Source organism: Clostridium homopropionicum DSM 5847 (assembly GCF_001263795.1).
GTDB classification, from domain to species: Bacteria; Bacillota; Clostridia; order Clostridiales; family Clostridiaceae; genus Clostridium_H; species Clostridium_H homopropionicum.
The window spans coordinates 1-57,671 of record NZ_LHUR01000028.1 but is presented as its reverse complement, the minus strand read 5'-3'; the positions used below and the strand labels follow the sequence as shown (position 1 = coordinate 57,671).

57 protein-coding genes, 2 rRNA genes and 1 CRISPR repeat array (1 of these 60 running past the window's edge) are annotated in these 57,671 nt (G+C 30.2%); of the genes, 13 read left to right on the top strand and 46 right to left on the bottom strand.

Going from position 1 to position 57,671, the window contains the following annotated elements; genetic code table 11:
• Positions 1-3,652: a CRISPR direct-repeat array (repeat unit 30 nt; unit sequence ATTTAAATACATCTTATGTTGAGGTTCAGC) (it extends 1,094 nt beyond the left edge of the window).
• A gap of 224 nt (positions 3,653-3,876) precedes the next feature.
• The 21 genes from cas2 to CLHOM_RS12330 form a co-directional block, all read right to left on the bottom strand.
• Positions 3,877-4,167: a CRISPR-associated endonuclease Cas2 gene (gene cas2 / locus CLHOM_RS12425; RefSeq protein WP_052222020.1), complete on the bottom strand. Its 291-nt coding sequence runs from the start codon at positions 4,165-4,167 to the stop codon at positions 3,877-3,879.
• Positions 4,168-5,166 carry a type I-B CRISPR-associated endonuclease Cas1b gene (gene cas1b, locus CLHOM_RS12420; protein WP_052222019.1) on the bottom strand — a complete coding sequence of 333 codons (999 nt, stop codon included), beginning with the start codon at positions 5,164-5,166 and terminating at the stop codon, positions 4,168-4,170.
• Positions 5,167-5,175: 9 nt separating this feature from the next.
• Positions 5,176-5,667 (bottom strand): CRISPR-associated protein Cas4, encoded by a 492-nt coding sequence (cas4, locus tag CLHOM_RS12415; protein ID WP_052222018.1) that lies wholly within the window; start codon positions 5,665-5,667, stop codon positions 5,176-5,178.
• A gap of 31 nt (positions 5,668-5,698) precedes the next feature.
• Positions 5,699-8,314, bottom strand: coding sequence for a CRISPR-associated helicase/endonuclease Cas3 (locus CLHOM_RS12410; RefSeq protein ID WP_052222017.1), 2,616 nt, complete (start codon positions 8,312-8,314; stop codon positions 5,699-5,701).
• Between the two features lie 49 nt (positions 8,315-8,363).
• The gene (cas5b, locus tag CLHOM_RS12405; RefSeq protein WP_052222016.1) at positions 8,364-9,104 is read right to left on the bottom strand and encodes a type I-B CRISPR-associated protein Cas5b; all 741 of its coding nucleotides are present in this window, start codon (positions 9,102-9,104) and stop codon (positions 8,364-8,366) included.
• Between the two features lie 2 nt (positions 9,105-9,106).
• Positions 9,107-10,057: a type I CRISPR-associated protein Cas7 gene (locus CLHOM_RS12400; RefSeq protein ID WP_052222015.1), complete on the bottom strand. Its 951-nt coding sequence runs from the start codon at positions 10,055-10,057 to the stop codon at positions 9,107-9,109.
• Positions 10,050-11,786 carry a type I-B CRISPR-associated protein Cas8b/Csh1 gene (cas8b, locus tag CLHOM_RS12395; protein WP_052222014.1) on the bottom strand — a complete coding sequence of 579 codons (1,737 nt, stop codon included), beginning with the start codon at positions 11,784-11,786 and terminating at the stop codon, positions 10,050-10,052. Before cas8b ends, CLHOM_RS12400 begins: the two co-directional genes overlap by 8 nt.
• A 12-nt stretch (positions 11,787-11,798) precedes the next feature.
• Positions 11,799-12,491 carry a CRISPR-associated endoribonuclease Cas6 gene (gene cas6 / locus CLHOM_RS12390; protein ID WP_052222013.1) on the bottom strand — a complete coding sequence of 231 codons (693 nt, stop codon included), beginning with the start codon at positions 12,489-12,491 and terminating at the stop codon, positions 11,799-11,801.
• Between the two features lie 561 nt (positions 12,492-13,052).
• Positions 13,053-14,513: a sigma-54 interaction domain-containing protein gene (locus CLHOM_RS12385; protein ID WP_052222012.1), complete on the bottom strand. Its 1,461-nt coding sequence runs from the start codon at positions 14,511-14,513 to the stop codon at positions 13,053-13,055.
• Positions 14,514-14,804: 291 nt separating this feature from the next.
• Positions 14,805-15,938 (bottom strand): acyl-CoA dehydrogenase family protein, encoded by a 1,134-nt coding sequence (locus CLHOM_RS12380; protein WP_052222011.1) that lies wholly within the window; start codon positions 15,936-15,938, stop codon positions 14,805-14,807.
• Positions 15,939-15,980: 42 nt separating this feature from the next.
• A complete protein-coding gene (locus tag CLHOM_RS12375; protein ID WP_052222010.1) occupies positions 15,981-16,640 on the bottom strand; it encodes a 3-oxoacid CoA-transferase subunit B in 660 nt (219 codons plus the stop codon).
• Between the two features lie 25 nt (positions 16,641-16,665).
• Complete coding sequence (locus CLHOM_RS12370) at positions 16,666-17,418, bottom strand: CoA transferase subunit A (protein WP_052222009.1); 753 nt, start codon at positions 17,416-17,418, stop codon at positions 16,666-16,668.
• 104 nt (positions 17,419-17,522) lie between these two features.
• Positions 17,523-17,675 carry a hypothetical protein gene (locus CLHOM_RS18380; protein ID WP_161803225.1) on the bottom strand — a complete coding sequence of 51 codons (153 nt, stop codon included), beginning with the start codon at positions 17,673-17,675 and terminating at the stop codon, positions 17,523-17,525.
• 91 nt (positions 17,676-17,766) lie between these two features.
• Positions 17,767-18,096 (bottom strand): type II toxin-antitoxin system Phd/YefM family antitoxin, encoded by a 330-nt coding sequence (locus tag CLHOM_RS12365; RefSeq protein WP_052222008.1) that lies wholly within the window; start codon positions 18,094-18,096, stop codon positions 17,767-17,769.
• A gap of 204 nt (positions 18,097-18,300) precedes the next feature.
• Positions 18,301-18,534, bottom strand: a complete 234-nt coding sequence (locus CLHOM_RS12360) for a DUF2164 domain-containing protein (RefSeq protein ID WP_052222007.1) — start codon at positions 18,532-18,534, stop codon at positions 18,301-18,303.
• Positions 18,524-19,057 (bottom strand): YcxB family protein, encoded by a 534-nt coding sequence (locus CLHOM_RS12355; protein ID WP_052222006.1) that lies wholly within the window; start codon positions 19,055-19,057, stop codon positions 18,524-18,526. Before CLHOM_RS12355 ends, CLHOM_RS12360 begins: the two co-directional genes overlap by 11 nt.
• 193 nt (positions 19,058-19,250) lie before the next feature.
• Positions 19,251-20,069 (bottom strand): CPBP family intramembrane glutamic endopeptidase, encoded by an 819-nt coding sequence (locus tag CLHOM_RS12350; RefSeq protein WP_052222005.1) that lies wholly within the window; start codon positions 20,067-20,069, stop codon positions 19,251-19,253.
• 106 nt (positions 20,070-20,175) lie between these two features.
• A complete protein-coding gene (locus tag CLHOM_RS12345) occupies positions 20,176-21,219 on the bottom strand; it encodes an ABC transporter permease (RefSeq protein ID WP_052222004.1) in 1,044 nt (347 codons plus the stop codon).
• Entirely contained in the window at positions 21,219-21,941 is a 723-nt protein-coding gene (locus CLHOM_RS12340) for an ABC transporter ATP-binding protein (RefSeq protein ID WP_052222003.1), read from the bottom strand. The genes CLHOM_RS12345 and CLHOM_RS12340 overlap by 1 nt, the downstream gene beginning before the upstream one ends.
• A gap of 65 nt (positions 21,942-22,006) precedes the next feature.
• Positions 22,007-23,320 carry a histidine--tRNA ligase gene (gene hisS / locus CLHOM_RS12335; protein ID WP_052222002.1) on the bottom strand — a complete coding sequence of 438 codons (1,314 nt, stop codon included), beginning with the start codon at positions 23,318-23,320 and terminating at the stop codon, positions 22,007-22,009.
• 43 nt (positions 23,321-23,363) lie between these two features.
• A complete protein-coding gene (locus CLHOM_RS12330) occupies positions 23,364-23,855 on the bottom strand; it encodes a prolyl-tRNA synthetase associated domain-containing protein (RefSeq protein ID WP_052222023.1) in 492 nt (163 codons plus the stop codon).
• 250 nt (positions 23,856-24,105) lie between these two features.
• Between CLHOM_RS12330 and CLHOM_RS17970 the strand changes: the two genes are divergently transcribed.
• From CLHOM_RS17970 to CLHOM_RS12305, 5 genes are all read left to right on the top strand, one after another.
• Positions 24,106-26,121 carry a PAS domain-containing sensor histidine kinase gene (locus tag CLHOM_RS17970; protein ID WP_161803224.1) on the top strand — a complete coding sequence of 672 codons (2,016 nt, stop codon included), beginning with the start codon at positions 24,106-24,108 and terminating at the stop codon, positions 26,119-26,121.
• A gap of 6 nt (positions 26,122-26,127) precedes the next feature.
• A complete protein-coding gene (locus CLHOM_RS12320; protein WP_052222001.1) occupies positions 26,128-27,309 on the top strand; it encodes an HDOD domain-containing protein in 1,182 nt (393 codons plus the stop codon).
• The gene (locus CLHOM_RS12315) at positions 27,306-28,328 is read left to right on the top strand and encodes a response regulator (RefSeq protein ID WP_052222000.1); all 1,023 of its coding nucleotides are present in this window, start codon (positions 27,306-27,308) and stop codon (positions 28,326-28,328) included. Before CLHOM_RS12320 ends, CLHOM_RS12315 begins: the two co-directional genes overlap by 4 nt.
• 33 nt (positions 28,329-28,361) lie before the next feature.
• Entirely contained in the window at positions 28,362-29,435 is a 1,074-nt protein-coding gene (locus CLHOM_RS12310; protein WP_052221999.1) for an HD domain-containing phosphohydrolase, read from the top strand.
• A 208-nt stretch (positions 29,436-29,643) separates the two neighbouring features.
• Entirely contained in the window at positions 29,644-30,897 is a 1,254-nt protein-coding gene (locus tag CLHOM_RS12305) for an esterase/lipase family protein (protein ID WP_052221998.1), read from the top strand.
• 45 nt (positions 30,898-30,942) lie between these two features.
• On the opposite strand, the gene CLHOM_RS18375 is transcribed toward CLHOM_RS12305, so the two are convergent.
• From CLHOM_RS18375 to CLHOM_RS12275, 8 genes are all read right to left on the bottom strand, one after another.
• Positions 30,943-31,098: a hypothetical protein gene (locus CLHOM_RS18375; protein ID WP_161803223.1), complete on the bottom strand. Its 156-nt coding sequence runs from the start codon at positions 31,096-31,098 to the stop codon at positions 30,943-30,945.
• 25 nt (positions 31,099-31,123) lie between these two features.
• Positions 31,124-31,432: an AzlD domain-containing protein gene (locus tag CLHOM_RS12300; protein ID WP_074782978.1), complete on the bottom strand. Its 309-nt coding sequence runs from the start codon at positions 31,430-31,432 to the stop codon at positions 31,124-31,126.
• On the bottom strand, positions 31,419-32,138 hold the full coding sequence (locus CLHOM_RS12295; protein WP_052221997.1) for an AzlC family ABC transporter permease: 720 nt from the start codon (positions 32,136-32,138) through the stop codon (positions 31,419-31,421). Before CLHOM_RS12295 ends, CLHOM_RS12300 begins: the two co-directional genes overlap by 14 nt.
• A 462-nt stretch (positions 32,139-32,600) precedes the next feature.
• Positions 32,601-33,593 carry an ornithine carbamoyltransferase gene (gene argF, locus CLHOM_RS12290; protein ID WP_052221996.1) on the bottom strand — a complete coding sequence of 331 codons (993 nt, stop codon included), beginning with the start codon at positions 33,591-33,593 and terminating at the stop codon, positions 32,601-32,603.
• A gap of 161 nt (positions 33,594-33,754) precedes the next feature.
• Positions 33,755-33,904 carry a YvrJ family protein gene (locus CLHOM_RS17965; RefSeq protein WP_074782976.1) on the bottom strand — a complete coding sequence of 50 codons (150 nt, stop codon included), beginning with the start codon at positions 33,902-33,904 and terminating at the stop codon, positions 33,755-33,757.
• Between the two features lie 52 nt (positions 33,905-33,956).
• A complete protein-coding gene (locus CLHOM_RS12285; protein WP_052221995.1) occupies positions 33,957-34,553 on the bottom strand; it encodes a DUF1836 domain-containing protein in 597 nt (198 codons plus the stop codon).
• A 603-nt stretch (positions 34,554-35,156) separates the two neighbouring features.
• The gene (gene fsa, locus CLHOM_RS12280) at positions 35,157-35,798 is read right to left on the bottom strand and encodes a fructose-6-phosphate aldolase (RefSeq protein WP_052221994.1); all 642 of its coding nucleotides are present in this window, start codon (positions 35,796-35,798) and stop codon (positions 35,157-35,159) included.
• 37 nt (positions 35,799-35,835) lie between these two features.
• Positions 35,836-37,212 carry a tRNA nucleotidyltransferase/poly(A) polymerase-related protein gene (locus tag CLHOM_RS12275; RefSeq protein WP_052221993.1) on the bottom strand — a complete coding sequence of 459 codons (1,377 nt, stop codon included), beginning with the start codon at positions 37,210-37,212 and terminating at the stop codon, positions 35,836-35,838.
• A 486-nt stretch (positions 37,213-37,698) separates the two neighbouring features.
• Here CLHOM_RS12275 and CLHOM_RS12270 point away from each other — a divergent pair, with 486 nt between their 5' ends.
• Positions 37,699-37,947 (top strand): AbrB/MazE/SpoVT family DNA-binding domain-containing protein, encoded by a 249-nt coding sequence (locus CLHOM_RS12270; protein WP_052221992.1) that lies wholly within the window; start codon positions 37,699-37,701, stop codon positions 37,945-37,947.
• A gap of 110 nt (positions 37,948-38,057) precedes the next feature.
• Here the strand turns inward: CLHOM_RS12270 and CLHOM_RS12265 are convergent, their stop codons facing one another.
• From CLHOM_RS12265 to CLHOM_RS12255, 3 genes are all read right to left on the bottom strand, one after another.
• On the bottom strand, positions 38,058-39,185 hold the full coding sequence (locus CLHOM_RS12265) for a C40 family peptidase (protein ID WP_074782974.1): 1,128 nt from the start codon (positions 39,183-39,185) through the stop codon (positions 38,058-38,060).
• Positions 39,186-39,311: 126 nt separating this feature from the next.
• Complete coding sequence (gene rsmI / locus CLHOM_RS12260) at positions 39,312-40,154, bottom strand: 16S rRNA (cytidine(1402)-2'-O)-methyltransferase (protein ID WP_052221990.1); 843 nt, start codon at positions 40,152-40,154, stop codon at positions 39,312-39,314.
• A gap of 24 nt (positions 40,155-40,178) precedes the next feature.
• The gene (locus CLHOM_RS12255) at positions 40,179-40,925 is read right to left on the bottom strand and encodes a tRNA1(Val) (adenine(37)-N6)-methyltransferase (RefSeq protein WP_052221989.1); all 747 of its coding nucleotides are present in this window, start codon (positions 40,923-40,925) and stop codon (positions 40,179-40,181) included.
• A gap of 171 nt (positions 40,926-41,096) precedes the next feature.
• Between CLHOM_RS12255 and CLHOM_RS12250 the strand changes: the two genes are divergently transcribed.
• Positions 41,097-41,447, top strand: coding sequence for a CidA/LrgA family protein (locus tag CLHOM_RS12250; protein ID WP_052221988.1), 351 nt, complete (start codon positions 41,097-41,099; stop codon positions 41,445-41,447).
• Complete coding sequence (locus CLHOM_RS12245) at positions 41,444-42,148, top strand: LrgB family protein (RefSeq protein ID WP_052221987.1); 705 nt, start codon at positions 41,444-41,446, stop codon at positions 42,146-42,148. The genes CLHOM_RS12250 and CLHOM_RS12245 overlap by 4 nt, the downstream gene beginning before the upstream one ends.
• Positions 42,149-42,183: 35 nt before the next feature.
• On the opposite strand, the gene CLHOM_RS12240 is transcribed toward CLHOM_RS12245, so the two are convergent.
• The 8 genes from CLHOM_RS12240 to CLHOM_RS12205 all read right to left on the bottom strand — a co-directional run bounded on the left by CLHOM_RS12240 (position 42,184) and on the right by CLHOM_RS12205 (position 47,267).
• Positions 42,184-42,357 (bottom strand): DUF362 domain-containing protein, encoded by a 174-nt coding sequence (locus CLHOM_RS12240; RefSeq protein WP_052221986.1) that lies wholly within the window; start codon positions 42,355-42,357, stop codon positions 42,184-42,186.
• 123 nt (positions 42,358-42,480) lie between these two features.
• Complete coding sequence (locus CLHOM_RS12235; RefSeq protein ID WP_052221985.1) at positions 42,481-42,684, bottom strand: heavy-metal-associated domain-containing protein; 204 nt, start codon at positions 42,682-42,684, stop codon at positions 42,481-42,483.
• A 10-nt stretch (positions 42,685-42,694) separates the two neighbouring features.
• Positions 42,695-43,609 carry a PSP1 domain-containing protein gene (locus CLHOM_RS12230; protein WP_052221984.1) on the bottom strand — a complete coding sequence of 305 codons (915 nt, stop codon included), beginning with the start codon at positions 43,607-43,609 and terminating at the stop codon, positions 42,695-42,697.
• 1 nt (position 43,610) lies between these two features.
• Entirely contained in the window at positions 43,611-44,555 is a 945-nt protein-coding gene (locus CLHOM_RS12225; protein ID WP_052221983.1) for a DNA polymerase III subunit delta', read from the bottom strand.
• Between the two features lie 13 nt (positions 44,556-44,568).
• The gene (locus CLHOM_RS12220) at positions 44,569-44,898 is read right to left on the bottom strand and encodes a cyclic-di-AMP receptor (protein ID WP_052221982.1); all 330 of its coding nucleotides are present in this window, start codon (positions 44,896-44,898) and stop codon (positions 44,569-44,571) included.
• 96 nt (positions 44,899-44,994) lie between these two features.
• A complete protein-coding gene (tmk, locus tag CLHOM_RS12215; RefSeq protein WP_052221981.1) occupies positions 44,995-45,624 on the bottom strand; it encodes a dTMP kinase in 630 nt (209 codons plus the stop codon).
• An 18-nt stretch (positions 45,625-45,642) separates the two neighbouring features.
• On the bottom strand, positions 45,643-47,076 hold the full coding sequence (locus tag CLHOM_RS12210) for an aminotransferase class I/II-fold pyridoxal phosphate-dependent enzyme (RefSeq protein WP_052221980.1): 1,434 nt from the start codon (positions 47,074-47,076) through the stop codon (positions 45,643-45,645).
• Positions 47,055-47,267 carry a sigma factor G inhibitor Gin gene (locus tag CLHOM_RS12205; protein ID WP_052221979.1) on the bottom strand — a complete coding sequence of 71 codons (213 nt, stop codon included), beginning with the start codon at positions 47,265-47,267 and terminating at the stop codon, positions 47,055-47,057. The genes CLHOM_RS12210 and CLHOM_RS12205 overlap by 22 nt, the downstream gene beginning before the upstream one ends.
• A 219-nt stretch (positions 47,268-47,486) precedes the next feature.
• On the opposite strand from CLHOM_RS12205, the gene CLHOM_RS12200 reads away from it, so the two are divergent.
• Positions 47,487-48,062 carry a YhcN/YlaJ family sporulation lipoprotein gene (locus tag CLHOM_RS12200; RefSeq protein WP_052221978.1) on the top strand — a complete coding sequence of 192 codons (576 nt, stop codon included), beginning with the start codon at positions 47,487-47,489 and terminating at the stop codon, positions 48,060-48,062.
• Between the two features lie 73 nt (positions 48,063-48,135).
• On the opposite strand, the gene CLHOM_RS12195 is transcribed toward CLHOM_RS12200, so the two are convergent.
• Positions 48,136-49,563, bottom strand: coding sequence for a L,D-transpeptidase (locus CLHOM_RS12195; RefSeq protein ID WP_052221977.1), 1,428 nt, complete (start codon positions 49,561-49,563; stop codon positions 48,136-48,138).
• Between the two features lie 149 nt (positions 49,564-49,712).
• Here CLHOM_RS12195 and CLHOM_RS12190 point away from each other — a divergent pair, with 149 nt between their 5' ends.
• Positions 49,713-50,885: a zinc-binding metallopeptidase family protein gene (locus CLHOM_RS12190; RefSeq protein ID WP_052221976.1), complete on the top strand. Its 1,173-nt coding sequence runs from the start codon at positions 49,713-49,715 to the stop codon at positions 50,883-50,885.
• Positions 50,886-50,893: 8 nt separating this feature from the next.
• On the opposite strand, the gene CLHOM_RS12185 is transcribed toward CLHOM_RS12190, so the two are convergent.
• On the bottom strand, positions 50,894-51,385 hold the full coding sequence (locus CLHOM_RS12185; protein ID WP_052221975.1) for a hypothetical protein: 492 nt from the start codon (positions 51,383-51,385) through the stop codon (positions 50,894-50,896).
• 352 nt (positions 51,386-51,737) lie between these two features.
• Between CLHOM_RS12185 and CLHOM_RS12180 the strand changes: the two genes are divergently transcribed.
• Positions 51,738-52,688 carry a magnesium transporter CorA family protein gene (locus CLHOM_RS12180; protein WP_052221974.1) on the top strand — a complete coding sequence of 317 codons (951 nt, stop codon included), beginning with the start codon at positions 51,738-51,740 and terminating at the stop codon, positions 52,686-52,688.
• A 46-nt stretch (positions 52,689-52,734) separates the two neighbouring features.
• A complete protein-coding gene (locus CLHOM_RS12175) occupies positions 52,735-53,652 on the top strand; it encodes a S66 peptidase family protein (protein ID WP_052221973.1) in 918 nt (305 codons plus the stop codon).
• 87 nt (positions 53,653-53,739) lie between these two features.
• On the opposite strand, the gene CLHOM_RS12170 is transcribed toward CLHOM_RS12175, so the two are convergent.
• The gene (locus CLHOM_RS12170; protein WP_052221972.1) at positions 53,740-55,128 is read right to left on the bottom strand and encodes a sodium-dependent transporter; all 1,389 of its coding nucleotides are present in this window, start codon (positions 55,126-55,128) and stop codon (positions 53,740-53,742) included.
• A gap of 170 nt (positions 55,129-55,298) precedes the next feature.
• Here CLHOM_RS12170 and CLHOM_RS12165 point away from each other — a divergent pair, with 170 nt between their 5' ends.
• A complete protein-coding gene (locus CLHOM_RS12165; protein ID WP_052221971.1) occupies positions 55,299-56,324 on the top strand; it encodes a DUF4349 domain-containing protein in 1,026 nt (341 codons plus the stop codon).
• A 51-nt stretch (positions 56,325-56,375) separates the two neighbouring features.
• Here the strand turns inward: CLHOM_RS12165 and CLHOM_RS12160 are convergent, their stop codons facing one another.
• The 3 genes from CLHOM_RS12160 to CLHOM_RS12150 form a co-directional block, all read right to left on the bottom strand.
• On the bottom strand, positions 56,376-57,119 hold the full coding sequence (locus tag CLHOM_RS12160; protein ID WP_052221970.1) for an NAD-dependent protein deacylase: 744 nt from the start codon (positions 57,117-57,119) through the stop codon (positions 56,376-56,378).
• Between the two features lie 190 nt (positions 57,120-57,309).
• Positions 57,310-57,426, bottom strand: a 5S ribosomal RNA gene (rrf, locus tag CLHOM_RS12155).
• 150 nt (positions 57,427-57,576) lie between these two features.
• Positions 57,577-57,671, bottom strand: a 23S ribosomal RNA gene (locus CLHOM_RS12150); the annotation flags it as partial.

Here is a 57,671-nt window from a genome sequence, read left to right as displayed (position 1 = left end):
AAATACGTGCCCTCTTATTTAAATACATCTTATGTTGAGGTTCAGCTCTTTAATAATTCAGCAGGAGTACTAACAGATTTATTTAAATACATCTTATGTTGAGGTTCAGCCTTTTTAGGAGGTAAAATATGGGTAAAATAAAATAATTTAAATACATCTTATGTTGAGGTTCAGCATATTTGAATTATTTTTTTCTAGGTCATATATTACTTATTTAAATACATCTTATGTTGAGGTTCAGCGCTAAATATGATGATTATCCAAATGAATTTTATTAATTTAAATACATCTTATGTTGAGGTTCAGCTGTTCTTGGTAAAGAGGGACAAACTTTATTAATTCTATTTAAATACATCTTATGTTGAGGTTCAGCAAACCTCCACCCCCTTTTTTCTACTTCGCTATACCTTATTTAAATACATCTTATGTTGAGGTTCAGCTAACTTCATTCATCCACTTCCTTTAATCAACTTTCAATTTAAATACATCTTATGTTGAGGTTCAGCTAAGCACCTTCTGTATATTGTAATTACTAATTCGTATTTAAATACATCTTATGTTGAGGTTCAGCTAAAGTAGGTTGTTGCAATTATCCTGATACAGAAGAATTTAAATACATCTTATGTTGAGGTTCAGCTTTACTTAGAAGTCGATTAGATTGGCTTTATGGAAATTTAAATACATCTTATGTTGAGGTTCAGCAGTTTCCTCTAAGAATAATATCTTAGAGGTACTTTAATTTAAATACATCTTATGTTGAGGTTCAGCATGCAAGAGATATTATTCATCACATAGCAGTCACTAATTTAAATACATCTTATGTTGAGGTTCAGCCTAGGTTAATAGAAACTTTAAAGGAATGTAAAGCATCATTTAAATACATCTTATGTTGAGGTTTAGCACATAGACTAAATGAAATACAAATAAAGATAATAATATTTAAATACATCTTATGTTGAGGTTCAGCGACAAAGGATGGTGGAAGACCAGGCAAGGTTGACTTATTTAAATACATCTTATGTTGAGGTTCAGCATTTTTCTATCGATGGGAGTTGCAAATCAGCTGAATATTTAAATACATCTTATGTTGAGGTTCAGCTGGTTTTTTCGGTACTATTTTTTCATGGTTACCTACATTTAAATACATCTTATGTTGAGGTTCAGCATAATGGAAATGAAGCTAAATTTTATAACCTTATATTTAAATACATCTTATGTTGAGGTTCAGCAAAATTTAAGACAGCACGAAGCAGTAAGGCAAACGATTTAAATACATCTTATGTTGAGGTTCAGCGTTTTTAAATCCATAGTTAAAGGACTAAAATCTAAATTTAAATACATCTTATGTTGAGGTTCAGCCAATCCTATCTGGCTCTCCTGACGATCCTGGACTTAATTTAAATACATCTTATGTTGAGGTTCAGCGAGAAAAAAAGGAAGAAGCTAGATTTTTAAATATATTTAAATACATCTTATGTTGAGGTTCAGCTGGAGCTACTGCTGGCTCTTTATCTTGGGGTTTAGTATTTAAATACATCTTATGTTGAGGTTCAGCTTTTCTGTAGTAAACAAATGGTTTATCCAATACAAATTTAAATACATCTTATGTTGAGGTTCAGCTATTCCCAAATCTTAAGGAATATATAATGAACTCAAATTTAAATACATCTTATGTTGAGGTTCAGCTTGCACATAATACTTTCTATATTGTCTTTTAGCCATATTTAAATACATCTTATGTTGAGGTTCAGCATTCAATACTCATATAAGGAGAACGGAGAAGATAGAATTTAAATACATCTTATGTTGAGGTTCAGCATGTAGAAGTTTATATGAGAGAGGAGGGTAATTAATTTAAATACATCTTATGTTGAGGTTCAGCGCCACTCTTCGCCTTGCTTATTTACCTCATTGTTTATTTAAATACATCTTATGTTGAGGTTCAGCGCAGTAGTGAACTCTAAGTCTATAACTCCATTAGTCATTTAAATACATCTTATGTTGAGGTTCAGCTCCTGCATTAAGCGTTCTTCTTCTAAATTTATAAGCATTTAAATACATCTTATGTTGAGGTTCAGCCTGCTACTGTAGAGCAGCTTCTGGGGCAGGTCGCATTTAAATACATCTTATGTTGAGGTTCAGCTGAAAATGTATATAAAATAGGAATGACTAGACGACTATTTAAATACATCTTATGTTGAGGTTCAGCGAATTTTGAACCGATAAGGCAATTAAGACTAGATGATTTAAATACATCTTATGTTGAGGTTCAGCATTCCTCTTCAGCTTCTGCATATTCTTTTGCAAGAGATTTAAATACATCTTATGTTGAGGTTCAGCGAAATTAAAGAAATTCTTAAAAAAGAAACTTTAACATTTAAATACATCTTATGTTGAGGTTCAGCAATTAGCACTACATCCGAGTCATCAAAGAAAAACTTATTTAAATACATCTTATGTTGAGGTTCAGCTACTTATGCTAATCCTAATTTACTAAGATATAACAATTTAAATACATCTTATGTTGAGGTTCAGCATTGATCCAGTCAAGGATGATATAATGCCAACTTAATTTAAATACATCTTATGTTGAGGTTCAGCTTTTTTCTTTACCTGTTTTATCTTTTACAGTAGTAAAATTTAAATACATCTTATGTTGAGGTTCAGCTGTGAAGGGTTATTCTGGAGGCTTAGGAATCCATATTTAAATACATCTTATGTTGAGGTTCAGCGAGCTTCAGATCCATGAGAAAGATATACTTATAAATTTAAATACATCTTATGTTGAGGTTCAGCGGGTATTTACCGAAGAATCATCATTATTCATTTGTATTTAAATACATCTTATGTTGAGGTTCAGCATGCTTAGAGCTAGGTTAGTTGATTACAATAGCTAATTTAAATACATCTTATGTTGAGGTTCAGCACTACTACTACAAAATTCAGTAATATTATCATTGCATTTAAATACATCTTATGTTGAGGTTCAGCGCTTTTTTCCTTGACGTTTTTTAACATTTTTAATTATATTTAAATACATCTTATGTTGAGGTTCAGCTTTAGCAACATAACCACCACCAACAAGAGCAACACCCATTTAAATACATCTTATGTTGAGGTTCAGCCTGTCGTCGAATCTTCACATCAAGGTCCTCAAATGATATTTAAATACATCTTATGTTGAGGTTCAGCTCGCTCCCCTAAAGGTGGGAGCGATATTTTTATCTAATTTAAATACATCTTATGTTGAGGTTCAGCAATGTTATCACATTTATAAAAATATTTTCAAATTAAATTTAAATACATCTTATGTTGAGGTTCAGCCGCTCCCCTAAAGGTGGGAGCGATATTTTTATCTAATTTAAATACATCTTATGTTGAGGTTCAGCAAGATCATTAACAAATAAATACTCACCATTAATATTATTTAAATACATCTTATGTTGAGGTTCAGCTGCAGCTGGTGGTAGCGGTGGAGGAGTTAACGATACATTTAAATACATCTTATGTTGAGGTTCAGCTAATGGTTTCTGTTTTGGAGTTGTTACTATATGGGAATTTAAATACATCTTATGTTGAGGTTCAGCGTTGGTGCAGTTAAAAATATTCAAGCTGTTAGTCAATTTAAATACATCTTATGTTGAGGTTCAGCCATTGAAAAAAAGCCATTTCTAGTTCATATTTTACTTTAAAAACCTAGCTTTAATCAATGCTTACATAAATTTTTACCAAGTGAATTTATATAAACTATTTTGTTTGAATGAATAATATCTAAACCCTTATGTTTCTTTATTTACATGATAATTTATAAATTATTTAACATGGTAAAATTATATTAGGTTTTGTTAATATCCATCATCATACTTTTATTGGATTTTATATTATTAAATCTTCTCCTGTATTATTTTGCTTATTTCCTAGTACTTCTTCTCCGTAGACATTATCATTCATAAGCTTTATAATACAAACAAAATCCTCATTTTCATTTATTACTTTTTTTAAGTCTTTTTTTAACAATATAATATTCGCTGGTGTTATCTCTCCCCTAAAAACAGACTTTTGAAAATGAGACAAATATTTTTTACACACCTTAAATACTTTATTAACTCTCTTTTCACCAACATCATAGAAAAGAAATGCGTAATTGTAGTTAAAATTTTTACCCATTTACACTTTCTCCTTTAAGCTAAAAGGCTTAAATTCTTTATCTTCTAATATAAACTTAATAAGCTTGTAGCAATCTAGCTTTATAGCAGTTCTATAGGTGACTTTTCTTTTCAACTTTTCATGTAAAAATACACTTTCTAATCTCTCTTCAAAGGCAGTTATGAATATCTTTCTTCCCTCTTCATTAAGAAGGCAATAATTAACTTTCTTCTCAAAATGCTTGGGCAGTTGAAGCTTTTTATTATTAACTAAATCAAAAATAGTTCTATAAACTACAACTGGTTTAAATGCTTCGCTTAAGTCTAAGCTAAGTGAAAATCTTCCCTCTGAAGGTTCATGTAAAAAACTCACTCTTTGATCTAAATGTGTATTATAAATGATAGTTATAGTTTTCCCATATAATAATGTATTTCCAAAGGATATAAGGGCATTAATTGGATTATCAGGAGGTCTCTTTACCCTTTTATTCATTACGAAATCCTCTGGGAGAATGTGTTTAAATTCTCCATAAAATCTTTGCCAAGCTTCACCCTCAACCTGCATTGCCTGTTTAATATCATTAGCTTTATGAAGATTTACTTTCATGTCTTTCCTTATCCAGTCAATAGTTTCTTTAACCTCTTTTTTATCATGCTTATAATAATGATATAGAACTTCATATATGTTTTCTCCAATGGCCTCTACTATAGCTTTAGCTATTATTAATCTCTTATTACTGTAAGCCTCCACTTGCTTAACTAACATCTTTCCGCTATTGTAATGCTCCTTTGGATAAAAAGTGCCACTGTAACCTTCATAATAATTAAAGAAATGCATAACTATGTTATTTTGAGATAAAAAATCAAGCAGCTTACTATTTACACTAACCTCAGACATACAGTAAATCTCTTTAGTATTTTCTATGGGTATATATACATTTTTATTATCCTTTCTAAAACATAAAGAATTGTCCTTTCTTGTTAATTCACCCATTGATGTTATATATCTAGTACTTCCCATTGTTTCCTCCTAAATATAACAATATTCAAAGTATGCACACTTTTTACATTTGGGTTCATTGATAACTTCTGGTGCATTCTCTTCTAATAATAAGAGCTCAATATTGGTTATTATTTTTTCTAGTTCTATTAAGTTTTCATCGTTTAGCTCAACAATAATTGTATTTTTGCTTTTGTTCTTTTCTACAAAATCAAGCTTACCTTTTCTATCTATTCCTTTATCTCTAAGAACTTTCAAATATAAAAGCACTTGCCATTTAGCAGCTTCTATATCTGCATCCGACTTTTTTATTTCAGTCAAATATTCCGAGGTAAGCTTGTCTATTTTTATATTATCAATGCTTATCTCTGATTGCTTACTTTTCTCACTATTAACCTCATGAATAGCCTTTCCTATTTTTACATCACCACTATTATCTTCTAAGTTAATTTTATTTCCATGAAGCCAGCATTGTCTTTTGCAATGAAAATAGTAGTTGATTAATGTGCCGTTTACTTTCATAAGACCTCCTGTAAAACTTCCTATATTCTAATTAAAGCTCAATGAAATCCCCTATGCCTTTCTTAAAATTTTCCCTATCGAATTTTCCATTCTTAAAATACTTTTCTCCATTAGAAATATAATACATATCTCCCAATCTCTCTTCATAAGAAAAGTCATTATTATTTACTTTGTATATGAAGTAATTTAGCTTTGATATAATTTTAGATAATTTTACTTTCTTTTCAGCATAATCTAACTTAGTATCTTTCAGTAGATTTACATATTGATCCCAAACCACTTTCCCCTCCAAGATCTCTCTATCTTCTAGAGTTAATTCTCTATTTAAAAATACACTATACTCAAAGCGTTCATCTATAAGCTTCATCCTTTCCTCAACTTTATTAAAGTTAAGCTTGTTAACTTCGCTATAGATAAAATCACTAAAATTCTTATCATTATGTTTATTTGATTCCTTTATTAAATGATCTAGAACATACCCATAGAAATCTTTGAAATTCTTACTTATGAGTATTTCCCTAATATTTTCAGAGGTTAAATTTATATTTTTCTCTTTTCTAACATCATGTCGATACACAGTTGCTGCTGAGTCTAAATCAAAGAAATACACCCTGCAGCCTTCTTTTTTACAAGAACGATTTATTCTTCCAAGAAACTGTTCTTCAGAATCCAGCATAGATATATCTTTATAACCTATATCCATATCTATGTCTACTCCAGCCTCAATAACTTGAGTAGCTACTAAGATTATATTCTTGGTTCTATTTTCATCTTTAATTCTACTTATAATAGAATTTCTCTCTATGCTGTTATCGTCTCCAGTCATAAGCTCTATTTTTTTCTTTTCTCTCTCATCTACCTCATCATTAAGCTGATTCAGCCTTTTATAAAATTCCATTGCTGTTGTCTTTTTTATAAATTCAACTAATATATCTTTTTTATTTTTCATAGAAGTTGTACTAACATGCTCCAATAATATTTCTAATACATCTTGTTCTGCTTCTAGTAATGAAAAATCTAGCTCTACCCTATCTTTAAATATTGGATTACTAAAATATTTTTCTCTATTTTCTATCAAACTTACTGTTTCAATTTCACCCTCTATAAGCTTATTTAAATCTGGTAACGTGGCTGACATTATTACAAATTTTATGTTTAAAAGCTCCGAATAGTGTTTTAAAAATGTTATTATCTCTTTCCATATATTATTTTTATAGCTTTGTATTTCATCTAAAATTACAATACTATTTGCCATTTGAGCTAGTGGAAACAGGTTTTCCTTTGAAGTTCCAAACAAATAATTAAATATACTTACATGAGTAGTTAAAATCATGGAATAATGCAAGAACTGCCTATCTAATAAGGAAAGTTCATAATCTTTATCTATAACATCACTATTTTCATTCTTATCTGTTTTTTCTTTAACCTTATCTTTTGTTTTTATTGGTACAACTGAATTAATTATAGCTATATCATCAATAACCTGACTATTTCCAAAGGTTTTCTCAAGGGTACTTATATTTTGTTCAACTAAGTTATTAAAAGGATATACATAAAATATTTTATTTATTGCATCACATTTTTCTATCATTCTAAAGCTTAAATTTAAGCTTACATTGCTCTTACCACTTCCAGTTGGAGCTTCAAGATAAAATATATTTTTATCAATATTCTTTAAGAAATTCCTTTCTGCATCAAGAAACATTTCATTTCTAAGGATATTAATATCTCTTACATCTTTGAAATCTTCTACCTTTCCGTAACTTTCTTCTTCGTACTTTCTTATCCATCTATAAACATCAGTTTCCTTAAAAACCTTATAAAATTTATCTATATCCTTTATTTCCCCTAAACTATCTACTTCTCTTTCATTTTTAAAGTTAGAGGTGGCATAATAATCACAGCTTAATAATAGGGAGCTTATAAATCTTTCATAGATATAAAAATCTAAAGAAATCTCCTTTTCTTCTGTTTCTTTACTTGATAAGGTCTTTTCAACATTATCAAATATCCTTTTTATTAGCTGATTTTTTTCATTAAACACTATTTCTTCTTTATATAAGCTTTCATATATGGAAATCTCATCCGTATATAGCTTCTTACCTTCTCCACCATCACTTAAGAACTTCTCTTTGTATTCACCAAAACTGTCCAATGATCCATGGTGCTTTGAAATGATGTAGGAATTTAACAACATAAATAATCTTAAAGTACTTTGCTCACTTTTAGTCTCATGTTTATTTATCTTGGAAAAATAGTGATTTATATATATCAAAGAGGAGAGCATAGAATGGTTTGAATTGTTTAAATTTAAGTCTATTAAATTTTCGACTTCTTTATTATTCATTTTGAGATATTGAAAATTGCAATTGATTTTTCCTAAATCGTGCATATATATTGTGTTTAGTAGCATTTCTCTGTATAGAAATTTCCCTTTATGACTAAAGTTACTTATAAACCTGTTTTCAAAGTTTAAAAATACATTGTCTAAATTCTTAGACTTTATTATCTTATGTAAGTATTCTAATGCTAAATCTATATGCTCCTTCAATGTTTCTTTTCTATCATTTAGAATATGAGCATACACTTTGTCACCATCTCTTATTAGTTTATCTAAATCCACTTTATCTACTTCATTAAAATACATTTCTCTTTCTCCTTTATTTAATTATAAGGAGGGTTTCCCCTCCTAACTTCTAAAAGAAAAATATTATCTTTTCATTGCACTTATATACTATTGAATCTTTGATGTTTTCTAGTTCTGAATTAGTGTATATAAAGGTTTCTAGTTCATACTTATTAGTATTTTCCTCTAGAGCTATTGGCAGCATCTCTTCATATTTGAAGGGTTGAATGTATTCCTCACTAAAATCATCTTCAAATGGCACAAGATTAAAGTTATCCTTTATAAATAAGCTATCTATTCTACTCGCAATGTCTGATTTCTTAATATCTTTAATTAATTCAACATCTATAATATCAGCCATATGATCGTTTTTTCCAAGGTATGGTATAAAGGTAGCTCTTTTATTTATTATCCTATTAGCTAATCCTCTTTCTATATCCCCATCAATGAGAATGTATATGTCCCACTTTGGCTCTTCTAACCACTGTTCTTTGACAATGAGGTTTCCTCCTAATTCCTTTGAAGCATAACCTACTGAGTTATTAAACACTTGAACCTTTTTAGAAATATACCCCTTTTCATTTCTAGGAACTATTCCAATCTTAATATTCTTAAGCCTTTCATAGAATTCAGGATATAAAGTTCCTTCAACCTCTTGCTGATTATAGCCTTTATAACCAGATATAGCTCCAAGTATTCCAAGCAGAGCCACTTTGTGAATATTACCATAAGTAAAATAATAGTAGGTGTTAACCTCAGGCTTTTTAAAAAAAGCTGTCCTTCCACTTAAGGTAAACTTTAAAGTATCCATATTTATACCTCTTCTTTAGTAAAAATATTGTACTTCTTAGCTTTTCTAATATCAGCATTAATAATGGTTGTATATGAGTTATAGTAAATTTCTATATTTTTGATTCTGCCTTCTAAATTATTAAGCATTTCTTCACAATTAATTGAAATTGTGCTTTTATCTTCTCCTTTTTGAAAATCTATATATTGAGATAAATCTGGAAGATATAAATCTGCTTCCGTTTCTACAAATAGTGCAAATTCATTTTCACAGCCTATTTTTGAGTTTGTACTATAAGATGTAGCTGCTACTAGTGATGCTTCTTTGAACTTTTTATAATCTTCCTCTGTGTAACCTTCTGTAACTCCAAGGTCTATAAATTGATTGTATGCATATGGGTTTATAGCAAAAGGATAAAAATAATGTGCTTCGTTACTAACTATTTTAGTTCCTAAAGTAGAAGATTTCGCCTCTTCGTCATCTTTTTTTCCTTCTTTTTTTGATGCATCTCTAAAAGGAGAAAGTATTTGTTGTTCTTCTGCATTAGTCTCGTCATATTTATTAAAGCCTTGTCCAATTTGAACTGCCCCAGTTATAGAAATATTATTTCCTTCCTCTGCAAAGGTAGCTCCAAAGTTTTTAACATCTATGGCAGTAAATAAATTTGTTAATACCTTTTTGCTATCTTTATTCTTCTTTAAATCTTCTTCGTTAAAAATGTACTCATATCTTTCTTTTAGGGATCTTGGTATAAGCTCCACTTCTCCCTTTTTACTTTCTTCTAATTTAATAGACTTAATATATAAAACCTTTTCTCCTTGTTGTTCCCACATCTTTTTTATTGGATATTTAAAAGCCTTATCACTTCCAAATACATCTCCTGAAGATGTAGTCTTCGGATATCCAGTAAAATCAGCATTCCAGTTGCTCATTCTTGAAACTATACCTAAAACTCCATAAACTCTCTTATTCATCTCCATTATCCTCCCCATTTAATTTTTCATAAATTAAATTGCTATGTAAATATCCTGCAATAATTAAGTCTTCATAAACCTTTCCTTCAGTAGCATAAGATGCAACCATTGCATATAAATTTTTAAATCTTCTTCTATTAGTTTTAATTGTGTAGTTATATTTCTTAAACATTCTTCTTAATTCATCTTTTATTCTATTATCTGATTTAGCATTAATTATTGGATTAGCTAAAGAATGCATCTTAGTTTTACCTCTACTTAAGGATATAAAATAGCTAGCTAGTTGTCCTACTGCAAAATAGTACTCCCTATCATTTTCTATATATGCTGTTCCCTCTCCGCTTATCTTTTCTCTCAATGAATTTTTAATCCCCATTAAAACATCAGCCATATTTTCCTCTCCTTCAAAATAACTTTCTAAAGAAACTCTTAAATTGAATTGCTCAATTGCCCTTGGAATATATCCATTATGTATTGAACCTTTTATTAAATCTAAACTACTCCAATCTAACACCTTCCAAACATTGCTCCAGTTACCTTTATAAAACCAATTAAATAAGGTTGTTCTTGCAAGAAGAATATTTTTCTTTAAACTGCTATCATTTATATTTAAATCTTTAGCTTCTGTAAAATAATTTGATGTTAAGAATTTACTAAAAAACACTTCATTTATTATGTTTTTTAAATCTTTTAAGTTATATACTTTTCCATAAGTAATTTTAGCTTTTTCAATTTGTAATGCATTTACTATATTAATAGGATTAATATTAGGTTTATAAATTACTATAGTATCAAAATCATGGATTTCAACTTCTTTGCCCTTTTTTGCTCGTAGATAATATCCACTAAAATCTTCATCTAGCATTTCATCATTAGAAAAAGCTTTTATTTCGTCTTCATTTATATAAATGTTTGTCTTGCCTATAGATACCTGATTCATTAAGTAATCAAAGAATTTTTTCTGCATTAATACTTCGTCTTGGGATAATAAAAAGGGCACTTTTGTCTTCCTAGTTTTATTTTCTAAATAAGGTTTCTTAGCGTTTAAGCCCATGTTGTCATTGGGAAGTCCATAAATCTGGTTATCAATTGAAATATTAAAATCATTACTGTTGTAAATATTGGTTAGAATATATTTTTCACTTTCTTTTCTGTACTCTTCTAAATCATATTTAAAGAAAATTTTTAAATAAGTTTTATCCTTGTTATCCTTTGGTACTAGATCATGAATATTATCTACTATCCATTTTTGAATTTTTTCGATTCTTGTTTGATTAGGCTTACCATTTTTCCCTTCAAGCTCTAGATAAAGCTTTCTTGACTTGGATTTACTTTCTGTATATTTAAGTAGTGGATTTTTTAAAATACTGTAGTATTCCTCAATAACTGTGTTATTTAATTTACCATTATTGATATTTTCTTTTTTCACAAAGAAAGTAAAGTAGTTATTACTGTGTATAACCTTTTTTCCATCAATAGGCTTATTCATATCTATAAGTTTACTCATATAATCTGCTTGACGAATAAAACTAAAGTGATAATTAGTTGTATCAATTTTCTTAGTCTTCTTATCTTGCTTAATGTCAATTCTATCAAGTTCTTTAAACTCTTCTCCACTAACATCAACAATTATATATTCTCCATCCGCTGGAACATAAGAGTCGGTTATGCAAGTTTCACCTATATCTCTATATATTTTTTCAAAGGTCTTTATAACATCTGATAACACCTTATCACCTCCCTAGAGCTGTTTATAGTTTACAAAGCCAAATCCTCGCGAACCCATTTCCCCTATTCCTGCACCTAATGCTAAGCATGCAAGATCTTGAGCAGTTTTGTTTTCTGCAATAGTTAAGGTGAGCTTGTCTCCTAAAATATTAACTGATTTATATTTGCTTGAAATAGGCTTAATATTGTCAAAGTTAATCATATTAAATAATTGGAAATCTTCATCTAGCTTAGTATTAAAATACTTGTTATATTTCTTTATGAGATTTTCCTTTATTCTTTTTTCAAATTCATCTAGTGATAAATTCCCTTTCCAATATCCCTCTTCAGTTTTTATAACAACTGGAGTTATTGAATAAATTCTATCTATATATCCTGGTTTTATAATTTTATATTCTATAGTTAATGCTTTTATAAAATCTGTATATTCATTTACAAGATTCTTTTTAAAGTACTCAGCTAATTCCTCATCTATAGTGCGTACTTTTATAGAATATATCTTTCCTTCATTGTAGATTTTTGATTTTTCTACTGGAAATAGTGAATTAAAAGTGTAGTTTTTAAAACCACTATTTGTATGAAATTCTAAAAACTTTTTGTCTCTTGATAATGACTTGTCTATTAGCTCTGATATCTTCTGTAGTGTTTCAGTACTTCCAATAGTTTTAAGTAGAAATACTTTTAAAGTTAATTCATAAACTTTCATGCTCACACCTCCTCATAATACCTAATATTAAATAGTGATAAGACTAGTTGTAAAAGAACATAATTATATACCATTTACATTGTTTGCCATAATAGTATTATACATCATAAAAATACATAAATAACACTATTTTTTAATTTTATCGTGATTTTTCTTCAAATTATGTTAATAACATATCTTCGTTTTGTTTTCATATTAATTTCATTTTAATGATTATAGTATATATTACAAAATTTAATTTGTAAATACTTCCTCAAAAATAAAACCTATTAATTCGTATTATTTTCAATTTAAATTTAAATACATCTTATGTTATGGTTAATAACGAATTTACAGGTTTTATATAACTTTATTCTAACATTATAAAAATATATTTACCATATATAATTTCTTTAACTTCAATAATTAATATCTATAAATGCAGCCACAAAATCCCTGTAATTAGAGAGTATCTTTTGAACTTTATATTTATCTACTTCCCCACTCAAACCTTCTTATCCCCCAAGAAACTTATAGTCCACCCCCATTTTTATTACTAATGGGAGTGGACTACAATTAATCCTATCCATGCTGCATATTGTAAAACTCAATACTCTTTGTATCTATATTAAACTTCTCTAGCTTTTTATAGAGAACTGTCCTGTGCATATTTAATTTCTTTGCAGTTTTTGATTTATTTCCTTTTGATTCAAGTAAAGCTTTTATAATTATATTCCTTTCTGTATCCTCCATTAATTGTTGATAATTTTCCTCAATGTGAAAATCACTAATAGAAGCTATATTTGAATCGTTAGCTTTATTTGAATCATCTCTGTCCCAAGGTCTTACCGGCAGCTTTGAAACATCAATTATAGAATCATAGCTCCAATTAATTGCTTGTTCCAAAAAGTTTTCTAATTCTCGCACATTGCCTGGCCAGCTATATGATTTTATTAGTTCTATAGAGTCTTCAGTAACCCCTTTAGCATCTGAACCAAGTTTAGTGTTTATCTTTTTTATTAGTCCATCTATAAAATATGGAATATCTTCAACTCTTTCTCTTAAAGGAGGTATACATATATTAAGTACATTCAATCTATAATATAAATCATCACGAAACTTTCGTTCTTTAACCATTTTTTCAAGGTTTTGATTTGTGGCTGCGATTATTCTCACATCAAGAGGAACACTTTTAGTTGATCCAATTCTTTCTACATGTCTTTCTTGAATAACTTGAAGAAGTTTTGGCTGCATGAAAAGAGGCATGTCCCCAATTTCGTCAAGAAAAATAGTACCTCCATTTGCAAGTTCAAATTTTCCTGGTTTTCCACCTTTCCTTGCACCAGTAAAGGCTCCATCTACATAACCAAACAATTCTGACTCTATAAGGCTTTCGGGGATAGCAGAACAATTAACTTTTATAAAAGGGCCATTGCTCCTTGAAGAACGATTATGAATTGCTTCAGCTAATATTGATTTTCCTGTTCCGCTTTCTCCTGTTATTAGAAGATTAGAACTTGTACGTGAAGCTTTTCGAGCTAGTTTTTTAACAAATAGCATTGGTTCTGATTCTCCAATAATATCCATACAGCAGCATAAAGGCTTAGTAAAAACACTGCCATATGCAACTGGGTGTGAAATTCTATTGCTAATTTCTTTTGCAGTTATCATATCAGGAAATAGAGTTTTAACTACCGCACCAATTACTCTCTTCTTGTTCTTTAATGGGAAACGCCCTATAATAAATTCTCTTCCATTTAGAGTTAAGGTTTCTCCATATTGAGAATGTTCTTTGAAAACTGTATCATGAAGACGACAATCCGGTATAACATCCCAAATTTTTTCACCTAATACGGTTTTAAAATCAGTATTTAACAGCTTTAAAAAGAAATCATTTATAAAAATGATATCCCCAAATTCATTTATAGCTATAATTCCTTGAAATGGATTATTTAATAACGCATTAAGCCATAGGCTGTCAACATTCTTAAAAAAATAATCATAATCTAATGCTTTATTTAATTTCATCTCTTCAAAGTTCAAAAATATCACTCCTTAAAGCCTAATAGTCTCTCACTGATATTCCTGCTATTCCAAGTGTCCATTCTCTACTTAATGATTTAATTATACCACGAAAGATTTATAACGCACAGTTTTTACTGCGTTTTCTTATAGCAATTTCAGTTAAGTTCTACTTTATTTAGAATTTTTGTAAGCATCCTTTTCACATGAGTTTTTTAGCAAAACTATTGTAAAAAGGATGCTTTTATTATGCAAGTTTCCCACCTTTAAATTTCTACTAGAAATATAAAGCTTTTTAACGAGTTAGTTTTACTATTTATACATATTTAAAACTGTAGAACCAACTACCATTTTTAATACTTCACTTGAACCTACACCTATATCCATAAGACGTCCATCTCTTGCAAATCGCTCTACATTATTATCCTTCATATAACCATGTCCCCCAAATATTTGTACAGCATTATGGCAAGCTGTATTTACCATATCTGCTGCTGAAAGCTTTGCTACAGAAGACTCAAATGCAAAATTTTCACCTGAATCAATTTTTCCACATACCATTTTTAATAAAAGCTTTGATGCTTGAAGCTTTACGTAAGAGTCAGAAATCATTTCTTGCACAGAAAATAACTTACTTAAAGGCTTACCAAAAGCAATTCTTTTGTTTGCATAAGTTGCAGCTTCGTCTAAGGTAGCCTCTGCAATTCCTATACCCATAGCACTCATACCAACTCTTCCACCACAAAGTCCATACATTGACATTTTAAAGCCTTCATTCTCAGCACCGATAATATTGCCCTGTGGAATTAAACAATTATTTAAGAAAAGGCTTGTAGTTGCTGAACTTCTGCAGCCCATTTTGTTGTTATAAGGACCTATATTAAATCCATCTTGTCCTTTTTCTAATATGAAAACACTTATACCGTTTGTACCTTTTTCAACATCAGTTTTACAAGTTAAAACATATATATCTGCAATTCCCCCATTGGTGCAGAAATATTTTGCTCCGTTTAAAAGCCATCCCTCTTCTACTTTTTCAGCTGTAGTCTTTATTGCTGAAGCATCGGATCCAGCGTGGAATTCACTTAAGCTATAGGCAGCAATTTTTTTACCTGTAACTAAGTCCCTTAGATATTTTTCTTTTATCTCATCGCTTCCATATTTAATTATAGTATCTACTGCCATCCAATGAACAGTAAACAATAATGAAATTCCAGCGCTTCCTTTTGCTAGTTCAGCATTAGTAGCATATGCTGTATATGCATCTAGCCCTAAGCCGCCATATTCTTTTGGATAATGTATCCCGAAAAAACCTTCTGATGCCATATCATCCTTTAGTTCCATAGGAAATCTATTATTTTCATCAAGCTCTTTTGCTATAGGTTTGATATATTTCTCCGTAAATTCACGGCCTCTTTGAATCATATCTTCACTTTTCGTAATCATTTTTACCCTCCCGTTAAAGTCAAAGTCATAAGATTTGCTTTTCTAAAGTACCATTTCGTGGAAATCATCAGCTATTATAAAATCAGCCTCAGTTATTGCTCTTATATCTTCAACTGTAACTCCAGGAGCTGCTTCTCTTAATATTAGTACATTATCTCCAACATCAAAAACAGCTTTGTCTGTAATTATTGTACTAACACAATTTGCTCCTGTTTTCGGTAAGGTTACTTTCTTAAGGATTTTTGAATTTCCTTTTTTATCAGCATGTGCTAAGCAGGCAATAACTTTTTTAGTTCCATAAGTTAAATCCATTGCACCGCCGATACCAGGCCACCATAATCCATTTCTGTTTACTGCCCAGTTTGAGATATTTCCTAATTGATCCACTTCAAGAGCTCCTAAAATCGTTACGTCCAAGGTTCCTCTTCTCATAGCACCAAGTGAAGTACATAAATCCATTATTGCTGCACCTGGTAATAGCGTTACAGGCTCTGTCCCTGCATTAGTAACATCTGCATCTGATTCTGAAGTTTTTGGTTTTGGTCCTACTCCAAATATTCCATTTTCACTGTGAAACGTAAGATTTACTCCTTCTGGTAAATAGTTTGAAGCCTGTGTTGGCATACCGAAGCCTAAATTAACTAATTCCCCATCATGTAACTCTTGCGCTGCACGTCTTGCTATTAATTCTCTTTCATCCATAATTTATACCTCCCCATATATTTATTTATACTTCTGGTTTTAATTTTCCGATTTTAATCCAATGGTCTCTATATATTTTGTTATGTTCTTCTAAACTTAACCCTTTAACAACTGCATTTACGAAAGGTGCTGCTGTTCCTACACATTCTGGTGGTATTGTTCCTACTGGAACTATTTCTTCTACTTCTGCAATTGTGTATTCACCTGCCATTGCTACTATAGGATTGCAGTTCATGCTTGAATATCTATATTGAAGATTTCCAAGTTCGTCTGCACGCCAAGCCTTTACAATTGAAAATGGTGCTGTAAGTGCAGGTTCAACAAAACAATCTACACCGTTTACATTAATAACCTTCTTAGGTTCCTTTAAGTTAGGGAATAATCCTTCTTCATCTAGTATACCAACGCCTACCGGCACAAGAACTCCACCAAGTCCCATAGCCCCTGCTCTTACTTTTTCTGCCCATGTACCCATTGGATAGAATTGTTCAATTAATATATTTCCCTTTAAATATTCTTCAGTAGATTCTGCTGTTGTTCCTACATGAGAAGCTATAAGTTCTTTTACTAACCCATGTTTGTACAACTTAGCCTTCCCAAACCCACTTAAGCCTGGTTCATTTGCAATTAATGTAATACCCTTGATTTCATTTTCTACTAGCCAATCAATACAGCATGTTGGTTCTCCTGCTCCAACAAATCCACCCATCATAATTGTTGAATTACTTATTATGGGCTTCATAGCTTCGTTAATTGACATAACTTTTGATTTTGCCATTTTTAATACCTCCACTTCAATTTTAATTAACCTCGCAAATACATAATAGCAACATCTATGCCAAAAAAATTTTTGTGCGATTCATTGCTAATATATAATAATTCTTAATTATTTTTGAATAGATTTATAATACTGCTGCACATAGTTGCTGTTAAAATGTACAATCGCTGTGTACAGTTGTAGTTACTATGTACAACATCATCCATTACAAAAGCTTCACGCCAGAATGATAGTTGTAATTGTCTATATAATGCCATAAAAAAATTACCCTCCAGAATTTAATCTATAAGATATATATTCACTTATAGATTAAATTCTGGAGGGTGCTATTTAATTTATAATTTTCCATTATTCAATATCCACTTCAATATCGTTTAATTCATCTTTTTTAATGCCAAGTTCTTGAAGCACATCATCGCTTGACACAAAATCATTAACGCTTGCGTTTTTCATTCTCTTTTCTGCTTCTACGTATAAATTATAGTTTTCAATTATTTCAATCATTTCCTGATATGTCTCCGGAGTAATTAATACACAAGCTGGCTTATTATTCTTTACAACAATCTTAAACCCACTTTTATTTACTTCATCAAATATTTTGTTTGCTTCACCTTTATTAAACCTTGAAATAGGAACTATAGAATTTAGCATATTACTTGCAACCATGTTATTTATCATTAGACCACCTCATTTCACTAATTATCTAATATTATTATATGTTATATATATAAATTTATCAATAAATTTATATATATATTTATTGATAAAATGCTATATTATAACAGTAAAACTTTTTATATAGTTAACTAACACCAAAATATAAAAACCGCTACACTACTAGTAACGGTTTATCTAAACTTTATTTATCAATTTTAAATTTTACTACTTCTGCAGTCCCAACACATCCTCCATCCTATCATTCATGTATTGGTAGGCATCAAATACCCCTTGATTATAAAATTCAGGTGCTAGCTCTTCTATAATAAAATCTAAAATTAGCCCTGCCCCTAAATCTCCTAAATCTTCATCTCGTTCATTAGAGAAGTATACTTTAATTTCATTTTTCATCTGTTCTCTTTTTTCTTTACTAAGTTTTAGGTTGTTTTTATTTTTCATTGGCTTTATCCATCCCATCATTTATTTTTCTCAAGAATTCATTCTTTTCATCTAAACTTTTAAATGCTCTTACTGGAATAATATAAGCATTAATGGAACTAATATAGATATACAAATACTTCTCAGTATCATATACTTTCTCAACAGCTGACCAATTAGTTTTAGCTTCTCCTAAGCTGCTAGTTTCTACAACTCCTTCTTCAGTTAAAGTTAAGCTATGATTACCGAATATGTTAGTATTTTTCCCCTCTGCCACTAGCTTTTCGATTCTTTTCTTTACAGAACGCTTTAAGAACCTAACATAAAAAGCAACCCATAATACATATACAATTATGAAAACCACTATCCAATACATTAAAGGTGCATCGGTAATTTTTACAACCAAAAAGGGTGCTACCAAAAATATCAGAGAAATTATATATCTCTGTATAAATAAAGATTTCTTCATAGTTTCAGAAGTTGAAATAAAATGCAGATTATATTCTACATAATCCTCTTTAGTTAAATCATACTCTATCTTCATAATAATAGTCCTCTCTAAAAATATAATTGATTATGTATTATTATACCCTATTATAATTTTCTAAAATATATAGAGCAGATGGAAAAGTATCCCTTCCTATTATTATGAATAGCCTTCCTTCCCTATTTATTTTATGGCATAATTTTATACCTTCTATAAAAGGCTCAAGTAAAACTCAAATCAAATAAACTTTTCATATAGAAGCTTCCACATCTTTTATCTGAGAATTTTTATAGCTTCTCTTAAGCCAAAGTATTCCTAAAACCAACATAACTAGTCCAATAAGTTCAGGATAACTAGTGCCTCTTATATTGTCAAGCACTAAACTATTATCGCCCACAAAACTAATTAAAAGACTACTTCCATTATATAAACTATGAATTAAAATGCAGGTTGAAATAGATCTAGTTCTAGAGAATATCCATCCAGCAAAAGTTCCTACACAAAAGGCACTAGGGAACTGCCATATATTAAAATGTATTATGGCAAATATTAATGCGGATAAAAATATTGCTTTTCTCTCAGAATAATTACTTAAAAATCCTCTTAAAATGATTCCTCTAAAAATTACTTCTTCTATTATAGGGGCTACTATCACTATCCTCACGAATATCAAAGTTTCACTTGTACCACCTAGTAATTGAGAAGAAAATAACTCTTCAATGAACTTAGGTACTGGGAAAATATTCAATACTATTTCATTAATTCTCACTATGCAAAGTAACATTCCAACTGTTGTTATAGCAATTATAATAAACCTAGATACCGAAAATTTCTTTAGCAAAAACATATCTTTAGATATATTTAATCTATTTTTTCTCTTTAACCATAGCAGAGTCAACATAAAAGTAGATATAACTGTGAGCATTGAAATAATCTGATTATTTTTTGGTATTCTAAATATCTGCCTTATTAATTCAAAAATCAAAGATGGTACTAGTGCTATAAACTCATAATATAGCACTAAAAAAATGGCCCCTTTTAAATTAGGATATTTTTTTATATTTTCCATATATATTACCTCTTCACTCATATTTGTAAATATTATAATACATATGTAAATAATTTTCAATTTATCCTATCTATTCAGCCAGGGTATATAAGATTTTTACTATTTTCTACAACCTTCTATACTTCTTTAAAGTAACTATATTTAGCACAATGAAAATTATTGCAAATATAATTAACACAAATATATCTGTACTAATATCACTTAAACTTAAGCCTTTATACATTACTCCTTTTAAGGCATCTGCACCATAATATATAGGCATGATTTTACCAATTCCCCTTAGCCAATCTGCCATACCTTCAAGTGGGAAAATTCCTGCAAAGAATACCTGAGGTACTATGACAATTGGAATAAACTGAATCATTTGAAATTCAGAGGCTGCAAAAGTGGATAAGAAAATCCCTAATGAAAGTGCTACTAAAGCTAGCAATAGGTTGATGAGTATTACATTCCATATAGAGCCTACTAGGGTAATGTCTAAAACATTAACTGAATACAGTACCACAAGAATCGTCTGTGCCACGGCAAATATTCCGTAGCCTATCAAATATCCAAATACCACTTCTTGTCTTCTAATAGGTGTAGCCATTAGTCTTTCCAAGGTTCCTGTAGTTCTCTCCCTTAAAAGACCTATTCCTGAAATAAGAAAAACAAAGAAGAAAACGAAAAAACCTACCAGTATTGGGCTTAATACATCAAAAAACGTAGTTTCACTATCTCCATATAAATAACTTACATCAATACTTGGAGCCTTTAAAGCAGGAGCTGCAATATTGTTAACTTGTGCTTGGGCTAATACAGCTTGATTTATTTTCATTAGTAATGCTTTTGACTTGCTAGGATCACTATTTTGAAGTGTTAACTTTAATTTATTATCCTCTACTCGGAGTAATCCATCCAGGTTATCTGAAATAATCACATCGTTATTTGCTTCTTTATACTCTATTATGTTAATATCATTCTTTTCTAGAGCTTCTGTTACACTTTTACTAACATTAACTATACCTAGTTTAGGATCAACTGCATTTCCATTAAATATAAAATACATTAAGGTAAGAATTAATAATGGAGCAATGAACAGTAATCCTAATGTTCTTTTATCTCTTAGCATCTGCTGACATATTCTACTTACTAAAGCCTTTGTTCTCATTATTTAATTCCACCTGCCTTCAAAAATACATCCTCTAAACTATCTACTTTATAATGCTCCTTTAATTCCTTTGGAGTTCCCTTGGTTAGGATACATCCCTCTCTAACCATTGCAAGATAATCACATTTTTCAGCTTCTCCCATAACATGTGTTGTAACAAGAATGGTTTTTTCCTCCTCATTCTTTAAACGAAACAACTCATTCCAAATTGAAAAGCTAAGTTCAGGATCAATACCAACAGTTGGTTCATCTAATATAAGTATTTTAGGATTTTGAATTAAGGCTATTGCAAGGGAAAGTCTTCTTTTCATTCCACCTGAATAAGCAGAAACTCTTTTATTTAGCTCATTAGTTAAATTTACTAGTTCTGCTGCATACGATATTCTCTCTTTTTGTTCTGTTTTATTCATCTTAAACAAGGAGGCAAAGAATTTCAGATTCTCAAGCCCTGTTAATTCTGTATAAAGAGCATCTGCTTGAGCCATATAACCAATATGGTTCAATAGCTGAAGATTAGGCACTTTTTTATCCAGCACCTGAATTGATCCTGTATCAGCCTTCTCCATTCCCACTATCATTTTTACAAGAGTTGTCTTTCCAGCTCCTGAGGGTCCTATTAGCCCATATATCTGTCCTTTTTGGATACTTAAGTCAATATCTTTTAAGACCATTTTTTTACCTAGACTTTTACTTACCTTATCCACTACAATGGTGTTTCCCATACTTTCCCCTCCTAAAAAGGGTTAAGAGAATCTAAGTCTCTTAACCCCGAATTTATACTCATGCCTTATTTAAATCTCTTAATAATTTCATCTAAAGACAGCTTAAATTGTTCTCCAGTATCAAACTTTTTAAAGGTCAATAGCCCGCTGTTTACTTCTTCTCCTCCAACCAAAATTACATTTGCTATTCCTAATTTGTTTGCATATTTTAATTTCTTGTTCACGTTTCCTTCTTCAAGGTAAACTTCTGTAACTATATTATTCTCTCTTAATTTATTAGCTATATTTATGCAATAATCCATAGTATCCTCCACAGGAACTACTAAAACCTCAGTTAAAGTTGATGGATTATCACCTTTTAGTAGGCCTAAGTCCTTTAGCTGAGAAAATAATCTAGTTAATCCAATAGATATTCCAACTCCAGGTAAATTCTTGTTAGTATAATTTTCAGCTAAATTATCATATCTGCCTCCAGAACAGATAGATCCTACCTCAGGATATTTATCTAGTGTAGTTTCAAAAACTGTTCCTGTGTAATAATCTAGTCCTCTAGCTATCTTTAAATCTATTATAAAGTTTTCCAGAGATACTCCAAAGGCTTCCATATAGTGAACAACCTTAGCAAGCTCTTCAACCCCTTCAATAAAACTCTTGTCTGTAATATTTAATTCTTTAAGGAAGGCTAAGGCTTCTTCATTGCTTCCATTAAAACTAATAAACTCTGCAATTTTTTCTATACTTTCATAAGAAATTGCATTATCCTTAAGTTCTGCCTTTACCTTATCTACTCCTATTTTGTCTACCTTATCTATTATCCTTAAAACCTCTGTCTTATTTTCAATTCCTAAGGCTTCGAAAAATCCACTGATTACTTTTCTATTATTTATATGTATTTTAAATTCATTTAATCCAAGCTCCTTAAAGATTGAAAAAATTATGCTTGGAAGCTGCGCATCGTTTATAACGCTCAATTTTTCATTACCTATAATGTCTATATCGCATTGATAAAATTCTCTATAACGACCCTTTTGACTCTTTTCTCCCCTATATACTTTTCCTATCTGATATCTGCGAAAAGGGAAGGTAAGTTCATTCATGTGCTGTGCAACATACCTTGCTAGAGGTACTGTCAAATCAAATCTTAAGGATAAATCACTATCACCTTTGTTAAATCTATATATTTGTTTTTCAGTTTCTCCTCCGCCTTTTGCTAAAAGCACTTCTGATTTTTCTATAGCTGGTGTATCCATAGGTATAAACCCATATTTTTCATATACATTGCGTATTTTATCCATCATTCCATTAAAAACTATTTGATCCGCTGGCAACAATTCCATAAATCCTGGCAGCAGCGATGGTTTTACAATTTGTTTATTCATCATATTTCCTCCAATCAATTTCCATAATATTTTACTACTAATTTTATACCAGAACAACCCTAACCTTATTACCGCACCATTTTAAGAACTTTTCAAAGTCTTTATAAGAAATAGTAAGAGTTGAAGTATTTACATTTGGATGAAAATTAACATAATCTCCATCAGCTAAATCCTTATCTATAAGCACCTCTACTTCTCTTTGTTCATCATTTATAAGTCCAAAAGGTGTAACACTTCCAGGAGTTAAAGCTAAATGTTTGAGCAATCTCTCTTCTGATGCAACAGATAGCGGGGTACTTCCTATTTCCTTAGCCAAATTTTTTAGATCAACCCTTTTATGATCCTCTATTACAAGAAGATAATGTATATTACCTTTTCTATTTCTGAGAAATAGATTCTTGCAATGTTTCCCCGGTAAATTTATATCTAAAGCATTAGCTTCATCAACAGTAAAAACTGCTTTATGCTCATGTCTTGTATATTCAATGTTTAAGTCCTTTAAAATACTATATACCTTTTCCTTACCTTCACTAATCACCCTTCTCGCCCTCCTATATTATTTATTATATCCATAGCTTTACTCCTACACCATACCTAATAAAAATATATTGATTCTTACTATAGTATATATTAATTAAAATTTATATGAAATCGATTTATAATAATAGCGAAATTTAAAATAAAAAGTGGTATTATAATATTAATAACAAAATTATGTGGAATTTACTGTACCATCTTACAAATATACGAAATTCTATTAATGGCTTTTAGGGGAGGTGCATTTCTTGAAAAGTATTGAAAACATAGAAAAAAACCAACTATACCACTCAATTTTACAGCATGCTGGAGATATCATATTTTTGCTTACTCTTGAAGGTGATATTGTCTATGCTAATGAACAAGCTGTAAATTCCTATGGCTATACAAAAGAAGAGTTGCTTTCTTTAAGCATATTTAACCTTAGAAGCCCTGTAAATCAATTTATTGCTCATGAACAATTTGAAAAGGCCAAAACAGAGGGCATTCTTTTTACTACTGCTCACTATAGAAAAGACGGATCCTCTTTTCCTGTAGAAGTAAAATCTATTATTATAGATGATAACGGGAAAAAATTTGTCATAAGCATAATAAGAGATATTTCTGAAAGATTAAAAAACCAAGAAGAAATTCAAAGACTTGCCTATATAGTTGAAAACTCTCAAGATGCTATATTCTGCAAAACTTTAGATGGAATAATCACAAGCTGGAATAAGGGTGCAGAGAACATTTTTGGATACAGTAAGGATGAAGTATTAGGGAAAAGCACAAAAATCTTACTTCCTGAAGAAAACTACTACAAAATTGAAGCTGCCATGAAGAAATTGCTAAAGTATGTTACCATTGAACATTATGAAACTACTATTTTAAAAAAAGATGGAAATTTAACTACAGTATCCATTGCCCTATCACCCATTCTTGATATATCAGGAACTCTTATTGGTGCTTCAATAATTGCAAGAGATATAAGTACACAAAATGAAGCTTTAAAAACTATTAAAACTATATCCAATGCACTAGAATCCTCATCTAGTGCGGTTTTGATTACTGATGTAAATGGAACTCTTGAATATGTAAATAATAAATTTGAAGCAATAACAGGATATAAAAAACAAGAAGTATTAGGTCTAAACGTTAAAATTTTGAACTCAGGAAAACATGATAAAAAATATTTTGAATCCATGTGGAAAGCAATTAAAAATGGTTACGAATGGAACGGAGAATTTTGTAATAAAAAAAAGGATGGCTCATTATTTTGGTGTAGTGCATCTATTTCTCCAGTAAAAGACGATACAGGTAAAATTACAAATTTCTTATCAGTTACAGAAGATATTACTGATAAAAAAATATTAACAGAAGAATTAATTATGAAAAATAATGAACTGGAAAATACCTTAGCCCTATTAAAAGAAGCTCAAATGCACTTAGTTCAAGAAGATAAAATGGCAAGTGTAGGTCAGCTATCTGCAGGCATTGCCCATGAAATAAATAATCCTTTAGGTTTTGTATCCAGTAACTTTAATACTTTAAAAAAATATGTGTATAAGCTTAAAGAATATATATTTGAAATTAAAAAGTTAAAACATGTATTAGAAACCTCTAACCTCCCTTCTCTTTCTTCTGAAATTGAAAAAATAAATAAGCTAGAAGAGAAAAATAAACTAAATTACATTATGGCAGATTTAGAAGATCTGTATAAAGATACGGAGGATGGGCTTAATAGAATTAAAAAAATAGTTGTCACACTTAAGAACTTTGCGCATGAAAGTACAAATGACTCTTTTGAAGATTATAGCCTAAATGAAGGTATAGAAGATACTCTTATAATTGCAAAAAATGAACTAAAATACAATACTGCTGTTAACACTGATTTACTAGACACTCTTCCTTTAATTAAAGCAAATCCTAGTGAAATAAATCAAGTATTATTGAATATTATAATTAATTCATCTCATGCTATAAAAGAAAAGAATTTAGAAGATTCAGAATTTTTTGGAGAAATAACTATAAGTACCTGGAATGACATTGGACATGTTTATTGTTGTATAAAAGATAATGGAATTGGAATTAAGCAGGAGAATTTAACCAAAGTATTTAATCCTTTTTTCACTACTAAACCCGTTGGAAAAGGCACTGGCCTTGGCCTTAGTATTTCATACGATATTATTGTAAATAAACATAAAGGAGATATAAAGATTGATAGCATTTTTAAAAAAGGTACAACCATAACAATTACTCTTCCAATTAACGAAGAAAAGAGTTGATAAATTATGAAATCAATACTATTCGTAGATGACGAAAGGGCTATTCTAAGTTCTATAAAAAGGGAATTCTTTGATAGTGATTATACGCTCTATTTTGCCGAAAGTGGAATAGAGGCTTTAAAAATATTACATGAAAATACAGATATCAACATGATAATAAGTGATTTTATGATGCCACAGATGAATGGCTATGAATTACTTAAAAAAGTAAAACATCTATATCCGAATATTATTAGGATTGTACTTAGCGGATATACTGATAATTCTTCAATGATTAGATGCGTCAGTGAAAATATCGCCCAGCTTTATGTAAATAAACCTTGGGACAAAGAAGAATTCATTGATATAATCAATAAATTATTTGATACTTCTGATAAGCTTAATCATGAAAGCTTTAAAAAATTAGTAGAAAATACTGATAAGCTTCCTACAATACCAACACTATTTTTTCAGATAAATAAACTCATGGAAGATGATTATTCCAGTATAGATGATATAATAAACTTAATTAATAAAGATCAAACTATGGCCTTCAATATCCTTAGAACAATTAATTCTGCTTTTTATGGCATAAAAACTGGTTCTATTAAGACGGCGGTTTTAAACTTGGGTCTTGAAAACTTAAAATCAATAATTGCTGCTATAGAACTATTTAATATTAATAGTTCTGACTTTTATATGAAATTATTATGGGAGCATTCTTATTTTACAAATATTATCACAATAAAGCTCTATGAATATATTTTTAAGAAAAAATTACCTCAGCAATATTCATCTGCAGGATTACTTCATGATATAGGAAAAGTTGTATTATTAAAATTGTTTAATCTTGAATATGTAGCTTTTCTTAAAATTAAAGATAATAATCGAGACTTAGATCTTTTAACTTATGAAAGGAATTTTTTTAAATATACTCATGAAGAATTAGGCTCTTACATATTAAATTGGTGGCAATTACCCACCCCTATTGTAGAAACAGCCTTACGACATACTAAACCTCTTTCCTCCAGTAAAATGTACAGAGATATTGTTTGTGTTGTTCATCTAGCAGATTATTATTCATGGAAATTATTGCATCCTGATTTCATGCCTACAATTAATGAAGAGGTATTTTCATACTTAAAAATTGAAAAAAATGAATGTGAAAGTATTATAAATAATTGTAACGGAGATGATTATATACTATGAAAACAAACAAGGTACTTTTTGTTGATGATGAAGCTAACATTTTAAGTGCAATTAAAAGAAGTGTTATTTATGAGGATTTCTCAGCTATGTTTACTCTCAGTGGTGAAAAAGCTTTAGAGCTTATAAAAACCAATGACATTAGTGTTATTATAACTGATATGAAAATGCCTGGTATGAATGGATTTGAACTTTTAAAAAAAGTTAAGGAAGTTTCCCCAAACACAGTAAGACTAGTACTATCTGGCTACAATCAATTATCTCAAATTTTAGCAACAGTAAATAAAATAGGTGTCTTTAAATATATTACTAAACCTTGGGATGATGAATTAGACTTTTTACCATCAATAAGAGAAGCCGTTAACTATTATAATTTAAGATTAGAAAATGAACTTATGAAAAAAGCAATAGAGAAAAAAAATTCTGAATATGAGGAATTATTTAAAACCAAAGATGCTCTTATTGCCAAAACAGAATTAGATGTAGTCAATATGAAAAAAATAAATAACTCAATACTACAAATCCAGAACATTCTATTTAGTAAATTAAGATCAAGTATAGATTACCTTGATATTTCTGAGTACTATTTAAAACTAATAAATAATATTTATGCATCCTTCCTTGCTACTTTTCCCTCAGTTATAGAAGAATTCGACATAGAACGACTTGTAAGAAACTTTATTCATAAAACAAATAATAAGATTCCCATAGAAGCTGAAGCTTCAGATATTAAATTCATAGACAATTATAGATTAATATTACTTATACTACTTGAGCTTGTTAAATATCTAGTTGAAAAGCTCAATATAAATGATATAGCAGTTCAATTTATGAATTATCCTACATTATCAATTAAAATTAAATGTACCCATAGGGACTTCCATCATCTCTATAATAATAATATGGAATTTAAACTCATTATAAATTATTTAAGAGAATTAATAAAAACTTCAAAAGGTAATTTAATAATTGAAGATGATACAAGCAAAGAAATATTAATTCAAGGAAATACAAAAACTTAAATTTAATTGTATAACCCTAAGGAGGGACAACTAGTGTTTTCTAATACCATATTAATAATTGATGATGACATTAAAGTTATAAAATCTTTATTAAGAATATTTCATGACTACAATTATAATATTTTATATACTACTGATTCTAAAAAAGCTATTAATATAATTGATAATACTAATATTGATGTGATTATCACTGATCAAATTATGAGCCCTCCAACTGGAATTGATATATTGAAGTATTGTAATAATATTAATTGCAAAGCAATAAAAATATTAATGACAGGATATCCAGATTTATCCGTAGCAGTTACCTCTATTAATGAGGGTGGTATTTATCATTATTTTTCAAAACCCTGGAATGATAATGAAGTAAGGGACGTTGTAAGAAATGCTATAAGTTTGAAAATGAAAATTGACAAAGAAGATAGTATACTAGAAGATTTTTATAAAATAAAAAAACAATATCAAGGAATAGTAAGCGACATGGCTTATAAAATAGAAACTTATAGACATAGCATAATTATTTCTATGTTGAAAATAATAAAATCAAAAGATTTAGGACTATACTATCATTCAACTAATGTAGCTAAATATTCCACAAATATTGCATTTTTATTTGATAGCTGTTATAAAAATTTTTATAGCTTAATAAATGCTGCTCTACTCCATGATATTGGTAAAATAGCTATTAGAGACAAGATATTGTATAAACCCGCAAAATTAAATAATAATGAATTTGAACAAGTAAAAAATCATGTTATTGTTGGATATGAAATAGTAAATGATTTTGACTTTTTAAAAACTTCTGCAAGCTTTATAAGAGAACATCATGAAAGAATGGATGGAAGTGGATATCCTAAAGGATTAAAATTTGAAGACATCAGCTTTGAAGGAAGGCTCCTTGGAATATGCGATGTTTTTGACGCCCTTACTTCTAGTAGGCCTTATAAAGAAAAATATGAAATTGCTGATTCTTTAGATATTATTCTTAAAGGAAAAGGAGTATTATTTGATTCAACTCTAGTGGATATACTATGTGAAAATTATAATTTCATAATGGGAAATGAAAATATATTTAATTTATATTTTTCAGAAGTTACAGCAACATAATCCTATTTATAGAATTATGTTGCTTTTTCATTTTATCTTTTTTAGCAACTTTTATAAATTTCCTTCAAAATTTGTCGGTAAATTGTGAATAAATTTTAAAGGAAATTTAATGAGAATATAGAATATATTCAATGTAACCGATTACTTAAAGAAAGGAGGCATTGTATTAATTTCTTGATAATCATCAGTATTGTGAGGAGGTAAAAAATTGAAAAAGAAAAGATCCATTATTTCATTATGTCTTTCAGCCCTATTTAGCTTAATGCTGCTTTTCACTAGCTTTGTAAAGCCAGTAAATGCAGCCCCAACAATAACTTTAGAGCAGACATTTACTGCCACTGCTAATCCTGACGTTGTAGGTAAATGGTCAGAAGTAGAAAGACTAAGGGTAAACGACACAAATATTACACAGGAATTATTTATAACTGATAATGAACACAAGACTAGTACTATTGTAAAAGGTTTCGGAAATGATGCAAGTCCTAATTCTCAACTTTTCTTATTACATAAATTTGCTGGTTGGAATACAGCTACAAAACCTTATCCAGTCTTATTTGTACACGGAGCTGGTTCTGATGGTGATTTTGCAGTTGACCCTGAAAGAAATGGCACGACTCCTGGACTAGCCCAATCTTTAGCAGCTGATGGATACGCAGTTTTCGCTATAACATTTGCTCATCCACATGGTGACAATTACATTCAAAGAGAAGTTTTGGCCGCTGCTATTCAAAGAATAAAAGATATCACAGGTAAAACAAAGGTAGACTTAATAGCTCATAGTAAAGGTAACATGAGCTCTAGAATGTATGTTTCTGATGTTAAGAAATCTTGGGGAACTGCATTTAGAAATGATGTAAGACGCTATATTCAATTAGGTGCTCCTAACGGTGGTATCGATTACACATTTAGAAACACTTGGGCTGCATGGGGAATTATGGCTACAGGTGCTTTTGGTCCAGTTCCTTATACTTACATGACTATATATGGATGGCCAACTGACACTGCATACCACAGCATTTATAGTGCTGCTGATGGCGGCGGTGCATATCCTGGTCAAGCTCAAATGCTTGCAAGATGGGATAATGTATATGATTTAGATATTTTTGAACAAGATTGGTATACAACTTACTACGGCGGCTGGGGCTACTACAGCTATTCTGAAGGAATAGATTATGCTATAAACCAAGGTGGAAACTTAATAAATACTTTAAAAAATACTCCAGTTAAATCTACAGTCCAATTAGCAACTCTTGCTGGCAGTGAAAACGTAATCAATGGTGTAGTTATGGAAGATGACGGTCCAAGCGATGGTGTTGTTTTCATTGCAAGTGCTACCATGACAGATCCTATGATTAGTGGTGGTGCAACTTTATTAGAGAAAAAAGTTTTACCAATTAATCACGTTCAATTAGCATATGATCCAACTGCATTAACATGGATTAAAACTCAATTATCAAGATAAAAAATGTAAAAGGAGTGAATTTTTAATTCCTCCTTTTTTATTCATCTAAAAAACAGAAAATAACTTCTTGTTTTCTTGTATAATGTTTTTTATTTCTTCCATAGATGCTGCTTTTTCTATCTTTTCTTTTACTTCCGGAATTTCTTTTAGCTTTTCTAGTAATGGCATTATGTCCTTTGGAATAAAAAAACCCTTATCCACACAAATTCACCTCCTATAAATAATATTACTTTACCCACAGCATTAGTACTGTTATCACTATAGATCCAAAGACAGGAACCATAATTCCTCCTCTTAACCAACTATATATAAATGCAAAAACTATTCCCAGTGTGCCTGCAGCAGGCATGCTTGGAGTTGCCGAGAAAACTCCTGGAATAATCAACGCTCCCAAGGCTACATAGGGTACAGATTTCAAAAATCCTTTCAATCTCTTAGGTAGTTCTCTGTCAGAAATAAACAAAAATGGTACTAGTCTAGGAATAAACGTAACAAGCATCATTCCTAAAATTAATATTATCTTACTGCTGCTCACAAAGCTTCACCTCTTCTTCTTCATATATGCAAGATCCTATAAAGGAAACCAAGATGATAGTTGCAATCATATTCCAACCCTTTGGTAGAAGATTTAAATAGTTTAATAAGGTATTAACCCCTCCTGATAACAAAGCTAAAAATAATACCTTGCTAGATTTCTTTAATTCCGGTACTAAAATGGCTGTGAACATTGCATAAAGAGCAATTCCCATACCATCAGTTATAATTTTAGGGAGAATTCCTCCTGCAACATAGCCTATTACTGTTCCTGATACCCAAGCAAAGTATGCTGCAAACTGCAATCCTAGAGTAAACTCTTTAGTAATTTTGCCTTCCCTAAAGGATAATACCGAAAAGCTTTCGTCAGTTACTCCGAAAGCAATAAAAGGAATCCATCGTTTTATTTTACCTTCTATCTTTACCGCTAAGGATGCGCTCATTAAAAAGTGTCTAAAATTTACTAGTAAAGTTGTTAATATAATTTCTCCAAAGCCAGCTCCAATTAGAATTAAATTTAAAGCCATAAACTGACTTGCACCTGCAAAAACAAGCGCTGAAAAAAGAAAACTATCTAAAATAGAAATGCCTGTTGTTTTAGACAATATTCCAAAAGCTAATGCAATAGGTAAATATCCTATAACCAAAGGTATAGAAGCTTTAACCCCTAAAATAAAATCTCCATTATTTTTTACCCCATTTTGCATAAAAATCCCCCTGTCGTTTATGTATTATCTTATATTATATCATAAAAAAAAGAGCTGACATATTTGTCAGCAAATTCACCCATAAACATTAAAATTAAATTTTTCACGTTCCTAACCCCTTAGGAACTTAATCCAAAAACAAAAGTTCAACTATTACCCTCCGGTAAAAGATGCATTACCAAAAGATGTCTTTTAAACGTTTCCATAGTTAGGAATAACTATATTCCTCTTAATGCACCCCCTTCCAAAGAAGATTATTTGTTTTTATTAAAATCAATTATATAATATTTATATATTTCTGTAAAGATTTTCTTTGTAAACATTTACGGTTAATTCATTTTAGTTTTTCTTATATTTTCAATTTAGTTCAAATATTCTTGCATTTCTTATATATCTCTTTAAATATTTAAAGCTTTTGTGTGTCCATCAAATACTTTTAGGAACTCACAAAAGCTTTACTCTCTAAATAGTAGCAACTATTACTGCTTTTATAGTATGCATTCTATTTTCTGCCTCATCAAATACTATCGAATATTCACTTTCAAAGACTTCATCTGTTACTTCTAAGGCATCTAACCCGTATTTTTCATATATTTGCTTTCCAATAGCTGTACCCAAATCATGGAAAGAAGGCAAACAATGCATAAACTTTACATCAGGATTTTCAGTAGCTTTAATCATATTCATATCTACCCTATATGGCAAGAGCATTTCCAATCTTTCTTTCCACACTTCATCAGGTTCACCCATGGATACCCAAACATCTGTGTATATTACATCAACTCCCTTAACTCCTTTATTTATATCAGAAGTGATTGTAATAATTGATCCAGACTCTTCAGCAACTTTTTTACATCTTTCAATTAAAGCTTCTTCTGGTAATAACTTTTCAGGAGAAACTATATTTATATTCATTCCAACCTTAGATGCTCCTATTAATAGAGCATTTGCCACGTTATTTCTTCCATCTCCTAAATAAGCCAAGGTTATCTTATCTAAAGATTTGTTAAAATATTCCTTTATTGTGAGAAAATCCGCTAATACTTGAGTTGGATGATCTTCATCTGTAAGTCCATTCCAAACTGGTACTCCTGAGTATTTAGCTAAGGTTTCTACTATTTCTTGCCCATAACCTCTATATTCAATTCCATCATACATTCTTCCAAGAACTTTAGCAGTATCCTTTATGGATTCTTTTTTACCCATTTGGCTTCCTGTAGGTCCTATATATGTAACATTTACTCCTTGATCATGTGCAGCTACTTCAAAAGCACATCTAGTTCTAGTGGAATCCTTTTCAAATAGAAGCACTATGTTTTTACCTCCTATTCTTTTCCACTCAACACCTTCTTTTTTATCATTTTTCATTTGTTTAGCCAAATCTATGAGGTAATTAATTTCTTCTTTAGAGAAATCCATTAATGTTAATAGACTTCTTCCTTTTAAACTTATCATACCATAACCCCCTTTAAATTTTATATATTTTCCAATACTGATATAATCACCTACATACCCACTTTAATGGTAATCCTTAGTGATACTATTGTCAATAATTCAGAGGCTTAAAAAGCAATAATGCCAGAACTTATCTGACATTATCTTCGAAAACATGCTTATCACAACCTAGGAATATTATTTATGACACTTGAAAGCTGATTAATACTATTGGTAAGCTTCTCTAATTTACTCTCTATCCTTACAAGTAAGTAAATAGATACTGCTATAGGAAAGCCTACATTCCCAATTAATCCAACAAGAGCTTCCATGCATATCACCTCTCCTTCTTAAAGTAGATATGCACAAAAGCTTAAATATATATTATTTATCGTCTCCATATTCGTCAATTATTTTTTTTGCCAGCTTCTTTATAGCACTTGCCTGTGCAATAAGGCTCATTACCACTAGGAAAACCAAAATTCTCCCCTTGTCATCGCCCTTTAACTCACTTTCTTCAATGAACTTTTCAAATTTTTCTTCATTGATTGTGTCTATATTTAAAAAATTATTTAAACTTTCTTTTTGTATCTGATCAAAAATCTTATATGCTTTTTCAAAAGAAATTATATCGTCAGTTCTATCATTAATGCTATTGAAAGCAAGAGCAAATACCTTTTTAATTTCTTCAGTAGTTAAAATAGGCCTCATATAGCTAAGAAGTACTAATTGAACTAAATGAAGTTTAGTATATCCTCTCTTTTTTCCATCTTCAGGTTTTGATATAACTTCATTTTTAATATAATTTTGGACAATATTATTTGTATACTGTTCTTCTTGAAACCTATCATTTAAATAATCTATAACCTGAGATAAAAACAAGTCATACTGTGGTAAATCTTCATAAGGAACTAGACTATTCTTAGAAATTTCATTAGCTATTTTATTTAGTTCATCTAATATAAACTTACTGTTTTTCAATCTTTATACCTCCGTAATGTTAAGTTCAAGCCCTACAATAACATAATTCTATATAATCCTACACAAAAGCACCCATTATTAGATTCCTATATTTAACCGACAAAATATACTTATTTTGTAATAAACATTTATTATATTATAAGTTATTTATAAACTTATTACAAGTTCTTAATTTAAACAGTTAAATAATTCAATTATTGGACACATTAACCGTATAAATTTTCCTATGAAGTAATTATTGCATATTCAAATTTAAACTTTAAATAGAAAAGTTATTAACATTCATGTACAGGTTATACACATTTTCTGTTGATAACCTTAAAAATGTTGATAAATATTGATTTTATTATATTTTATTGTATTTTGTAAATGAACTTATCCACATTGTACACATGTTCTTGTTGATAACTTGTTAAAACTATGTGGAATAAAACGATATATTTCTATCATAATTGCTTCATTTTTTAAACTATTATGTTGAATTATTACTATTGTTGTATTATTATGTAATTATTGAAATAAAAAAACAAATCACTAGTCGCTAATCTCTAGGGTATACTCGCATCCCATAGCGATTAGTGACTAGCGATTTGTAACTTCTTATTATTTTTGGCTTTCGTAATCCTTTATGAAGGTGTCTATTCCACTATCAGTGAGTGGATGCTTTAGCATTTGGTTTAAAACCTTAAACGGAATTGTTGCTATATGAGCTCCTGCTTTTGCTGCATTAAGAACATGCATTGGATGTCTTATGCTAGCAGCTATTATTTCTGTTTGTATATCATAGTTATAAAATATTTCTGCTATATCTGCGACAACTTGTAAGCCATCATTTCCTATATCATCAAGTCTGCCTGCAAAAGGACTTACATAGCTAGCTCCAGCTTTTGCAGCAAGAAGTGCTTGCTGGGCTGAAAAAACTAAGGTTACATTTGTTTTTATTCCTTCTTTTGATAATACACTAACTGCTTTTATGCCCTCTTCACACATAGGTATCTTAATTACTATATTCTTATGTATTTTAACTAATTCCTTAGCTTCTTCTACCATTTCTTCACTGTTTAAGCTTATTACCTCTGCACTTATTGGTCCATCTACAATGGAACATATCTCCTCTACTACTTCTTTAATGTCTCTTCCTTCTTTAGCTATTAAAGAAGGATTAGTAGTAACACCATCTAAAACTCCCCACTTACTTACCCTTTTAATCTCTTCTACATTAGCAGTATCAATAAACAGTTTCATTAAATTTACCTCTCTTTCAAATTATATTCTTTATATATTATATGTTCTTTATGCCTTTTAAATAGTTTATAGCCTCTTCTGCATTATTAATTAGTCCAAAATAGGTTTTCTTTTCTAAATCCTCTAATACAAGTTTAATTTCTTTCCCTTCTCTTTTTGTAATCTCCATTACTTGCTTACCATTTATAAATCTATTATCTCTTGCTTTTCTAAATAGTTTATATTCTTCAAAAAGCTGCTCTATATATTTCTTAAAGAGTTCTTCTTCATTATCAGGATCATAAAGCATTTTTGTAGCATACATATCACAATAAGATAAAGTTAATATAAATGGAATAAATTTATCGTACCTTGAAAAAAGCTTGTAAAAGCTTTTCTTATTATTTTTAACTCTATTTTTACAAAGACCTAATGGATACATATGAGCTTCAACGAGAATCTCTATGAGCTTTTTTCCCTCCTTTGGAAAACCTAGTTCTTCACACACTTCACTAATTATCTCAGCTCCTACTTTATCATGCCCTATAAAGCTTACTTTATCTTCTATTTTCTTATAACATTTAGCCTTACCAATATCGTGAGAAAAAGCAGCAAAAGCTATATAACTTTTTATATATGTTCCACCTAACTTATTATTTAATAATTCTAAATCTAAACCTTTAATAGTCAAATTACCCTTAAGTAAAGCTTTAAAATTTTTATATACTAAATTCATATGTGTGAATGCATCTTCGATATGATACCTGCATTTACCAATTACCTTTAGTTCATCAATATATGGAATTAGGTTCTGAAGTACACCACATCTTTCTAAGGCTTCAAAAGCTATGGCTTCCTTATCTTCCTCTATTAACTTTATTAATTCAGTATATATTCTTTCCTTTGGATATTGTTTTATATATCTGCTTTCTTCAATAATATGTTCCTCACAGCTTTTACTGAAATGCATTCCAAGCTTTAAAGACAATCTGTATGCTCTTAGAATTCTCACTTTATCATCTTTTATACTATTATCAGTTACTTCATGTATTAACTTAGCCTTTAAATGTTCTCGTCCCTTAAACGGGTCTATAATTTTATTTTCTATAAGCTTTAGAGCAATTGCATTTATGGTAAAATCTCTACTTCTTAAATCCTCTTCTATATTTCTTCCCTTAAGCTTTGCAATATCAATTATTTTACCTTTAATAACTGATCTATAGATACCTATGCTTTCTTTTATAGGAAAAATTGAATAACCTATCATTTCCAAATTATCTATAAAGTCTTTAATATCGCCTTCATAAATAATGTCTAAATCCTCGGAAATAACTTCCATATTCAAAAGTTTATCTCTAATATACCCACCAACAATATAAACATTTCCATTTGTAATATGTAAAACTTTCTTTATATTATCAATAATTTCCCTCATTGCTTCACCTACTACTATAAATTACTATTAATTATAACACAAGTAAATACTTAGCAATAACTTTGTTTTCATAAAAAGCATTCATCTTTTGACATAAATTATTACGAAATATAATTCTTTCGACATGTTGCATTTTATTATCCATTAAATTACTATTTTATTCATGAATTCGTCTATTTTTTTGAATGTAATATACTTCCATAATTTTTATCATCTTTACCTCATTATGCTTGCAATCCCTGATTTTCAGGAATATTTATAGGCTAATGCAAGGAATTTTTCATAAAAAATTACATATTGACATTTGAATAAATTGGTAGTATATTAACTTTAGATGGAAGTTAATAAGAAATTTGTAACTTAATCTAAAAAAAACATTTTTTATGTTGACTTCTTTTGTCATATTTGCTATTATTTAAGTAAGGATATGTCGAAAGATGTAGCAGGCTAAATATATATTATTTATTATTTAAGGAGGAAATTTTAATGAAATCAACAGGTGTAGTAAGAAGAGTAGATGAACTTGGAAGAATAGTTATTCCAATAGAATTGAGAAGAACATTAGATATTGCTGAGAAAGATGCTCTAGAAATCTATGTAGACGGAGAACAAATTATCCTAAAAAAATATGAGCCAGCTTGTATTTTCTGCGGAGATGCAAGAAATGTAATTAACTATAAAGGTAAAAATATTTGCCATAACTGTTTAGATACTTTAAAAACTGACGTAAAATAATCTTTTCCATAAAAAAACTCCATGATTTTTCCATGGAGTTTTTATTGTTTTAAAAAACCCTCTGAATTTACAGAGGGTCTAAGTATGTACTTCTAATACGGTTTCTAAATTTATCTCACTCTTCTTGCTGTAGCATAATCAGACCTGCTTGAAAGACTACTTATCTTAACTACATCTCCAGTTCTTGGAGCATGAATATAAGAATCATTACCCACATATATTCCTACATGATGTATTGATCCAGATCCGCCATTATAGCCAAAGAAAACTAAATCTCCTGGTTGAAGATCACTCTTAGCTACATAAGTTCCTACTTCTGCTTGATCTCTAGATACTCTAGGTAATCTAACGTCAAAATGAGCATAAACGTACTTAGTAAATCCTGAGCAATCAAAGCTTTCTGCTCCATTAGCTCCCCATACATATGGTGCTCCTAAAAATTTAGCAGCATAGGAAACTACGGCATCTGATGAATATGATGCAGACCCTCTTGAAGGTTTAGAGCTTGATGAAACCTTTGCTGTCATCTGCGCAATAAGTCTTTTAGTTTCTTTTATCTTAGCTTGGTCTTCCTTAACAACGCTTTCATATGCATCCGCTTGTCTTCTAGCATCTGCAATAAGCTTGTCCTGTTCGCTCTTATCTTTTTCTAAGGCTTTTTTCTTTTCTTCCTGTGTATTATTTAAAGCTATTAGCTTAGTTTGCTCTTCTTTAAGTTTTTCTTGCTTAACATTTAATGCTTCTTGTTTTTCTTTTAATTCATTAACAATCTTTTTATCTAACTCAGTGATCTTTTTTACTATTTCTACTTTTTCAAATAAATCACTTAAGCTTTCTGCACCAAGGACTACATCTAAGTATCCCCCAACGCCATTCATATACATTGTTTTCATTCTTTCGTTATATAAATCTTGTTCTGCTTTTATTTCTTCTTCAGCTTTTTGTACTTCTCGTTTTGATATTTCTATATCATTTTCAATTGATTTAATTTTAGTCTTATTTTCTTCTATTTCAGTTAACAAGGCTTCAATTTGCCAATCAAAGTGTTCAATTTTTGATTCAATTTCGTCAACTTTTTGTTTTGCAGTATTATATTGGCTTTTATGTTCTTGCATTTCAGTTTGCTGTTGTTTAAGCTTGTCCGACAAAGGTTCAGCTAAAACCGCAGTGGTACTCATAGCAACTATTAATAACGCACTAGTTACTATATAACTCACCTTTTTATGCAATAATATCATCTCCTTTCTCTTTATTATATAATACGGTAACATAATATATTATATCATTAAACGGGTATGATTTACAGCACAAAAAACTTCATATTTTACTTTTTTAGTCTTTAACCAATAGTATACTAGCTTTTTCTACAAATTTATAGAGTATTTGTACACCTCAGATTTTGATATTCCTCTATCTTTTGTTACCATTTTTACTGCATCTTTCTTGTTATATCCTTCAGACATATATTTTTTTATATGTTCTTCTATGGTTAATTCCTGCCATTCAGCTTCTACCTCTCTTTTTATTTCTTCGTCACTTTTACCTTCTATAATAAGAACAAATTCACCTTTTGGAGCATTTAAAGTGTAATATTCAATAGCCTCTTTTAAACTGACTCTAATTATTTCCTCATGAAGTTTTGTAAGTTCTCTACATAAAGCTATTTTTCTATCTCCTAGATTCTCAAATAAAAATTCTAAAGTCTTCTGAAGTCTATGAGGTGCTTCATAAAAAACTAAAGTCTCAGGTCTATTTTTTATATCTTCAATTACCTGTTTTCTATCCTTATTATCCCTAGGTAAAAATCCTCTGAATAAGAATTTTGTAGTATCTAATCCTGAGTAAACTAGCGCCGTTGTAACTGCAGTAGCACCTGTTAATACCTCAAAAGGTATGTTCTCTTGTATACATCTTTTTATAATAACACTTCCTGGGTCAGAAATTCCTGGTGTTCCCGCGTCAGATACTAAAGCTATATTCTTACCTTCAATTAAGCTTTCAATTATATTATCACTTTTTATATTTTCATTAAACTTATGATAACTTATAAGAGGTTTTTTAATGTTAAAATGATTTAGCAGTTTTAGGCTTTGTCTAGTATCCTCTGCTGCTATAAGATCTACTGCCTGAAGCACTTCCAGTGCTCTTAAGGTAATATCTTTTAAGTTTCCTATTGGAGTTGGAACTACATATAATTTTCCACTCAAAACCTTAACTTCCCTTCCATAATTTTATTTACATCTTCCATAAATTCTATCTATTTGCTCTGTGTATCCTCCATTATCATTATAAACAAATAAAGGCTCCTCCCATTTTAAAAAGGCTCCTCCATCTCTTTGCCCTTCTATAAGTACAATATTAGGAGGTTTTTTTGTATTTGGATAAACCATTTGAATTCTTTTAGGTTCAATCTTATGCTTTCTCATAAGGGTTATTATATCTGCTAATCTATCTGGTCTATGTACCATAAACATTCTTTTATTATCCTTTAACAAAGTTCTTGCAGCAATGATTACATCTTCTAAAGTACACAGAATTTCATGCCTTGCAATCGCCATTTTATCCTCTGGATTTACTATACCAGAATTAAAAAGTTTATAGGGTGGATTAACAGTTATAATATCTGCCCTAGAAAAATTCTTCAACATACTTATATCCTTTAAATCTCCCTGTATAAAATCAACTCTATTCTCTAAATTATTAATTTCAACAGATCTTTTGGCCATTTCCACCATTTCCTCTTGAATTTCTAACCCTATTATTTTCTCCCCTTGGGTCTTTCCTGCTAGTATAAATGGTACTATCCCAGTACCACTACAAAGATCTATAACATAATCTCCCTTTTTTACATTTGCAAAATTAGCTAAAAGAACCGCATCGACCCCAAACCTAAAGCCATCTTTCTTTTGTATTATAGAAAGCCCCTTAAGTTGTAAATCTTCCAGGGTTTCATCTTCCTTTATCAATTTATTATTCATTTCTACCACCACTTTAAGTAATTTTTTATTTTTATAGCTTCTCCATTTAAAACATAGATTAATTATAACTTAACTTGTATATTTATCAATTGATTTTTAACATAAAAAAAGCTATATTGTACTATATAATGTTTTAGACGACATTATTTATTAAAGAAATGGGGTGCTGTTTTGAAATTATTAGGACAAATTACTATTGTATTTGGTATATATTTTCTAGGAGAACTTATAAGTAAAACTTTTCACTTGCCTATACCGGGTAATGTTTTAGGTATGGTAATTCTTTTAGCTTGTCTTTATAAAGGAATAATAAAAGTTGATAAAATTCAAGAAATAAGTAACTTTCTTCTTGATAATTTAACATTTCTATTTCTACCAGGAGGAGTAGCTCTAATTTCTATCCTTTCAATTTTAAAAGAAAATCTACTGCCAATAGTCATTATTTGCGTAGTATCTACTGTTATAATTCTCGTGTCTACGGGAGCTATAGTTCAATTTTTGATAAGGAGAGGTGCTAAATGAAAGAACTTATTTCTACACCAATATTTGGCATATTAATTTCATTGATTGCCTTTCAAATAGGATGCTTCATAAATTCTAAGATAAAAATTGCTTTATTGAATCCTTTGCTTATAAGCATAATTTTAGTAATTGGATTTTTGCTAAAATTCAACATAAGTTTAGAGGACTATAATAAGGGTGGAAGCTTTATATCTTTCCTACTTGGTCCAGCTACAGTTGTACTAGCTGTTCCATTATATAAGAAAATAGACCTTTTGAAAAAAAACTTTATCCCTATAATAGTTGGCATAATAGCTGGCTCAACTATTGGAATGATAAGCATTATTTTACTTTGCTATTTATTTAACTTAGATAGTTCTATTACTTTATCTTTAGTTCCAAAATCAGTTACTGCCCCTATTGGAATTGAAATAGCAAAACAGCTTGGAGGCATGCCTCCATTAGCACTAGCTGCTATTGTCCCAACAGGAATACTTGGAGCAATTATATCTCCTTGGGTTCTTAAAATAGCTAGAATTAATAACAAAGTAGCTAAGGGAGTCTCTATAGGCACTTCTTCTCACGGAATAGGTACTGGTAAAGCTATTGAACTAGGAGAAACTGAAGGTGCCATGAGCGGCCTATCCATAGGCCTTGCTGGATTAATCACAGTAATTTTATCACCTATTATAGTAAAACTTTTGAGTTTCCTAATAAAATAAAAAAACCGTCATTATGACGGTTTTTTTATTTAATCTTATTCTTCAGGTGATATTGCTCCAACTGGACATACATTAGCACAGTTTCCGCAATCTATGCAAGAACTTGCATCGATGTCGAATTGAGTATCTCCTTGTTTAATTGCTCCAACTGGACATTCAGAAGCACAAGCTCCACAACTAACACATGAATCAGCAATTTTAAATGCCATGAAAAACACCTCCCAACAGTTTAAATGCATGAGTACATATTTATGTACATGCCTCCTATATTTTATCACGTTTTTAATATTTTTAAAAGTGAATATTTATAAAAGTTAATTCTTATACAATCTTTACCTCTTTGTATACCCCATATCTTCTAATAAATCATATATCTTTTCTTCATTAATAAAATAATTATCGTATACTATTTCCACTTCTCCTTTTTCACCCTTTATATGACAAGCAACCACACCTTCTTCAGCTCCAAGGGCTGTTCTTATCCTATTTACATCACTCTCTGATCGTATATTAGAAATTTTTATTAGAGCCTTCATGGTGCACCTCCTAGTTATCCTTCAAAAGTTCACTTATTGTTTTATCATCTAAATCATCTACTTCTAACTTAATGTCTTCTTCACTTATATTGTCTCCTATATATTCATATCCGCCTGAAATTAATGTCATATCTTTTATTCCAACTTCTTTAACTATATCTTCTCCATCATGGAGAGAAATTTTAACCTTTGCCATTTCCTTTACCACAGAATTACTAATAACTACACCTTTACCATAAGGAGTATCCACAATAGAATCTACTTTTGGAAGTTCCTTTTTAATATCTTCATAAGTTGATTCTTCATAATTCAGACAGCACATCAATCTTCCGCAGATTCCAGATATTTTTGTAGGATTTAAGGATAAATTTTGCTCTTTAGCCATTTTTATTGATACAGGTACAAAGTCACCTAGGAATGAAGAACAGCACATAGACCTTCCACAGGGACCAAGTCCTCCAACCATTTTGGCTTCATCTCTTACACCTATCTGTCTTAGCTCAATTCTTGTTCTAAATACCGATGCTAAATCTTTCACAAGCTCTCTAAAATCCACTCTTCCTTCTGCCGTAAAATAAAAAATAATTTTATTATTATCAAAAGTATACTCTACATCTATTAGCTTCATAGGGAGATCATGTTTTTGTATCTTTTCCAGACATATATTTAGAGCTTCTTCTTGCTTTCTTTTATTTTCCTTATGTTTTTCTATATCTTCTTCTGTGGCTTTTCTTATAACGTTTTTAAGAGGTGATATTATTTCTTCTTCTCTAATTTCCTTAGGTCCTATTACGCATTCACCAAATTCTATTCCTCTTACCGTTTCAACTATTACACTATAGCCACTTTTTATATCTAATCCATTAGGGTCAAAATAGTATATTTTACCTGATTTCTTAAAGCGTACTCCTACAACTGTTATCATCTTAAACCTCCTGCATATTCAGCAACATTATATCAAAAGCCAACTCTTGATTAATTCTTCTTTCCAAATTATTTCTTACTTTGTTTATTATGTCCATAAATTCATTAAGTTCCTTAAAGGAATATATATTAGAAAGCTTCTTTATCTCTTCTAATTTATCACTATTTATTACAATCTTTTTATTTCCTAACTCCTTATATACAACAATATCTCTTAAATATGAAATAAAGCAACTTAATATATCTCTCCACTGGTCTTTATACTTACTAAAAAAATTCTCGTATTGCTTTATAATATACCTATCTTTTTTGCAAACTTCAAGAAGTATATTAATGGTTTTATTCCTAATTTCTTTAAAATTATCATCTTCTATAAAGCTTTTGCATTTCCCTGGTATACCTTCACAAAAAGCAATTAGTTGCTTTATATCTGCCTCTTCAAGTCCAAGATATTTTTTTTCAATATACATTTTCATTTCTTTAGAGTTCAATCTATTTAATTTATAAGTCTGGCATCTAGATCTTATGGTTTCTAAAATAAGTTCTATAGTTTCACAGAGCAATATTAAATTAACTCCACTTGGAGGCTCTTCAATAGTTTTAAGAAAAGCATTTTGAGCTTCTGTGGTCATTTTATGAGCTTCATAAATAATAATAACCTTCTTATCTGATTCATAAGGTTTTTTATTTGCCTCTTTTATTATTTCTCTTATTTCGTCTACTCCAATTGAATTTTTATTCCTGGCGCCTCTGACTTCTATAATATCAACATAATTCTTATTCTCTTTCTTATTAAGAAGCTTTAAAGCTATTTCCTTGGCAATAATACTCTTCCCAATTCCATCTTCTCCGACTATAAGATGGGCATGAGAAAACCTTCCTGAATTAATTGAATCCTGTATTTGTTTTATTATCATTTGATGACCTATAATAGCCTCAAAGCTCATGACGTTCCTCCAATTAGATCTTTATATACTTATCTACATCTACTACAAATATTGTAGCTCCTCCTACCTCAACTTCTACAGTATAAGGTATATACATTCCAGTAGCCCCTGTAACTGGCGAAGGTGTAGTTATTATTTCATTTCTTTTTTTACATATGTCTTTAATTATAGCAATAACATCATCTACTTGCTCTTTGTTAACACCTATCATTAAAGTAGTATTTCCTGATTTTAAAAAGCCCCCTGTAGTAGCAAGCTTAGTTACCCCATAGCCTGCTTCTGTAATTACCTCTATAAGATCATCAGAATAGTCATCTTGTATAACAGCAATTACAAGTTTCATTACTTTGCCCCCCTGTATTTAATAATTTTAATTACTTTGAAGGTTCTAATTTCAATACTATAAGGTTTCTTAATTATATTTTAACACATTTATTAATCATTTAAGAATATTCTTTAAAAGTTTTTTAATATCATCAAACACTTCTAAAATGTCTCTGCTAGCATCAATTGACTTTATCCTATCTGGATTTTCCTTTAGCAAAATCATATATCCTTCCCTCACTCTTTTATGGAAGTCTAGTTTTTCTAAATCTAGTCTATTTACTTCTCTATCTTTGTTTTTTGAAATTCTCTCAAGACCTAGCTTTGGATCTATATCTAGATATATAGTTAAATTAGGCATATATTTATCAATGGCAAATTTATTTATCTCCATTACCTGATTCATACCTATACCTCTTGCATAACCCTGATAAGCTAGAGATGAGTCAACAAATCTGTCACAGATAACTATCTTATTTTCTTCAAGAGCTGGTATTACTCTCTCAGCTAGATGCTGTCTTCTTGCCGCTGCATACAAAAGTGCTTCTGTCCTGGAATCCATGGCAGTATTATTTTTATTTAAAATTATTTCTCTAATTTGCTCAGAAATTTCTATTCCCCCGGGTTCCCTTGTAGATATAAATTCTATATTCCTTTCCTTTAAATATCCTTCAATTAACTTAATTACTGTTGACTTCCCAGAACCTTCTGGACCCTCTAAGGTAATAAATAATCCTTGTTTCATTTTTCTCCTCCAAATATGTTAAGCTTTAATTACTTTTACATTGTAGTTCTTCTTGCCTCTTAATACCCCAATTACATCTATTTTGTTATCTATATAATAATTAATTGCATTAATAGTATTATCATCTATTACTTCCCCTATATTAACTAACGGAACACCTGGTGGGTAAGGTATTATACTCTCTGCACATATTCTTCCTTCTGACTCTTGAAGTTCTATATATTCTGCTTCTTTATCAATTACCTCATAAGGTATTAGCATACTTTTAGGTATATTATGATTTAATATATTGCAGGAATCTGTCTTTAGCTCGTTTAAATCACATTTCTTCAAGACCTCATAAAGCTTTTTAAAGTCCTCTTCCTCATTAAAAGGTGAAAATATAAGAATTACATTTTGCCCATCATTCATCTCTGGTTGAATTTTATTTTTTCTTAAATAGTCTGAAAGTGCTCCAGCGCTATATCCTTTTTCTATATTAATTACATACCTGGTAGGATCTAGAGAATTATTTTCTTCTATTAAATCCTCTATTCCTAATATATGTACTCCTTCTATTCCATTTATTTTAGCTCTGTATTTTTCAGCTATATTAATAAGCCTTTCATAATCTTGCTTTCCCTTATGCTCTAAATAATACCTTGCATAATCCATAGAACACATAAGCATATAAGAGGGGCTTGTACTTAAAAACATTTTTAAATAAAGCTCGACCCTTTCTACCCTCATACCTTCTCCTACATGGAGAAAAGCCGTTTGAGTAAGGCTAGGCAAGGTTTTATGAGAACTCATTACTGCCATATCCGCTCCTAATTTTAGCGGGTTTTCAGGCAAGGCTTTAGCTGCACCAAAATGAGCTCCATGAGCTGCATCAACTAAAACCTTCATATTCCTTTTCCTTGCTTCATTAACAATAAATTTTAAATTTGAACAAACTCCATAATAATTAGGGTACGTTATGATTATTCCCTTTGCATCCTGGTTTTCCTTTATAATATTTAAAAAATGCTCCTCATCTATAGAAAGAGGAGCATCAAATTTATGATTTATTTTATTTTTTATATATACTGGCCTGAGCTTTCTTAAAATAATCCCATTGAAAATAGATTTGTGACAATTTCTCTCAACTATGACCTTATCTCCTTCATTAAAGGCGGAAAAGATCATAGCTAAATTACCGCTAGTACTTCCATTTACTAAAAAATACGAACTTCTGCTTCCATAAAATTGGGACAGTTTTTCTTGCGCAGCTTTTATAATTCCCTTTGGATTATGAAGATTGTCTAATCCTTCAACTTCTGTTAAATCACATTTTACTAATTCTTTATAAAGTTCTTCTCCCTCATGTGTTGATATAAACCCTTTTCCTGCTTTATGTCCTGGTGTAGAGAAACTTATATTATCTTCACTTATATAATTTAATACTCCTTTTACAAGGGGTAATTTAACCAATTGTAATCCACTCCTCTTATCATGTAATAAGCTATAGTTTTTCTTATGCAACCTTTGTAGTATTCATAAAAATCTGTACCACTTTCTGCTTTTATTATTCTTTCCTCGCAGTTTTTGCATATTCCTCTTCCATTTATCATTATACCATCATTTAGAGGCTTTCCACATATAATACATTTTTGTTTTGGCATATTTACCCCCTTAATTTAATGTTAATTGCATTTACTAGGAATACTTGCCCCTTACAATATATTTTATTCAGACTATAAGGAAATCTTATTTTGTCCACAAAAATATTTTTAAAATAATTTAGTATTATTTTACATTAAAAATAAAACACTCAATTCTACTTTAATTTTTTATAATAGATATCTATAAAACTGCACATAATAACTTTCGAGGTGATAAAAATGTGTTTTAAAAATAAGAGAAATATTTTAATAATCTTTTCAGTGTTATTATTTTCTTTAAGTATCATTGGATGTGCTAATAGGGTAACAAACCCTCCTCCATCAGGAAGAACCACTAATAGAACTACTAATCCTAGCGGAACTACAAATCCTAATGTAACAAATGGAGTACCTGGAAGTAATAATACAAGTAACATTACAGATAATAAAACTATGCCAGGAGACAATACCATAACAGGGGATAATTCTCTATATACAAGAGCTGAAAGAATAGCTACTGCTGTAAATAGGGTAACTGGAGTAAATAACTCAAGAGTTATAATTTCTAATAATAGAGCTTTAGTTGGAGTAAACTTAAATTCAGGAATCCAAGGACAAATGACAGATCAAATGAAATCAAACATTGAAAAAGCAGTTAAGACTGCTGATAATCAGATAACCTCTGTAGCTGTAACTGCTGACCCAGATCTATATACTAGAATAAGCAATGTAGGTACTGGTATACGTAACGGAAGACCTTTATCTGAATTTGGAAGCGAAGTTGAAGAATTGTTTAGAAGAGTTATTCCTAGATAATTTTAGACTTATCTTGTTGTTTAGAGATTGTTTTTAAGTTAAAGAAACGCCATAGTTTGGCGTTTCTTATTGTTTAATCCTGGATAACAACTAATGTACCCTTTGGAATGTTATTATATATCCATTTTATATCATTCACAGCTAACCTAATACATCCATGAGAAGCCTTTTGCCCTAGCTTATCTGCTTCTAACTTTATTAAATTACCATTTCTATCATGTAAAACGCTATGAAATAAAAAATCATTATTAATTCTTACCCAATTGTAGCATACAATGGAATTTTTATAGCCTGTATAAAACCTTTCACCTCTATCCCCAATTAAATAAGTTCCCTTTGGAGTAGGTGACCAATCCTGACCCGTTGAGCATTTAAAGGTTTTTTCTAGGGTTTCACCCTTAAAAATATAAATCTTTTGCTCACTCAAATCTACTAAAATTGAACGTCCCTCTTTAGGTTTTACAGTTTTTACCTGCCAAGTGTATACATATCCCTCAACTAATTTTAAAGTCTCATAATTTGTAGCTTCAATATAATAAAAATCGCCTACCTTCTTTAATATTTTTACTGCATTAAGGCTGCCATAAATATACCCTAAATTTTTTGAATTCTTCTTTGGTTCTGCTTTTATATAAATCTTTTCCACTTCCCTAGCATTGCCTACTACAATAGATGTTACCTTAGGAGCTTTAGGTACCGTAGGAAGCTTTTCCTTATAAGGATTTCCTACTATTATTAATTTGTTTATTTTAGTTTCTACTTCCTTATATTCAACTTCCTGTTTTTGCTCTGTATTTTCATTTCCATCATTCTCATTTTTAGTCTCATCCTCATTATTAGATGGCTTAACTTCTTCTCTACTTTTTATTGTAAGTTTTAATAAATATACTCCTTCTTCTTTTGGTTTCCAAGAAATGCTTTCCTTATAATCATTAAAAGAAACGACTTCCTTATTTTTTAAAATATCGTATACTGTAAGTTTAAAAAGATTTTCTTCTGTGGATTCTCTTTTTATTTCTAGTGTCTCACCTAAGGAATATTTGCTTTTAAAAGTATTGAGTTTAGGTTTATTATGCTCCACGTTTAGCTTACCACATTTAATAGTAGTTGCAGCATAGCTATCAAAACCACGTGAATCCTTAGGTACTGCCCCTGCTCTTTTAACCCAAACAGAAACCTCATACTCACCTTCTAAAAGCTTTGGAGTAGTAATTGAATACACCCGATTACCTTCTATTACTTCTGTATATCCTTTAGTAACCTCTGTCCATGCATTTTCACCTTTACTATGCATCCAAACCCTATATTGAACCTTTCCTTCATAAGCTGTAACTATATCTAGGGCTTGTTCCTCTCCTTCATAAATAGTCTCGTATTCTTGCACAATGCTTTGTATCTTCGGATAAGTAATTGCATAAGCAAAATCTTGTCCAAATATAAGTGAAATTACTATTCCTAGTAGTAAAGTGATAGGTAAAAACTTATAATACTTTTTTTCCATGATCCTTCCCCCTGTCATTTCCAACCATTGCCAAAACGCACATTATTTATTATATTCTTTGTATATAAGTTTTTCAACCTTAATTGAAAAATATATTTATCCATGAAGGGTATACTAATAAAGGCACATTAATTTTAGGAGGCAAACTTATGAAACAAGAGATTATAAATCATTTATCAATTATAGAAGAGGAAATACATAAAATTTCAAAGTTTTTATATGAATATCCTGAAGAAAGCTTTAATGAACATAAAGCTCATAGTTACTTGACAAATATTTTGAAAGAAAATAATTTTACTATCCAAGAAAATTTTCTAGATATTTCTACTGCTTTCATGGCTCAATATGGAGAAGGTCATCCTAAAATATGCTATATTTGTGAATATGATTGTTCTTGTAAGGAAGGTCATATTCTAGGCAGTAATTTAATATCCTCCATGTCTATTGGTGCTGCTATAGGCTTATCTAAAGTTATTCCTAAAACCGGAGGCTCAGTAATCCTTTTAGGTTGTCCGGGTGAATTTCTAGGAGGCACTAAGGTCACCATGGCAAAGCAAGGAGTTTTTGATGATATTGATATTATCTTAATGGCTCAGCCTAGTTTTAAAACCGCTAATTGCTGCAGTTCACCGGCATTATTACCAATAAAAATCACTCATGGATGTGATAATTACTATTGCTTTGAAAAAAATAAAAAAATATCTACCTTGGATGTATCTCTTTATATTTTAAATTCAATAAACACAATATTGAAAGCTTTTCCCTCCACTTGCTCAATAGATAAAATATCTATGCATGGAAAAATAGTTCCTAATATAGCCCCCGATAATATAGTAACAACCTTTACTATTGAGGCTCCAAATTTAGATATGGCTGAAGAAATAAGAAGCAAAATAATTAAAGTAATTTCTGCTTTTGATGATTTTACTGGATTATCTTCTAAAATTGAACTTTCGGAAGTTCCTTATGATGACTTTATATGTAGTAAAACTCTATGTAGAATTCTATCGCATAATCTTAAAGAAGTTGGAATTATTGATATTGAAGAAGATAGCGAATTAAATTATGGACTTAGTCTCGGAACTGTAAGTCACAAGGTGCCTAGCATTAGATTTCTCATAAATATTAGTGAAAGAAATTCAATTAAATATGCTTGCAAGGAATTTGGTGAAGCCACATTATCTTCCTTCGCAAAAGAAAAAGTATTAAATACTACTAAAGCCTTGGCACTAACTGGTCTAGATTTAATAAGTCAACCTAATTTAATTTCTGAAGCTAGGCAGGAACTACAGAATACTATAAGAAAAAAAACACTAGGTTAAATCTAAACCTAGTGTTTAATATTATTATTGAAGATATTTAATTTACTAATTAATTTATAGCTTGGTTCAAAATAAAACTTACCGCTATTATTATTGTTACTATACTTGCATTCATATACATCATTAATGAAGTTAATACAAGCACACTTTTTACAGAAAAACCTATCTAAATTATATTTTAATAAGTTTGTCTTCTCAACACATTGAATATCTCCAAGCTTAACACTTTCTATAACTTCTTCTCTAGAACCTTTAAGCCTATATATTATAAGTTCATCTGCGATAATTGAATACTTATACCTGATACTACACTTGTTTACCTGTTTTATAATTATTACTAGAACTAATAAAGTTAATGCTATTTTTAAATACTCTCCTATTAAAATGCTACCCATGCTTACATTTTTAACAACATCTGATATAACTACATAAGTGGCTAAATATATTACTATTATAAATATAGTTGGCATTTTTTTTCTTGCCACAGTTTCCTTGTACATGGCTCAAATCGTCCCCCGAGTTTAATTAGACTTTACATATGAATTATACTAACATTGCTTAAAATAGTACAAACTATTTTAAGATAGTTTATGTTTAAATTAGCTTGTTTATATCTATGTCAAACGATTACATATTATAATTTATACTATTTTACTTGTTATCTTGCTTTTACTTTCATTAATAAATAGTCAGTAAATTCACTCAATTTCAGCATTCTTAATATATGGTAAAACCAACACTATTTCTTATAATTAATGTAAAATTACACTTTACTTTTTTGAAAATAATGATGAATTTTTCATAAGGTACGTTATAATAGAATATATGTACTGTTAGAAAGGATTGAAGTATATGATTTCTATATATAAAACAGTAAGTGAAACAGGTAATTCCTTGCAACAATTAGATTCAATAGAGCCTGGCTGCTGGATCAATATGGTGTCTCCATCAGAGCAAGAAGTTTTGCTCATATCTAAAAAAACCGGAGTACCCATTGAGTTTTTAAATGCTGCCTTAGACGAAGAAGAAAGTTCCCGTATAGATAGTGAAGATAATAATTTGCTATTTATAGTTGACATACCTTTTACTGAAATGGAAGAAAACTCATTAACTTATGATACGTATCCTTTAGGTATAATTCATACCCAAAAGGAGATTATAACTGTTTGCTTAAAAAATAGTAAACTTTTAAATGATTTTATAGAAGGTAATATTCGTTCTTTCTTTACTTTTAAACGCTCAAGATTCATTCTTCAAATACTTTATAGAGTTTCGAGTTACTTCCTTCTTTCCTTGCGTCAGATAGAAAAAAAGAGTTTGATGATACAGAAAAAACTTCATAGTTCCGTAAGTAATAAAGTACTTATGCAGCTGTTATCACTTCAAAACTCCTTAGTATACTTCTCTACCTCTCTTAAGGCTAACGAAATAACCTTAGAAAAAATGCTAAAGCTTGAAATAATGCAAAAGTATGAAGAAGACAAAGACATTTTGGAAGATGTAATAATAGAAATTAAACAGGCCATAGAAATGACAGGAATATATGCAAATATCTTAAATGCTACCATGGAAGCTTCTGCTAACGTAATATCAAACAATCTAAACTTAGTAATGAAGCTGCTAGCATCTGTAACTATAGTCATGTCTATTCCAAATATATATTCTGGTTTATTCGGTATGAATGTAACTGGTCTTCCTTGGTCTGATGCTGCTAACGGACATGGCTTTGCCATAGTTTTATCCATGACACTGATAACAGTAATAGCTACTATAATAATTCTAAACAAAAGGGACATGTTTTAGATATAAAAATATAATATTTATATAAATATTATTAAGGTGTGGTTTAATGATTGGTAAAAGATTAAAAAAAGGCTGTATTATTGGTCTTATTTCACCCTCTAGTCCAGAGAATCCTGAAAAGATAAAGGATAGCATCAGCACTCTTAGAAATCATGGTTTTAATATTAAAGAAGGAAATTTTCTATATGAAAAACGAGGATATTTAGCTGGTGGAGATAAAGAAAGAGCACAGGATTTTATGAACATGTTCAAAGATGAAAGTGTAGATATGATTTTATGCATGAGGGGAGGATACGGTTCTATGAGAATTCTCCCTCTTATTGATTATGAAATTATAAAAAACAATCCAAAAATCTTTATTGGCTATAGTGATATAACTGCTTTGCTAAATACCATTAGCTCCAGATGCGACCTTATTACTTTTCATGGTCCTATGGGAAATTCAAACTTTAATGATATAGAAACATTAGGCAGTTTTTTAACTACCCTTATGAATGGTCATAGGCCTTATAAATTACTAAACCCCCTAGGAATTAATCTTACACGAAATATAGGTGGAAAAGCTGTTGGTAAAATTGTTGGAGGAAATCTTTCTTTAATTACAGCTACTTTAGGTACTCCCTATGAAATCGATACAAAAAATAATATTCTATTCATGGAAGATATTAACGAGCAGCCATATGTTATAGATAGGATGTTAACACAGCTCCATTTATCAGGTAAACTTGAGCAATGCAGTGGTTTTATAATCGGTCAATTTACTGGCTGTTCCTTACCTAATTACGAAAAGAGTCTTACAACAAATGAAGTAATGCTGGACAGAATTCTATCTCTAAACAAACCTACCTTATCTAATTTTATGTGCGGTCATGACTACCCAAATCTAACTCTCCCAATAGGCGCCAAAGGTGAAATTGATTGCGATAAAGGCGAAATAAATATATTAGAACCTGTAGTTAAATAAAAAATAACAATAAATCGCTAATCTCTGATCCTTAATGGCTTTTGAATATTATCCATAGCCATTAGAGGTTAGTGACTAGCGATTATTTTAGCTAAATAACTTAATTAACTTTTCCATTACCCCTAATGAAGATAAAAATACCACGAATACTAAAACAGGTGTTACATATCTTAATATAACATAATATGCATCTATTAATTTATCTAACTTTAGCTTTCCTTCATTAGAAAGTTCTTTTTTAATATCTTCTTTTGGAATAACATATCCGACAAATATAGCTATGAGAATTCCACCTAAAGGTAATAAAATATTAGACGATATAAAATCAAACAAATCAAATAATCTCATATGGAATATGGTAAATTTACCAAGTAAGCTACTAGCATCAGCTGAAAGTGTTGCGAAAACACCTATTCCTAATATAATTACTGCATTTAACAGTACTGCCTTTCTTCTTGACATACCTCTTTGCTCTGAATAGTAAGCTATTACAACTTCACACATAGATGTCATAGCTGTTGTTGCTGCTATTGAGGCTAATATGAAAAATACTAAAAGCAGCAAGGTTCCAAAAGGAAGCTTAGAAAATACCATAGGTACAGTCATAAACAATAATCCCGGACCACTTGAAGGCTTCATTTCAAAAGAAAATACCGCTGAAAATACTGCAATTCCAACTAAAAGTGATACTATAGTATCAGATACAGCTACCTTGGCTGCTGTTCCCATCATATTGTCCTTTTTAGTAAAATAGCTTCCGTAAGTCATCATACATCCCATGCCTAAGGACAATTTAAAAAACGCTAGTCCCATTGCCATTAATATAACAGAACCACTAAGCATAGAAAAATCAACTTTGAAAAGAAACTTAAAGCTATCACCTACACCTGGAAGAGTTAAAGCCTTAATATCACATATTAAAATAAGTATAAATAATATTGGCATAAGAGTTTTTGTAATTCTCTCAATTCCGTTCTTCACTCCTAATGCTAATATAAGAGAAACAACTGTTACTACTACAACTTGCCATATTATCGGAGGAATAGGCCCAATAATAGTTCTTACAAACTCATCTTGTGCGGACTTAGAGGTTACTTCATAAAAATCGCCCTTGATTGCTTTAAATACATATGAGTAAACCCAACCTCCCACTGAACTATAGAAGAATACTATAAAATAAGATGCCAGCATAGAAATTATTCCTATACTTTTCCACTTTCTTTTTGGGGCTAACAGTTCTAATGCTCCCATTACATTTTTTCTTGTTTTTCTACCTATATAAAACTCGCTAATCATTACTGGTAATCCAATAAAAATAATACAAATGAAATAAATTAGAAGAAAAGCAGCACCCCCATTTTCTCCAACTACATACGGGAATTTCCATATGTTACCTAACCCTACTGCTGAACCTAAAGTTGCAAAAAAAGCAGCTATACCTGATGAGAAGCCCTCTCTTCCTTTTTTGTGTTCCATAATTACTCCTCCAAAAACTTTAAAATCCGTTATAAAAATATTCTTATTAAGTTGATGCATAATATATCCTGGAAAAATCCTTGTAAAAAATTACTTTAAAATAACTAATTGGTAATAAAATTCGTATATACTATAAAGCTTATAGTATAATTGTAAGGGAGAGAATTTAAATGATTAAACGCAAAACTATAAAAAATCATATGAAAAATATACTCTTATCCTTAATCATAATCTCAGTTTTATTACCTTTGTCCGGCTGTGGAGCGGCTAGTAAATCTGCTACTTCAGCTGACAAGGCTTCCTCATCAGCTGGATCAGCTCCTAATACAGTAAAATCTGAAGAGAAAACTAGTTCTGCTGCAGACACATCCACTACTTCAAATTCCACCAGTATCTCACCAGGTTATAAAATAACTCAAACAGCTCATAGAATTATACAAACAGGCAGAATGAATATGGAAACTACAACCTTTGATGAGACTTTATCTCAAGTGCAGAACTATGTTAATTCTATAGGTGGTTATATACAGTCTTCCTCTATTCAAGGGAGAGGAATTACTCCCGATAATTCTACTTCAAATCGTGTCGGAACATTAACTTTTAGAGTTCCCCAAAATAAATATTCTGAGTTCTTTACAAGTGCAAAATCCTATGGCACAATAACTTTTCAAGAGAATACTGGTGAAGACGTTACTGAACAATACTTTGATACTGAAGCTAGAGTTAAAGCTCTAACTATCCAAGAAGAAAGAATCCTAGATATTTTAAAAAAATCAGATAAACTTTCTGATGTAATCGAGCTAGAAAAACACCTTTCAGACATAAGATACCAAATAGAAAATCTAACAGGTACTTTAAGAAAATGGGACAACCTAGTAAACTTTTCAACCATTACATTACAAATTCAAGAGGTTAAAGAAATAACAAAAGTTGCTCCAGAAAGCTCAAATGGGCTATTAAAAAGAATATCTTATGCATTTACCAATTCTATTAAACAATTAGGCATATTCTTTCAAGCTGTTATAGTGTTTTTATTCACAATACTGCCATTTATGTTGGTGGCTATAATAATTGCTCTAATAGTACTAACTATTATAAAAAAGTATAATATAATCAAACATAATAGGATTGATAGTTCTCACAATAATTTAAGCAGTAACTCCAAAGATAACAAGGATTCAGAAGATAATAATTAAAAAAATTTGCCTTAGAATTTTATATAAAATAAGACTTCTAAGGCATTTTTACTACATCATTATAGCTTCCTTAAGTACCTTTCCAATACTATCACTAATTACTAAATCAGCCTTATTGTCATAAGCAGTAGCTGCCTTATTTATAAGAACTAAATGCTTACCATTAAAATATTGCAGTAACCCGGCTGCTGGATATACTACAAGGGATGTGCCTCCCACAATTAGAGTGTCCGCTTGTTGAATATGTCTAACGGCTTTATTCATAACCTCCATATCTAATGCCTCTTCATATAAAACCACATCCGGCTTTACTACACCATTGCATTTATCGCAATATGGAATTACTTTTTCAGAATTTACTACATAATCTAAATCAAACTTTTTACCGCACTTCATACAAAAGTTTCTAAGTATTGATCCATGTAATTCAAGTACATTTTTGGATCCTGCAAGCTGGTGTAATCCATCAATATTTTGTGTTATTACTGCCTTAAGTATACTCCTTCTTTCAAGTTCTGCTAGGGCATTGTGGGCATCATTTGGTTTTGCTTCTTTATATATCATTTTGGCCTTATAAAAATCAAAAAAATCTTCTGTTTTATTCATAAAAAAACTATGGCTTAACATGACCTCTGGAGGATATGAAAATTTATCTTTTGTCTTATATAATCCAGCTTCAGATCTAAAATCAGGTATATTACTCTCAGTAGAAACCCCTGCACCTCCAAAAAATACAATGTCACTACTAGAATTTATCATTTCTTTTAGTTTTTGTACCTTATCCATAAATCCCATCTCCTAACATAATTTAATAAGGTCCTATATAATAAATTATATTATATTATGAATCATCATGTAAGCTAAATAATAAGTTATTATACTAACATTTTCTTTAATAATAAATTCGTGCTCACGCTCACATGACTCTTTTTATTCCAAAAATAAAATAAGCACTAAAACCTTAGTTTTAATGCTTATTTACATAACCCGGCGGTGACCTACTCTTCCACACCGTCACCAGTGCAGTACCATCGGCGCTTTGAAGCTTAACCTTCGTGTTCGGAATGGGAACGGGTGTTACCTTCAAGCCATAACCACCAGATAGCCAGACATCCAAAATCTTCGATTTTGTGATGGTCGGCTACTCATGAGCTTCTGCTCAAGAGTGTCATTAATCAGTACTCCTCAGCTCTGCTGAGTGAGTTTCCTTTGAAAGAAATTTATTCTCTCAAAATTGCACAGTGAATTAATATTGATCAAGTCCTCGACCTATTAGTATTAGTCAGCTGAGTACATTACTGCACTTACACCTCTAACCTATCAACCTGATGGTCTTTCAGGGGTCTT

Coding starts and splice junctions, on each gene's coding strand:
- CLHOM_RS12230 (WP_052221984.1), bottom strand. CDS start 43,609: ATGATAACAGTTGTAGGAGTACGCTTTAAGAAATCAGGTAAAATATAC.
- fsa (WP_052221994.1), bottom strand. CDS start 35,798: ATGAAACTGTTTATTGATACTGCTAATGTAGAAGAGATTAAAAGGGTA.
- CLHOM_RS12340 (WP_052222003.1), bottom strand. CDS start 21,941: ATGGGAAACACCATTGTAGTGGATAAGGTAAGTAAAAGTCTAGGTAAA.
- CLHOM_RS12275 (WP_052221993.1), bottom strand. CDS start 37,212: ATGAGGGAAATTATTGATAATATAAAGAAAGTTTTACATATTACAAAT.
- cas1b (WP_052222019.1), bottom strand. CDS start 5,166: ATGGGAAGTACTAGATATATAACATCAATGGGTGAATTAACAAGAAAG.
- hisS (WP_052222002.1), bottom strand. CDS start 23,320: ATGAATAAACAAATTGTAAAACCATCGCTGCTGCCAGGATTTATGGAA.
- CLHOM_RS12190 (WP_052221976.1), top strand. CDS start 49,713: ATGAAACAAGAGATTATAAATCATTTATCAATTATAGAAGAGGAAATA.
- CLHOM_RS12205 (WP_052221979.1), bottom strand. CDS start 47,267: ATGCCAAAACAAAAATGTATTATATGTGGAAAGCCTCTAAATGATGGT.
- CLHOM_RS12350 (WP_052222005.1), bottom strand. CDS start 20,069: ATGGAAAATATAAAAAAATATCCTAATTTAAAAGGGGCCATTTTTTTA.
- CLHOM_RS12240 (WP_052221986.1), bottom strand. CDS start 42,357: ATGGCATTTAAAATTGCTGATTCATGTGTTAGTTGTGGAGCTTGTGCT.
- cas4 (WP_052222018.1), bottom strand. CDS start 5,667: ATGAAAGTAAACGGCACATTAATCAACTACTATTTTCATTGCAAAAGA.
- argF (WP_052221996.1), bottom strand. CDS start 33,593: ATGATAAGTTTAAAAGGAAGAAGTCTATTAACATTAATGGATTTCTCT.
- CLHOM_RS12200 (WP_052221978.1), top strand. CDS start 47,487: ATGTGTTTTAAAAATAAGAGAAATATTTTAATAATCTTTTCAGTGTTA.
- cas5b (WP_052222016.1), bottom strand. CDS start 9,104: ATGGATACTTTAAAGTTTACCTTAAGTGGAAGGACAGCTTTTTTTAAA.
- CLHOM_RS12370 (WP_052222009.1), bottom strand. CDS start 17,418: ATGGCAAAATCAAAAGTTATGTCAATTAACGAAGCTATGAAGCCCATA.
- CLHOM_RS12220 (WP_052221982.1), bottom strand. CDS start 44,898: ATGAAACTTGTAATTGCTGTTATACAAGATGACTATTCTGATGATCTT.
- CLHOM_RS18380 (WP_161803225.1), bottom strand. CDS start 17,675: ATGGCATTATATAGACAATTACAACTATCATTCTGGCGTGAAGCTTTT.
- tmk (WP_052221981.1), bottom strand. CDS start 45,624: ATGAAACAAGGATTATTTATTACCTTAGAGGGTCCAGAAGGTTCTGGG.
- CLHOM_RS12160 (WP_052221970.1), bottom strand. CDS start 57,119: ATGGGATTTATGGATAAGGTACAAAAACTAAAAGAAATGATAAATTCT.
- CLHOM_RS12165 (WP_052221971.1), top strand. CDS start 55,299: ATGATTAAACGCAAAACTATAAAAAATCATATGAAAAATATACTCTTA.
- CLHOM_RS12320 (WP_052222001.1), top strand. CDS start 26,128: ATGAAATCAATACTATTCGTAGATGACGAAAGGGCTATTCTAAGTTCT.
- CLHOM_RS17965 (WP_074782976.1), bottom strand. CDS start 33,904: ATGGAAGCTCTTGTTGGATTAATTGGGAATGTAGGCTTTCCTATAGCA.
- CLHOM_RS12295 (WP_052221997.1), bottom strand. CDS start 32,138: ATGCAAAATGGGGTAAAAAATAATGGAGATTTTATTTTAGGGGTTAAA.
- CLHOM_RS12345 (WP_052222004.1), bottom strand. CDS start 21,219: ATGAGAACAAAGGCTTTAGTAAGTAGAATATGTCAGCAGATGCTAAGA.
- CLHOM_RS12400 (WP_052222015.1), bottom strand. CDS start 10,057: ATGAATAAGAGAGTTTATGGAGTTTTAGGTATAGTTTCAAGAATGAGC.
- CLHOM_RS12180 (WP_052221974.1), top strand. CDS start 51,738: ATGATTTCTATATATAAAACAGTAAGTGAAACAGGTAATTCCTTGCAA.
- CLHOM_RS12235 (WP_052221985.1), bottom strand. CDS start 42,684: ATGAAGGCTCTAATAAAAATTTCTAATATACGATCAGAGAGTGATGTA.
- CLHOM_RS12270 (WP_052221992.1), top strand. CDS start 37,699: ATGAAATCAACAGGTGTAGTAAGAAGAGTAGATGAACTTGGAAGAATA.
- CLHOM_RS12315 (WP_052222000.1), top strand. CDS start 27,306: ATGAAAACAAACAAGGTACTTTTTGTTGATGATGAAGCTAACATTTTA.
- CLHOM_RS12410 (WP_052222017.1), bottom strand. CDS start 8,314: ATGTATTTTAATGAAGTAGATAAAGTGGATTTAGATAAACTAATAAGA.
- CLHOM_RS12225 (WP_052221983.1), bottom strand. CDS start 44,555: ATGAGCTTTGAGGCTATTATAGGTCATCAAATGATAATAAAACAAATA.
- CLHOM_RS12255 (WP_052221989.1), bottom strand. CDS start 40,925: ATGAATAATAAATTGATAAAGGAAGATGAAACCCTGGAAGATTTACAA.
- CLHOM_RS12185 (WP_052221975.1), bottom strand. CDS start 51,385: ATGTACAAGGAAACTGTGGCAAGAAAAAAAATGCCAACTATATTTATA.
- CLHOM_RS12265 (WP_074782974.1), bottom strand. CDS start 39,185: ATGATATTATTGCATAAAAAGGTGAGTTATATAGTAACTAGTGCGTTA.
- CLHOM_RS12175 (WP_052221973.1), top strand. CDS start 52,735: ATGATTGGTAAAAGATTAAAAAAAGGCTGTATTATTGGTCTTATTTCA.
- CLHOM_RS12355 (WP_052222006.1), bottom strand. CDS start 19,057: ATGAAGATAGAGTATGATTTAACTAAAGAGGATTATGTAGAATATAAT.
- CLHOM_RS12375 (WP_052222010.1), bottom strand. CDS start 16,640: ATGGATGAAAGAGAATTAATAGCAAGACGTGCAGCGCAAGAGTTACAT.
- CLHOM_RS12380 (WP_052222011.1), bottom strand. CDS start 15,938: ATGATTACGAAAAGTGAAGATATGATTCAAAGAGGCCGTGAATTTACG.
- CLHOM_RS12360 (WP_052222007.1), bottom strand. CDS start 18,534: ATGAAAAATAAAAACAACCTAAAACTTAGTAAAGAAAAAAGAGAACAG.
- cas2 (WP_052222020.1), bottom strand. CDS start 4,167: ATGGGTAAAAATTTTAACTACAATTACGCATTTCTTTTCTATGATGTT.
- CLHOM_RS12195 (WP_052221977.1), bottom strand. CDS start 49,563: ATGGAAAAAAAGTATTATAAGTTTTTACCTATCACTTTACTACTAGGA.
- CLHOM_RS12245 (WP_052221987.1), top strand. CDS start 41,444: ATGAAAGAACTTATTTCTACACCAATATTTGGCATATTAATTTCATTG.
- CLHOM_RS12365 (WP_052222008.1), bottom strand. CDS start 18,096: ATGATAAATAACATGGTTGCAAGTAATATGCTAAATTCTATAGTTCCT.
- CLHOM_RS12170 (WP_052221972.1), bottom strand. CDS start 55,128: ATGGAACACAAAAAAGGAAGAGAGGGCTTCTCATCAGGTATAGCTGCT.
- cas6 (WP_052222013.1), bottom strand. CDS start 12,491: ATGAAAGTTTATGAATTAACTTTAAAAGTATTTCTACTTAAAACTATT.